We start from the raw sequence: 47,031 nt of genomic DNA on the forward strand, positions 1-47,031 counted from the left end.
TCGGATATATACGAATGGAATTTATTTGTCAAGCGCAAAATGCAGGGTTGCTGTCCGCCCTTCGTCCCATGATGACGAAATATCGGAAGCGGATGTTGAAGAAGCCAAAAAGTCGCTTTACGGCAAGATCGCGGTCTAAGAGACCGGCATGAACCACCTCACCGACACTAATGCCCTCCTCTGGCACTTCACCAACAAAAAGTCGCTTTTGATTTTAAGGCCCCCTTCATTTGACGCGCCGATCGGAAATCTCGCCGGCAGGGGGTTTCAAAAAGACCTTGCCAAGCTCCCGAGATTTCAGAGATGAGAAGGGTTTTTTTTAATTCCAGGTTTCGAACCGAAACGGTTTGATCGAGGAGATGATTTGAAAGTCCTTGCTGTTTTGAGTAATCAGCGTCGCGCCGATTCGCCGGCAGCAGAGCGCGATCAGGATATCGTTGATCAGCGCGAACCGCTTGGCTTTGAGATGGGGATGCTTGCGAATGATCTTCTGTCCGATCATCCCGGTTTCTTCCCAGTCCGGATAGAGGGGGTTGACGATTCGGTTCACGCGTTCGAACGGTTTGTAGAAGGCCCGGGCCCTTTTTACGGCCAGATCATGGAGGCAACCCAGGAGAAGTTCCTGAACAACGACGCTGCAGAAATAGGTGAAAGGGATCCGGCGGATGTAGTCGGCCTCGCGGCGGACGGCGAATTCGCGGTCCCGCATGCATCGGATATAGATATTCGAATCGAAGACATACCTAACGGCCATTGAGATCCACGAGGCCGCCGTACCCCGCGTTCTCTTTCCAGGCCTTCGCCGCTTCTTCCTGAAAGACGGCCATCTCCAGGGCCTTCTGGATCGCTTCCGTCTCCGATTTGGTTCCGAAAAGCTTCTGGGCCTTCTTGATCGTCGTTTCGTCCAGCCAGTAATTTTTGCGCTTCAACTGTCCCATGGATTCCCTCACAAATGTACGTATATAAATATCATAGATATACGTACATGTCAAGAGCCGACGCCCCAATCGACTTCAGCATGGCCGCCCTCCCCTCTCTCCACGCCAAAAAGATCTAAAAATCTCATCCGCACCGCGTCTTAAAAAGGCTTGCCAAGCTCCAAAGAATTCTGCAATAATGAAGCCGCTTAATTGGAGAAAATAAATGGCCCGACTCGGAGTCAATATCGACCATGTCGCCACGTTGCGCCAGGCCCGTGGGGGGAACGAGCCCGACCCGATCGCGGCAGCCGTGCTGGTGGAACTGGCCGGCGCCGACGGCATCGTGGTCCATCTTCGCGAAGACCGCCGACATATTAAAGACCGCGACCTGCACCTCCTTCGCGAAGTGATCCAGACCAAGCTGGACCTTGAAATGGCCCCGGTGGAAGAGATCGTCAAGATCGCGCTGGACGTGAAACCCCACATGATCACCTTCGTCCCGGAGCGCCGCGAGGAGCTCACGACCGAAGGGGGCCTCGACGTGTCCGGAATCCGGGAATCGCTCCGCGCCACGATCGCGCTTTTGCACGACGCGGGGATCGCGGTGAGCCTGTTCATCGAGCCGGACTTGGACCAGGTCAAGACCTCGCACCGGATCGGCGCCGATTACGTCGAAATCCATACCGGTCGCTTCGTGAACGCCAAGTTGCAGAAGGATGAGGACGCCCAGCTCGAGGCGATCGAGCAGGCCGCCAAGCTGGCCTACAAACTGGGAATGGGCGTCAACGCCGGCCACGGTCTCAACTACCGGAACATCAAACGGCTTCTACCGATCCATGAAATCGTCGAGTACAACATCGGCCACAGCATCATCTCGCGGGCCGTGATGGTCGGAGTTCAACAGGCCGTGCGGGAAATGAAGGACGTGCTGAGCAAAGGCTGATTCCCATTATCATCGGCATCGGGATAGATCTCGTGAAGAGCGCCCGCATCAAGGACGCCGTCCAGAAATGGGACAAGCGGTTCTTGAATCGAATCTTCACCCCCCTTGAACAGGAATACGCCTTCGCGCACAAGGTCCCCTATCTTCATCTGGCCGGGCGCTTCGCCGTCAAGGAGGCCGTCATGAAGGCGCTCGGCACCGGCTGGAGCCGCGGCGTCCGGTGGACCGAGATCGGCGTCGTCAACGAACCCGGCGATCCATCCGAAGGGTCGGCCAAAAGCGCGGGAACGGGCCGGCCGCGGGTGGAGGTGACCGGGAACGTCCGGCGGATGATGGGCGAGCGCGGCGTCAAGGCGATCCAGGTCAGCATCAGCCACGACACCGATTACTCCATCGCCCAGGTGGTCCTGATTGGAGAGGAAGGGTAAGGTGGCGTCGGTGGTTTCTTCGTAGGGGCGGCCCGGCGGGTCGCCCGGATAAAGGGCGAGGCAACGCCTCGCCCCTACACCGCAGAACAGGGCCCCGAAATGCACAGGATCCCCTAAATGCTTGTCGTCACCGCCGAAGAAATGAAGCGGCTGGACCGCCGGACGATCGAGGAGTTTCAGATCCCCGCCGCCGTCCTGATGGAAAACGCCGGGCTGCGCGTCGTCGAGGAGATCGAAAAGACCTGGGGGCCCGCGGGCGGGAAGACCGTCACGGTCGCGGTCGGCAAAGGGAACAACGGCGGCGACGGCCTGGTGGTCGCAAGGCACCTTCTGGAGCGCCAGGCCCGCGTCCACGTTTTTCTGCTGACCCCGCCGGATCAAATGGCCGGCGAAACACGGGCCAACCTCGAACGCTATCAAAAAAGCTCCGGCCGGGTCCGCGTCGTGACCGAAGTGACGCCCGGCGACCTGGATCAGGCGCTGTCGCAGAGCGATCTGATCGTGGACGCCCTCTTCGGGACGGGGCTCTCGTCGCCCGTGGAAGGTGCGGCCGCACGGATGATCGCGGCGATCATCGCGTCGGGAAAACCGGTCGTCGCGGTGGACCTCCCGTCCGGAATCCATACCGACACCGGCCAGGTGATGGGAATCGCCGTGAAGGCGACGGTCACGGTGACCTTCGCGCTTCCCAAACGCGGGCTGCTGCTCTATCCCGGATCAGACTATACCGGCCGTTTGAAGGTCGCGGACATCGGCATCCCGCCGGCGCTCGTCCGCCGGCTCTCCGGCGGGGTTCGGTGGATCACCGCGGCCGAGGTTTCGGAGGGGTTCGGCCCCCGGCCCTTGAACGCGCATAAAGGGACCTTCGGCCATGTGCTCGTGATCGCGGGTTCGGCCGGGAAAGGCGGCGCGGCCGTGATGGCCAGCCTCTCCGCGCTCCGGACCGGGGCCGGCCTGGTCACGCTCGCGCTCCCGTCCGGTCTCGAAGGGACCCTGCCCGACCGGCCGCTCGAGATCATGACGCTCCCGCTGCCCCAAACCGACGACCGGTCGCTGGGACGGGCCGCGCTGGAGCCGCTTTTGAAATTCGCCCAGGACAAATCGGTCGCGGCCGTCGGACCGGGGCTCTCCACCCATCCCGAGACGGCGTTTGTGGTCCACGGCCTGATCGAACAGCTCGCGATTCCGATGGTGATCGACGCCGACGGGCTGAACGTCCTGGCCGGCCGTCTGGATCTGCTCGCGCGGGCCCGCGCGCCGATCGTGCTGACGCCCCATCCCGGCGAGATGGCCCGCCTGATGGGATGGAGCAGCCAGGCGGTGCAGACCGACCGGCTCGGCACGGCGGCCGGCTTCGCGAAACGCCACGGTGTGACGGTTGTCTTGAAAGGCGCGCGGACGATCGTGGCCGATCCGGGGGGCGCCGCGACCTTCAATTCGACCGGCAATCCCGGGATGGCGACGGCCGGCACCGGGGACGTTTTGACCGGTATGATCGCCGGCCTGATCGCGCAGGGCCACAAACCCGAACAGGCGGCCCGGCTCGGAGTCTATCTGCACGGCCTGGCCGGGGATCTGGCCGCGGCCGAGATCGGCGAAGTCGGCCTTCTCGCGGGAGACCTGATCCGGCGGATTCCGGCCGCGATCACCCAAGTGACGGGCCTGAAATAAAAAATGAAGACACGCCGAACCCGTCGCGCCGGAACCGCGAAGAGGCCGAACCCGGTCCGGATCAGCCGGTCGCCGGAGGAGACCCGGGCCTTCGGAGAAGCGCTGGGACGGCGCCTGACCGGCGGCGAGTTGATCGCGCTGGAGGGAAACCTCGGCGCCGGAAAGACGCATTTCATTCAGGGACTGGCCCGCGGCTTGGAGATCACGGATGCGACGGTCACCAGCCCGACCTTCGTGTACGTCCACGAATTCCGGGGACGGCGGCCGCTGGTCCATGTGGACCTGTTCCGGACGGAACGGGAATCGGACCTGTTCGACCTGGGTCTTTTTGAATATTTGGACGGTCCATGGGTCGTGGCGATCGAGTGGGCGGACAAGGCCGGACCCTCCCTGCCCGCCGAGCGATTGACGGTCCGGATGGTTCATCAAGACGACACGACCCGGCGGATCGAGTTCGAAGCGAGCGGCCGACGGCATCTGGCGCTGCTCTCGGCATTTAATCAGCGCGCAAAGCGCGCGAGATCGAAATGAATCCCGAAAAAGAATCCGAAAAGATTATTCTGGACAATGTACGCGCGTACATCCGAATGTATCAAGATTGGGGATTCGAAGGGGTGAATGCAAAATGGCCGGCCACGGTTTCCGTAGGGGTGCAGCCCCGCCTGCCGGACGGACAGGATGCGTCGCCCCTACCGACCACCGTCCGACCCGCCGCCGCTTCAAAATCCGACGCGCTGGCCGCCCTCCGCGACGAGATCGGCGACTGCGCGCGTTGCAAGCTGCACGCCAGCCGGACGCATCTCGTCTTCGGAACAGGCGATCCGGAGGCCGCACTGATGTTCGTGGGGGAGGCCCCGGGGGAGGATGAAGACCGGCAGGGACTGCCCTTCGTGGGCAAGGCCGGGCAGCTCCTCACCCGCATCATCGAGGCCATGGGTTACCGGCGCGAGCAGGTCTATATCGCGAACATCATCAAATGCCGCCCGCCCCGAAACCGCAACCCGGAGCCGGACGAGATCGGGACCTGCTCCCCGTTTCTTTGGCGGCAGATCGGGATCATCCGGCCGAAGGTGATCTGCGCGCTGGGAACCTTCGCGGCCCAGACGCTTCTGGCCACCGAACAAAAAATTTCGCGGCTTCGCGGTCGCTTTCACGCGCTGCCGACGGTCTTTTCCGACGGCGCGCCGGCCGGGATCCGGGTCATGCCGACCTTCCACCCGGCCTACCTGCTGCGCAACCCGGAGGATAAAAAACGCGTCTGGGAGGACATGCAGATGATCATGCAAGAACTTAACCTGGCCGGACGGGTGGCCGGAGGCGGGGCGCTGAAAATTCCCGTACCGGGGAATTTTAGTAAATCGAGAATGGAAAATGGAAAATAGGGGAACTCACCGGCCAGGTCTGTGGCAAAGCGAGGATCGGGCTTTGCCCGTCCGAGCGCGGGGTGCGGGGGCATGTGAGGACATTGTTTTTTCTTGGCCACAGCGGCCCCCGATAAAAATGCCGACGGATGGGGCTGCCGCAGGACAGGACCCGTCCGAGAAAAGATTCAATTCGGAGTCCCAATGAAGCAGCTGTGGGCGCCCTGGCGCATGCCGTATCTGAAGGAAGGCCGGCCCAAGGGCTGCATCTTCTGCGCGAAAATCCGCCAGGACGACGACCGTTCCAACCTGATCCTGCACCGTGGAAAACATTCCTTCGTCATGATGAACCTTTATCCCTACAGCAACGGCCATCTCCTCGTCTCGCCCTACCGTCACGTCGGCTCGATCGAGGACCTCGATCCGACGGCGCTCACGGACCTGATGCGGGCCGCGCAACGGTCGCTCAAGGCGCTGCGCGAAACCTTCCGGCCGGACGCCTTCAACCTCGGGATCAACCAGGGCCGCGAAGCCGGGGCCGGGATCGAGTCGCACGTCCATCTCCACATCGTCCCCCGATGGAACGGCGACACCAACTTCATGCCGGTCCTGGCCGACACCCGCGTCATCCCGGAACAGCTGGCGTCCAGTTACGACAAGCTGCGCCCCCTCTTTCCACCGGTCCGGAGAAAGGGCGGGGTGAAACGATGATCCGCATCCTGATTTTGATCCTGGTCCTGGCGGGGGCCTTCACCTTCATGATCGAGAACACCGAGCAGACGGTGCAGATCCGCTACCTGCTGGGCTATTCGACGCCGCCGCTTCCGGTCTACCAGCTCGTCGCCGGCGCCTTCATCGGCGGGATGCTCCTGACCGGCCTCCTGATTTTTCCGGAATGGATCCGGATGCGGCTGGAGCTGCGCCGCCAGCGCAAGGCCCTGCAGCGGATCGAGGAGCAGATGGACCGCCTCCGGCCGCCGAGCCCCGTCATGAGCTCCCGGGACCGGGAGGCCGTGGGCGAAGGAGAGGAGTCGTAAACAAAGCGGCGCGAGATTCATGACCGACCTCAGCCCCCTCATGAAGCAGTACCGCGAAACCAAGGAGCGTTACAAGGACGCGATCCTGTTTTTCCGCGTGGGCGATTTCTACGAGATGTTCTTCGAGGACGCCGTCGTCGCCTCGAAGATCCTCGAGATCGCGCTGACGTCCCGGGACAAATCGAAGGAGGATTCCGTCCCCCTCTGCGGCGTTCCGTACCACGCCGCCTCGGCCTATATCGCCAAGCTGATCCGGGCCGGAATGAGCGTGGCGGTCTGCGATCAGGTGGAGGATCCCCGTCAGGCCAAGGGGCTGGTCCGGCGCGAGGTGGTGAGGGTCGTCACGCCGGGCACGCTGACCGAGCCGGAGCTCCTGGCCTCCGATGAAAACAACTACCTCGCCGCCGTCGTTCATTCCGAGGCGGGCTGCGGCCTGGCCTTCGTCGACCTGTCGACCGGGGAATTCCGCCTGACCCAGTTCGACGGCGCGGACGCGGAAGAAGAGCTTCGGTCCGAGCTGGCCCGGCTGGAGCCGAAGGAAATTCTGGTCGCCGAATCCGACCTCCCCCGTATGGAAACGTCGTTGACCCGACACCCGATCGGCCCATCCGCCGCGCCGCGGCTCTGCCGGTTTACGGATGCTGCGTTTGATCCCGGAACGGCCCGCCGGACTCTCCTGGATCACTTCCGTCTCCAGTCCCTCGCCGGGTTCGAGTGCGAGGATATCCCGACGGCCGCGACGGCCGCCGGCGCGCTGCTGCGCTACCTTCAGGAGACCCAGCTCACGGCGCTGGGACATTTGAACCAACTCAAACGATACCGGAAAAGCGATCACCTCGTTCTGGACGCGACCGCGCAGAGGAATCTGGAGCTCACCCGTCGCTTGAGCGACCTTCCTGACCGGCAGGCAGGCGGACGGACGGAAGGCTCGCTGCTCTGGGCGCTGGACCGGACCCTCACCCCGATGGGCGCGCGTCTTCTCCGGAACTGGCTGCTCCGGCCGCTCATGGACCTCGGGACGATCCGGGCGAGGCAGTCCGCGATCGAGACGTTTTTGGGCGACACGACGCGGCGCGGCCGCATCCGGTCGATTCTAAAGCGGATCGCCGACCTGGAACGGATCATCGGGCGGGTCTCGCTCGGCACCGCCCACGGCCGCGACCTGGTTCAATTGAAGAACTCGATCGAGCCTCTTCCCTCCATGTACAAATGCCTGACGGAAGCGGACCCGTCCGCTTCGGATGCGGCCGACCCAAGCCTTCTGGAATCGATCCGCGCCGGGTGGGACGACCTGAGCGACCTCCATGCCCGCATCCGGCAGACGCTCGTGGACGATCCGCCGCCCGGTCTTCATGACGGCGGCTTGATCCGGGACGGCGTCGATCCGGCGCTGGACGAGTTGAACGCGGCCGCCCGAGACGGAAAGCGCTGGATCTCGGCGCTGGAGGCCAAGGAGCGGGAACGCAGCGGAATCGAGTCGCTCAAAATCCGTTACAACCAGGTGTTCGGCTTCTATATCGAGGTGACGAAGACGCATCTTTCGCGCGTGCCGCCGGATTTTTACCGGAAGCAGACACTGGTCAACGCCGAACGCTTCATCACGCCCGAGCTCAAGGACCTGGAGACGAAAGTGCTCGGCGCGGAGGAGCAGGGCCGGGTGCTCGAACACGAAATCTTCGAACGGCTCCGGGCGGAGACGGCCGCGGCCGCGTCGCGCGTCCAGGCCGCGGCCCGGTCGGTCGCGCTGCTGGACGTTCTGTCCGCGTTGGCCGAGGTCGCGGCCGCGGAGCATTACGTCAAGCCGACGGTGGACGACGGCGACGAGATCCGCATCGTCGACGGCCGGCATCCGATGCTGGAGCGGATGCTGCCGGGCGGATCCCGCTTCGTTCCGAACGACGCGACGCTGGATGGGCGGGACAACCGTCTGCTGATCATCACCGGCCCCAACATGGCCGGGAAATCCACCTATATGCGCCAGGTGGCCTTGATCGTGATCCTGGCCCAGGCGGGCGGCTTCGTGCCGGCCTCGGAAGCCCGGATCGGCCGGGTGGACCGGATCTTCACCCGGATCGGGGCGTCGGACGATCTGATGGGGGGGCAGAGCACCTTCATGGTCGAGATGACCGAGACCGCCGCCATCCTGCACCAGTCCACCGCCCGCAGCCTGATCCTGCTCGACGAGATCGGGCGGGGCACCAGCACGTTCGACGGACTCAGCATCGCCTGGGCCGTGGCCGAATACCTTCACGACCCCGACCGGTCGGGCGCGCGGACGCTCTTCGCCACGCATTACCATCAGCTCACCGAACTGGCTTTGACTTTCCCGGGTATAAAGAACTACAATATCGCCGTTCGCGAATGGAACGACGAGATCATCTTCCTTCGCAAAATCGTGGCGGGCGGAACCGACCGCAGTTACGGCATCCAGGTGGCCCGCCTGGCCGGTCTTCCCCCGGAGGTGATTCGCCGCGCCCATGAAATTCTGGCCAACCTGGAAAGCGGGGAATTCAACGAACTCGGCCAACCCCGCCTGGCCTCGACTCCCCGCCTGCCCGCCGAGGCCGGAGCGCAAGGCGCGGACGCGGACCAGTTCGGACTGTTTACACCGGAAGTTCACCCCGTCATTCGGGAACTCCGGAAAACGGACCCGGACCGTCTCACACCGCTGGAGGCGCTCAACCTCCTTCATGAGCTGAAAAAGAAAGCCGAGGGTCCCATTCAAGAGAACCGCTAAACCGGAGGACCAAAAAACGATGTCCGAAAACAACCGGGTCAACCTCGTCATCATCGGAGCCGGCCGGGGAGGCCGCGCGCTCATCGAGCTCTTGTTCCAGGATCCCACCGTCGAGATCGTCGGCATCGCCGACCTCGATCCGAAGGCCCCCGGCATCGTGCTGGCCAAACGCCTGAAGATCCGCTGCACGTCCGACTACCGGAGGCTCTTGAAGCGCCGCAAGGTCGATCTCATCATGGACGTGACCGGGGATCCCGCGGTCGGAGCGGACATCGCGAAGATCGCCCCCACCGCCGAGATCATCGGCGGACACAGCGCCCGCTTCATGTGGGAGATGGTCGAGGCCCGGATCAAGAGCCGCGAAGAAATCGAACGGCTGCTGATCGAGTATCAGTCCCTCTACGAGCTCGGGCTGAAGTTGACGGCCAGCGAGAATCCCGAGAAGCTCTACCACACGATCGTCGACTACGCGACCGGCCTGACGAACACGCCGGCCGGCAGCCTCACCATTTTCGAGGAGAAACAGGGCACGATGTCCCTCGCGGCCGTCAAAGGCGTCACGAAGCGGTTTTCCAACAAGAACCGGTGGAAGGTCCGTCAAGGCGGCCTGACCAGCCATATCCTGAACCAGGATGTGCCGCTGGCCGTCCAGGATGTCAAGCGACACCCGAAGTTCGACAACCCCATCATGGTCCGGGAAGGCATTCGCTCCCTGATCGCCTCCCCGCTCAAAACCGAGGGGCGGATCGTGGGCATCCTGTATGTCGACGACTTCAAACCGCGGCAGTTCACCACCCGCGAGGTCTCGCTTTTGTCCCTCCTATCCACCTTCGCCGCGATGGCGATCGAAAAGACGAAACTCCTGGAGAGCACCCGGCAGTTGGCCATCACGGATGAATTGACCGGGCTTTACAACCACCGTCATTTCCGTCAACAACTGAGCCTCGAAGTCAATCGCGCCGACCGCTACCACCGTTCGCTCTCGCTCATGATGATCGACATCGATTACTTTAAAAACTACAACGACACCAACGGTCATCTCAAGGGCAACGAGGTGTTGAAGGATTTGGGGAAAATTTTGAAAGAGATCAGCCGGGAGGTGGATATCGTCGCCCGCTACGGGGGCGAGGAATTTACGATCATCATGCCGGAAACGACGCGGCGGCGGGCGTTGATTCTCTCCGAGCGGCTCCGAAGGCGGATCGCGTTCCATAAATTCGAGAACGCCCGCAGCCAGCCGAACAAGAGACTGACCGTCAGCATCGGCCTGGCGTCCTACCCGGAGTGCGCGGCGAACGCCTTCGACCTCATCGCGGAGGCCGACAAGGCGCTGTACGAGGCCAAACGCGCCGGCCGGAATACCGTTTGTGTTTCCACCCGAAAATTGAGGATGACCGCCCAGGGCCGCGTGCCGGTTTTGAAGACGGGATAAGACGGGGGGAGCTCAGGAGCCGGCCAGGAAGGCCTTAAGCGGCCGGGCCTTCGCCCCGGGGCCCAGCACGGTCAGGGAAAGTTTCCGTCGATCGAACAGCAGATCGCCCAGCCGCCGGACCTGCCGTCTTGAAACCTGGTTGATCTCGTGCAGCGTCTCTTCCAACGAGAAGTGCCTTCCGAAGTAGATTTCATCCTTGGCCAGGCGGCTCATCCGGCTGTTGGTGCTTTCCAAATTGAGCAGGATGCCGCCTTTCATCTGATTGACGGCGCGCTGGAGCTCGTCGCGGCTCACGCCCCGCTCCCGCAGCTTTTCAAGTTCCCGAAGCGTGAGTTGAACGACCTGCCGGACGGCCTTCGGACTGGACGCCGCGTAGACCGTCATCATCCCGGTATCCTGAAAGCCGATGTGATGCGAATAAATCGAATAGACCAGGCCCCGTTTTTCCCGGACTTCCTGGAAGAGGCGCGAGCTCATTCCCCCTCCCAGCAGCACGTTCAGCGCATAGATCCCGTAGCGGTCCCGATGGTTGAGCGGCAAGCCCGGGAAGCCCAGACAGAGATGCGCCTGCTCCAGTTTCTTGGGACGGACATAGAGGCCGCCGGAGGCCGCGGGCGGACGGCGGAACACCCCCGCCCCCGGACGGTCCGATCGACGGGCCCGCGCGCCGAACGGCCGGAACAAGCGATCGAGTTGTCGGATCAGGGCGGATCGGTTGAACCGTCCGGCGGCCGAAATGACGATCCGCTCCGGACGGTACTTCCGGTTCAGAAAATCCAGAATCTGTCGGCGGGTGATGGACCGGAGGATGTCGGCTCGGCCGAGAATCGGCCGGCCGAGCGGGCTCCCGCTCCAGACGTTTGCGGTATGCAGATCGTGGATCAGGTCCTCGGGATCGTCCTCGACCATCTTGATCTCCTCGAGGACGACCCGCTTCTCCCGCTCGATCTCGACGGGCCGGAAGACGGAATGACGGAAGAGGTCCGCGAGGAGGTTGACCGCCTTCGGAAGGTGCTCGTCGATCACATTGGCGTAAAACGCGGTGGTCTCGCGGGAGGTGAAGGCGTTGAGCTCGCCGCCCAGGCCGTCCATCTCCTGGGCGATCTGCCGGGCCGAGCGGCGATGCGTGCCTTTGAAGAACATGTGCTCGGCAAAGTGGGAAAGGCCGGCCTCGTCGACCGTCTCGTCGCGGGACCCCACCTCGACCCAGATCCCCAACGAGACCGATTTCACGAAGGGGATCTCTTCCGTGACGACCCGGATCCCGTTGTCCAGGACCTCTTTGTGAAACAGCCGGACGGGCATTGAAACGGGTCGTTATCCCTTCTGGCCTTCCGCGCCGGCCTTCAGAACCTCTTTTCGGCTCAGTCGGATCTTCCCCTGCTTGTCGACTTCCAAAACCTTGACCAGGATCTCGTCCCCCTCCTTGACCTCGTCCTGAACCCGGTTGACCCGATGTTCGGCGAGCTGGGAGATGTGGACCAGGCCGTCCGTCCCCGGCAGGATCTCGACGAAGGCGCCGAAGTCCATGATCTTGACCACCTTGCCCTTGTAGATCTTTCCGACCTCGACCTCTTCCGTGATCCGGCCGATCATCTCCATCGCCAGCTTCGCCGCGTCGGCGTCCGAGGAGGCGATGAGAATGGTCCCGTCGTCCTCGATGTCGATCTTCACGCCCGTTTTCTCGACGATGCCGCGGACGACCTTGCCGCCCGGGCCGATGACCTCGCCGATCCGCTCCTTCTTCACGTGCATCGTGAAGATCCGCGGCGCCAGCGACGACAGCTCGGGCCGGGGCGCCGCGAGGGCCTGCAGCATCCGGTCCAAGATGTGGATCCGGCCGGCGTGGGCCTGCGCCAACGCGTCCCGGAGAAGCGCCTCGGTGATGCCCGGGATCTTCATGTCCATCTGCAGGGCCGTCACGCCCTGACGGGTTCCGGTCACTTTGAAATCCATGTCGCCCAGATGATCCTCCAGGCCCAGGATGTCCGAGAGGATCACGGTCCGCGATCCTTCCTTGATCAGACCCATGGCAATGCCGGCCACGGGGGACTTGATCTGCACACCCGCGTCCATCAGAGCCAGCGTCCCGCCGCAGACCGTCGCCATCGAGGAGGAACCGTTGGATTCCAGGATGTCCGAGACGATCCGGAGGGTGTAGGGAAAGGCATCCCGGCCGGGAATCACCGGCCGCAAGGCGCGCTCGGCCAGCGCGCCGTGCCCGATTTCCCGCCGTCCCGGACCCCGCATCGGCCGGGCCTCGCCCACGGAAAACGGGGGAAAATTGTAATGCAGCATGAAGGTCTTGGTCGATTCGCCTTCCAGGGCGTCGATCCGCTGTTCGTCCTCGGCCGTGCCCAGCGTCACGACGGCCAGGCTCTGCGTCTCCCCCCGCGTGAATAGGGCGGAGCCGTGCGTGCGGGGCAGAATCCCCACCTCGCACGAGATCGGCCGGATGTCGGAGCAGCCGCGGCCGTCCGCGCGAATGCCCTTGTTCAGAATCATCTGTCGGACGGCGTTCCGCTCCAGCGCGTGAAAGATCTCGGCGATCTCCGGCGAGCGGTCCGCTTCCGGCGTGTTGATCTGATCCTTGACCTCTTTGAGCACCGCGTCCAAGCGCTCCTGCCGGGCCGTCTTGTTGGGAATCAGAACGGCCGCCTCGATGGAGGCCTGGCTTTTGGACTTCACGGACTCCGCCAGCGCCGGATCCGTCGTCTTTTGTACGGGCTCGCGTTTCGGCTTTCCGGTAAGCGCCTTCAGCTTCAGGATGCTCTCGATGATTTTCTTGATCTCGGCGTGGGCCAGCGCAATGGCGTCGATCATCGTCTGCTCGGACAGTTCGTTGGCGCCGCCTTCCACCATCATCACGGCCTCCGTCGTTCCGGCCACGACGAGATTCAGATCGCCGGCTTCCACTTCGGCAAAGGAGGGATTGATGACGAAGCGTCCCTCGACGCGGCCGATCCGGACGGAAGCGACCGGGTCCTGGAGCGGGATGTCCGAAAGGGTCAGGGCCGCGGAGGCGGCCACGATGGCCAGCACGTCGGTGACGTTTCCCTCGTCCGCCGACAGGACCGATGCGATCACCTGGGTATCGAAATAAAAACCTTTTGGGAAGAGCGGGCGCAAGGGCCGATCGATGAGACGGCTGGCCAGGATTTCCCGCTCGGACGGACGGCCCTCCCGCTTGAAAAAACCGCCCGGAATTTTTCCGGCCGCATAGGCCTTTTCCTGATAGTCCACGGTGAGCGGAAGAAAATCCACGCCCGTCCGGGCGACCTTGGAGGCGACGGCGGTGGCCAGCACGACGCTGTCGCCGTACCGGGCCGTGACCGCCCCGTCGGCCAGCTTGGCCATGCGACCGGTTTCCAGAATCAACTGCTTGCCCCTGATTTCTAATTCGACTTGATGGATCATGGAATGCCCCCCTTTGTAATCTCAGATTTGAGATTTGAAATTTTAAAGCAGCCGGGCCTTGACTCGGGGGCAGGAAGTAGGGAGGCATGGGCCAGGCGCGCGCCGCAGGCCCATCCCTTCCTATCTCCTTACCCCAAGGTCGGATATGGATTCGTCCGAGACGGACGAACTATTTACGAATGCCGAGCTTCTCGATGATCTGTTTGTACCGGTTCACATCCTCCCTGTGGAGATAATCCAGCAGTTTCCGGCGCTGGCTGACCATCCGGAGAAGACCGCGCCGGGAGTGATGGTCGTTCTTATGGCTCTTGAAATGATCGGCAAGCGAATTGATCTGGCTGCTGAGCAACGCGATCTGGACCTCCGGCGACCCGGTATCCTTCGGATGGCTGGCAAACTTCTTGATCACCTCGACTTTCTGTTCCTTTTCCAGCATGACCCTTTCTCCTTTTTTTACACGTTACCGCTTTGATTGCGAACCTTACGGATCCTCGACCGACACCAACCATTTGCCAAGCTTGAACAGATCTGTTTTAAGATCGCCTTCTTTAAGATCCCCTTCCGGCCCGGCTGTCCCGGGCCAGCCCACCAGCGCCTCGGCCAGGGCGATCAAAACACCGGACGTATTATACACTAAAACAGGCTGCCCTGTCTTGATTTCTTTTGGCAGCCGCCCCACGCCCCGCAGACCGATCGGCGTCCCGTGCATCAGCAAGCGTGCGCCGTCACGGGTCACGCTCATGCTGGGAAAATCCCTCAAGACCTCCCCGGCCGTCAAGACCCGCTCCCGGATGCGGCCTTCTCCGGCGGCCGCTTCCGCCTCCGAGACCGTCAGCGCGTCCTCGATGCGAAACGGGCCCGAACGCGTCCGCTCGAGACGGAAGAGGTGGGCGCCCGACCCCAGCCTCTCCCCGATATCGGCGCACAGGGTCCGGATGTAGGTCCCCTTGGAACAGACGACCGAGAACGCGACGTCGCGGCCTTCCATGCCGCGCATCTCCAGGCGGTGGATCACGACCGTCCGCGGAAGGCGCTCCACCTCGCGGCCGGCCCGCGCCGCCTTGTACAGCGGCTGCCCGGCGATTTTCACGGCGGAATACATCGGCGGGATCTGCCGGATCTCCCCGCGAAAGGAGGCCAGGGCCTCCCGAACGCGATCCTCGGTCACCCCGTCGGTCGGGCGGCGGGAGAGCACCTTTCCGGTCGCGTCCTGCGTATCCGTCGTCTCCCCGAGCCGCATCACGGCGTCGTATTCCTTGTCGGTCTCGGTCAGGAACCGGGCCAGCTTGGTCGCCTTCCCCAGACAGATCGGGAGGACCCCGGTGGCCGCCGGGTCCAGCGTGCCGGTATGACCGATTTTTTTGATCTTCAGGACGGATCGCAGGCGGGCCACGACGTCGTGCGACGTCCAGCCGGCCGGTTTATGGATGTTTAAGAATCCGTCCATCGGGTTCAGGGTTCCTTGAGGGCCCGCTTGAGGCGGTCGGTCAGATAATCCTGAAGAAGGTTCCGCGCCTCCGGAAGCTCGAACCCGGCCGCGGCCGGATGCCCCCCGCCGCCGAAGCGTCCGGCCAAGCGGGCCAGATCGATTTCGCAGGTCGACGTCCGGCGAAGGCTGATCCGTTGATCCTCCAGATTGTACAGAAGAAGAATCGCCGCCGGCTCTCCCGGCTTTCCGTCGGGCGGCAGGCTTCGACGAAGGTTTTCGGCCACCTCGCTGGTGTAGCCTTTGCACACCGCGGCGACGATCTTCACACCGTCTTCCGCCGACTTCTCCAGACGGGTCCGGTTCGCCAGGGCGATGCTGTCGGCCAATTCCCGGCTGGCCCGGCGGTAGGCTTCCTCCATGCGGGGCGAATAGCGGAGATCGGCGTCGGCATGGAGCAGTTCCCGGTAGGCCGACGTCCCTCCCAGAGCGGCCACCGTGAGCGCCAATTCCCGGGAACCCCGGCGCCGGTGCAGCCAGCGGTCGTTATCGTCCGCGAGGAGAACCCCCTCTTCGAACCGCTTCAAAGCGGCCGGCGCCTTCCCCAGGAGATCCTCGGCGGATCGCATATAGTTGTACAGAAGCCGGGCCGCCGAAAATTCGCGGCTCGCGACCCAGCCGGTCAGGCCCAGGGACTTGATCTCTTGTTCATCCTTTTCGACGGCGATCGAGTGGTGGTCGATCCAGAAAACCCTCCATCCGCGTCGGATGAGCTCCCGGAAGCGTTCCTCGGTCCTTCGGTCCTTCCAGGTGATGTCCGCGATCCAGAGGTCCCGCGGGTCCTTGGAATTCCGCGTCGCCTCTTCGATCACCCGGTCGACGTCGGAGGGATGCGTGAAGAGCGGCGTGGTCCGCGCCTCGCCGTAGAACCGTCCCACGCAGACGGCGGACGCGATTCCGTCCAGACAAAACGGCCCGTGCGTGACGATGACGGCCGAGCGGGCCAAGCGATGATCGTCTCGCGGCGGACCCGGCTTGGAAGGGAGGGTTCGCGGACCGGCCCGGCGGACCGGCCGAGCGGGCGCTTTCTTATGGGTCGCGGAGTGCCTCTTCACGGACGGGGCTCTTTCATTTCATCCATCAGCTTGAAAATCTTCGCGGCCTCTTCCGCCGTGTGGTCTTCATGAAAACTCAGCTCCGGCACGAACCGCAGCTTCATCCTCCGGCCCAACTCGCTCCGGATAAACGACCGGGCCTTCTCCAAACCCTGAAAGCTCCGGGCGGCCTCCGCTCCCAGGACGCTGATGAAGACCTTGGCGTTCCGCAAATCGTCCGACACCGCCACCGATGTGACCGTGACGAATCCGATGCGGGGGTCCTTGACCTTCGTCATCAGGATATCGGCGATCTCCATCCGGATCTGATCCCCGACCCGCTCCGAGCGCTTATAGTCGGCCATGGCGACGATCATCCCGTCTTCTTTTCAGATCAACTCCAAGCGGTAATCGATGAGTTCCACCCGAGGCGTCCCGCGGACCGCGCCGATCACCTTGTCCAACACGGAGTTGACGTGGTCCTTTTGATTGCCCACGCACGCCACCCCGATCACCGTCTTCTGCCAGAGATCCTGGTCGTCGACCTCCGCAACCGAGACATTGAACCGCTGCTTGAGGCGGTCCTTGAGGCTTTTGAGAACCTGTCGTTTGTCTTTGAGCGAGTCGTTGTCCGGAAGAAACAATTCGATGGTGCAGACCCCGATAATCATGACGTGTACATGACAAAGTTAGCAGGTTGCTCAAAAAGCTCCGGATGCAAGACCGCAGGGTTCAAGAAGCCCGGAGCGTACGAAGTCGGCACGTGATGACTACGAGGACCCGAGAACGCAGCAGACGGACTTTTTCAGCGACCTGTCAGAGTTTGGCGGCGATTTTGTCGACCACAAAAGCTTCGATCACGTCTCCCACCTTGATGTCGTTATAATTCTCGATGCCGATGCCGCATTCGTACCCGGCCTGAACCTCCCGCACATCGTCCTTAAACCGTTTCAAGGAGGAGAGCTTCCCCGTATAAACCACCACGCTGTCGCGGAGAAGTCGGACCCCCGACCCCGCGCGCGCGATGGTTCCTTCGGTGACGTAGGCGCCGGCGATCGTCCCCACTTTGGAGATGCTGAAGACCTGCCGCACCTCGCACCGACCCGTCACCCGCTCCTTGAGGGTGGGCTCCAACAGGCCTTCCATCGCCGCCCGGATATCGCCGATCGCGTTGTAAATGATGTCGTAGGTCCGTACGTCCACCTTCTCGCGCTCCGCCAGGGCGGCCGCCTTGGACTCCGGCCGTATATTGAACCCGATGACGATGGCGTTCGACGCGCTGGCCAGGAGGACGTCGGTCTCGGTGATTCCCCCCACGCCGCTGTGGATCACATTCAGCTTCACCGCGGGCGTGCTCAATTTGTTCAGGGACTCGATCAAGGCCTCGGCCGACCCCTGCACGTCCGTCTTGAGGATCAGGTTCAGTTCCTTCACCGTGCCTTCTTTGATCTGGTTGTAGAGATCTTCAAGCGTGACGCGGTGCTGCTGCGCCAGCCGGGCCGTCCGCTCTTTCTGCAGACGGTCGGCGGCGATCTCGCGCGCGACCCGTTCTTCCCGGACCGCGGTGAACGAATCGCCGGCCTGCGGAACGCCCGGCAGGCCGATCACCTCGACCGGGTACGACGGGCCCGCCGACTCGACCTTCTTCCCTTCATCGTCGATCAACGCGCGAACGCGTCCGTAAAAGCTCCCGGTGACAAAGGCGTCCCCCAGATTCAGGGTGCCCGACTGCACCAGCACCGTGGCCACCGGTCCGCGGCCTTTGTCCATCTTGGCCTCGATGACGATCCCTTTGGCCAATCGGGCCGGATCGGCCTTCAGCTCCAGGACATCCGCCTGGAGCAGGATCATCTCAAGCAGGTGATCCAGATTCAGCCGTTTTTTCGCCGATACTTCCACAAAGATGGACTGGCCGCCCCAGGCCTCCGACAAAAGGTTGTGCTCGGCCAGCGCGTTTTTCACGCGGTCCGGGTTCGCCTCGGGCTTGTCGATCTTATTGATGGCCACGATAATGGGCACGTTCGCCGCGCGGGCGTGGTGAATCGCCTCGATGGTCTGGGGCATGACGCCGTCGTCTGCCGCCACGACCAGGACCACGATGTCCGTCACCTTGGCCCCGCGCGCCCGCATGGCGGTGAAGGCCTCGTGGCCCGGCGTATCCAGAAAAACGATGGTCCGGTCCCCGACCTTGACGGTGTAGGCGCCGATGTGCTGCGTGATCCCCCCGGCTTCACCGGCCGCGACCTTGGTGGAACGAATCGCGTCCAGAAGCGAGGTCTTCCCGTGGTCGACATGACCCATGATCGTCACCACCGGAGGACGGGTGCGAAGATCGCCCCCTCCCGGGGTTTCTTCCCCCGACAGCATATCCTCTTCCGTCGGCCCGTGGACGATCTCGGCCTTCAGGCCGTAATTTTCGGCGATCAGAACGCCGGCGGCCAGATCCATCGGCTGGTTGATCGTCGCCATGGTTCCCATCTCGACGAGTTTCCGGATCACCTCCGTCGACTTCTGGCCGATCAATTCGGCGTAATCCTTCACCGTAAGCCCCTCGGAGAGTTTGATGATCTTTTTGCGCGGCTTGGTGATCTCAACGACGCCGGCCGGCGCTGCCGTTCTTTTATGCCGGTCTTCGCGATGCGTCGCCGGACGGATGTCCCGCCAGCTGCTCAATTCGTACTGATACTCTTCCAAGGGATTCTCCTTGCTCTTTTTTGTTTTCCGGACTTTTTTGCCGCGCTGCTTCAGCCGATCGGACAGCTCCTGCTTGGCCAACTCGAATAGATCGGTTTTGAGGAGTTTGTTCTTGACGGGGGCCGCCGCCGTGGAAAGCGCCGCGCCCGCCGGTTTTTCAGGAACCGCGGCAGGGGCTCCCGTGGAGGCGGGGACAGGAACGGCTTCCGACACGGACGCGGCATGGACCGCAGGCTCGGCCGGCCGGAGAACCTCGGCGGTCGATGATCCGGACAGGGTCTGCGTCTCCGAAGCAGGCGACGACGCCGTCGGAGCGGAAACGACCACGGCGGGCTCCGGCTCCGCTTTTTTCTTGATGAGAATCCGCGTCTTTTTTTCCGGCTCGGGCGGCGGGATCGGCTCCGCCTTTTTGAGTTTGACCGTTCTGGCGGCGGGTTTCGCCGCTTTTTGAAGCGGAACGGCCTTTTTGTCCGCCTTATCGACCGTCTTGGCCTTCTGGAGCTTCGTTTTGACCGGGGCCTCGGCCGCCTTTTTGGCGGTCTTGGCCGCCGGCGCGGCCTTTTTGTATTTTTCAATAATCTGCTTCACGGCGGACTCTTCGACCGTCGAGGAGGGGCTCGAGGCCCGGCTTCCGAGAGTTTTCAGTTCGGACAAAAGTTCCTTGGCCGGGATTTTTATTCTTTTTGCGAGATCCGATACATTCATAATTTTCTTATTTTAGGGGCTTGCGTCGCCGCATGGCCTGGGCGGGTCCCTGCGGCGAAATTAAAAAAGCGGCCCGATCGGGTTATTCGGACGGCTTCTCGGCCTCCTCCGAGGATCGGTCCGACTCGTCCGTTGACGGAAGCGACTCGGTTTTCTTCCCCTGACCATCGAGACGTCCTTGCGCCGCCGACAGAATCCGTTCGGCCGTCTTCTCGCCGATCTTCGGCACCTCCATCAATTGTTCCTTGGTCGCCGCGGCAATCTTTTCGATCGAATCAAACCCGCCCGCCGTCAAGGCCTCCAGCAATTTTTTCCCGATGCCGGGGAGATCGATCAGACGTTCCTCTTCCTTACTCCCCGCCTCGGAGCCCTCCGCGGGCGGACCGGCGGCCGTATCGGCCGCGGCCCATTCGGCGTCCCGAGCTTTTTGCTTGGCCTCGGCCTCGGCCTGGGCCCGGTGCTCTTGGGCGATCGCCTGCTCAATCTCCTCGGCGCGCTCCTGCGCCCGTTCCTTTTCATACTCGCTCTCGCCCATAATGTCAATCTTCCACCCGGTCAGCTTGGCCGCCAGACGGACATTCTGGCCGTTCTTCCCGATCGCCAGGGACAGCTGGTGATCCGAGACCACGACGAGCGCGGTCTTCTTTTCGTCGTCGATCCCGACCTTTTCCACGGCCGCCGGGTTCAGCGCCTCGCCGATGAAAACGCGCGGGTCCGCGTTCCACGCGATGATGTCGATCTTCTCGCCTCGGAGCTCGCGCACCACGGCCTGAACGCGGGAGCCTTTGACCCCCACGCAGGCGCCCACCGGATCGACGGCCTGATCCTTGGAGTGGACCGCGATCTTGGTCCGGTCCCCGGGCTCGCGCACGATGCCCTTGATCTCGACGATCTTCTCGGCCACCTCGGGCACTTCAAGCTTGAACAGTTCGGACACGAAATTCGGATGGGTCCGGGACAGGATGATCTGCGGCCCTTTGGCCGATTTCTTGACCTCCAACAGCAGCGCCCGGATCCTGTCGCCGCGACGGTAGTTCTCGCGGGGGGCCTGCTCCGAAACGGGGAGGAGCGCCTCGGTCTTGCCCACCTCGACGATGTAATTCCGGCGCTCGTGCCCCAGGACGATGCCGTTGACCATTTCTCCCTGGCGGCCGGCGTATTCCTTGTAAACCGCCTCCCACTCCGCTTCGCGGACCCGCTGGAAAATGATCTGCTTGGCCGTCTGGGCGGCGATCCGCCCGAAGTCACCCGTCTCCAGCATCAGGCCGATCTCATCGCCCAATTCGGCGCCGGCGTCCACGCTCTTGGCCTCTTCCAACGAGACCTCCGCTTTGGGATTGGCGACGCTTTCGACGACTTTCCGGAGCGAGACCACCTCGATTTCTCCCGTCTGGCGGTCAAGCCGGACCTGGACATTTTCGTTGGCGCCGTATTTTTTCTTGGCGGCGGTCTGGACCGCCATCTCGACGGCGCTGGCGATCTTCTGACTATCGATTCCCTTTTCCCGGCCGATCTGTTCGATCACGGCCAATAATTCACGATTCATGAAAACCTTCTTTCTTGTGATAGGGCTTGCGTCGCCCCCTCTCGCTCGCCTTGCTCGCTGTAACGGACAAGCCGAGCCTGGCGTTCTATGCTGCTAATTTATACTTTCTACCATTCCACTTCAAGCCGGGCCTGCGCGATATCCGCCAGGGCGATCTGCACCGCTTCCCGGTCTTCGGGCTGAAGCTCGACGCGATCCCCCTCAAGACCCCGCAATCGGCCGACGACGACCCACGCTCCGTCCAGGGGACGGACCAGCTTCAATCGGGCCAATTTTCCCGCGAATCGCCGGTAGTCCTCGGCCTTCCGCAAGGGGCGGTCCAATCCCGGAGAGGATACCTCCAGGAGATATGCGTTCGGAATGGGATCGACGGCATCCAGCGCGTGGCCGACATAACGGCTCGCCTGCTCGCAATCGTCGACATTCACCCCGCCGTCCTTGTCGATGAAGATTCGGAGATGGCCCCGCCTCCCTTGACCGGACAGTTCCAGATCGACCAGTTCCAGACCCATGGAACTCAGAATGGGACCGACAAGCTCCCGGATCCGTTCGATGATCGTTTGAGTATCCCGGACCATTCCAAGACCATTCCAAACCGCGTCAAATGAAAAAAGTGGGCGGAACCGCACCCACTTTGAACATCCAGTTTTATATCACAGCGTTAAATAAAATGCAAGAATAATTTAATCAACCCGTGCCATGGAGACGGACAGAGGGGGGTCGGGCTTGGGGAGGAGCAGGGGTGCATCAAACCCAGGCGCATGAACCGGAACCGGGCGTCGGCCGCGGCCCAACACAGGGTCAATTCTCCGCAGGGCCTTGTCGGAAAACTGAGCGGCCGAGCCCGCGGTCCGGTTCAATACAAAAGCTCAGCAAAAACCACAAAAGCCTCCCCCCGAGCCTCGGCTCGGAAGAAGGCTTATCATTATAATCGGTAACCCGATTTCCAGGGAGGGCGCATGGGCTTAATCCTCTATAGAGAAGCCTGAGGCACTGCCTTAATACGACTCACAGGTGGCCCTGGTTCTCCCGTGAGGGGGTGCCTGGCCTCTAAGAAGTCTCTTTTTCAGGTTCCGGTGAAAATTTCAAAAATGGCGGCTCAGTATAAACATATTTTTAGACAAAAAGTCAACTACACAAAAGGATGTTTTCTCTCCGGTTAATCTCAATATATAGTGGATCGGCGGGCATGACCGCAACAGGAATCCTGCAACGCCTCCACACGGCCGCAAAGAAGATGTGGAAGCGAATCCGTTTTTTCTAAGGACGGGTGGATTGAAGAAACTGCCGATAGAGCCGGCGGGTCGTCCGGCCGGGCCGCCCGTCGCCGATGGTTTTCCCGTCCACCTTGACCACCCCCAAAATCTCGGTGGTGGTGCCGGTGAGAAAGACCTCCTCCGCGCCGAGGAGATCTTCCACCGTGATCCCTTTTTCGATAACAGGGTCGCGGGCCCCGCGGGCCAGGCCGATCGCCACGTCCCGCGTAATGCCGGGTAAAATGAACGGTCCGTTCGGCGGGGTGACGATCCGGCCACCGATCACGGCGAAGACGTTGGAGCCGGCGCCTTCCAGGACCAGCCCGTCCCGCACAAAAAGCGCCTCGAACGCGCCGGCCGACCGGGCCTTCTGCCGGGCCATGATGTTGGGAAGGAGATTGATCGATTTGATGTCGCAACGGCCCCACCGCAAGTCCGGCACCGTGACGACGGCGGCCCCCTTTTCATGAAGCTGGGCCGACAGCGGAGCCAGTTTCCGGACCGTGATGATCACGCTGGGCCGGTTTTTTTTTGGAAAGGAATGGTCCCGGGGCGCGGCCCCCCGCGTGATCTGGATATAAAGCTTTGCATCCGGATAACCGCTCCGGACATGGGCCTTTTCCAGAATCGCCTTCCAACGGGATTTTGAATAGACGATCGACAGTCCGAGCGCCTCGGCGCTCTGATCGAGTCGCCGGAGGTGATCCTCGATATGAAAGATCCGGCCCCCGTAGGTCCGGATCAGCTCGTAGATGCCGTCGCCGAACTGGAAGCCGCGGTCCTCCACCGAGACGCGGGCTTTCGCCAGGGGCATGAATCGTCCGTTCACAAACGCAATATTGGGCACCGATCCTCCAATCTCAAATTTGAGATTTCAAATCCCGCATCATTTCTTTCTCATCAAGACGTCCCAAAAAACATACAGGCCGTCGCCGCGTTCTTCCATTTTTAAGATATCAAACTGTTTTCCGAACAGCGTCTTGAAGTCCCGTTTCCGGAAGAACCGGTCGTAATGGCCACGATGGACCAGCCAGTTGCGGCGGCGCTTCTCGTCCGGATGGTGCTTGAAGCGGGTCGAAAAGCAGGACAGGATGAGATGGCCGCCCGGCTTCAAGCGCGTCAGAACGCTTTCAAAGTAACGGCGCGTATCGGCGATCTTCACATGATGCAGGCAGCCGTAATCGATAATCGCATCGAATGCGTTCGGCGAAAACGGCAGCCGGAACGCGTCGCCGACCATGAAGCGGAAGGCGCCGCGGACCTTGCGTCCCCGCGCGAAGGACCGCGCCCGACGGATCGCCAGGGGCTGGTAATCGAGGCCCACGACATCGAACCCTTCGCGCGCGCAGGCCAGCGTGTGCCGGCCCTCGCCGCAGCCCAGGTCCAGAATCCGCCCGCGACCGGAATCGAGCGATTTCCGTATTCGGGGAATGGCGCGCAGCACGAACGGCGTCGGACCGACCGTCGGCCAGCCGTGCCGGCCGGTCTCATACGCGTTTTCAAAATACTTCTTCTGTCTTAAATACAATCCCACGGCTTGATGCTCTCTGGAGATCCCGCGGCACGGCCCGCCGGGCGGCGGGCCGGCCTCAGTAGCCCACGAGGAAGTTGAAGGCCTCGGGGGTGCCCACACCCGTCGTCTGGTCGTAGCCGGGCCCGGCCGGGAAATCGCCGTTGCTCCCGGCGGTGATGTCATGGTAGGCGCCGGTGCCGCACAGTTGGTAGATGCGAACCCCCGGGTTGCCCATGCCGGCTCCGCCGTATTTCTGGTTCAGTTCGGCAAAGAAACCGCCCCACTGGGGCGCCGCGTCGCTGGTGCCGCCGACGATGTACCAACGGCCGTTATTGAGGACGTAGTTCCCGTACGCATTTGGATCCGCCTCGAGGCTCACATCGGGCACGTCGCGCGCGCCGTCCTCCTGAACGTTGCAGCCGGTCTGCCACGTCGGCTTGGCGAAGAGGGCGCTCTTGCCGCCGCCGCTTCCGCTCCACGCGGTCTCCGAGCCATAGCCGCCGCAGGGCGGGCTGCCGGAGGTCATCCCGGAATCGCAGGTCGCGGAGGTGCCGCCGACCCCCATGACGTGGGGCGAGTTCGCGGGGTGGTCGACCGTGACGGTTACGGAATCGCCGCAGTCCCTGGAACCGTTGTCGCCCGAGGCCGCGAACCAGCTCTGGCCGACGGCGTTGCCGTTGGCGAAGATGGAGTCGTCTATTTTCTGGATGGTCGCCGAGAGCCCGGCCTCGCAGCCGCCCCAGCTTGTGCTCACGATATGGCCGGGGTTGTCCGCGACGATCCGGTTGTACATCACCAGGAAGGAGGCGAAGCTCGTCGAGGCCGCCATGTAGTTCTTGACGACCGCGTAGGGCGCCGCGCCGTGACTGTACTCCACGTCGAGACTGACCTCAATGGAGTTCTGGGAGTCGAATTGGCAGCCATGGCTTGCGGACCGGCCCGTGCAGACCTGGCCGCTGCCCGAGGGAAGCTGGGGCAGGCCCCATTGCTTGCTGAAGGAGTATTGATCGATCCACTTCCACGCATAGACACCGGCGATGACGACGGTCTGGCCGCGGCCGTCATAGGCCGGTGCGTCGTCGTAGAAGGTCGCGAGATCGTTCGGAGAGAAGTGGCAGCAGTTCGAGCCCTGCGCGGCGTCCGGGTCCACGGTGGGAATCGCGCGAAGCATGGGCCTCATCTCCGTAAGGTTGTCCAGGCCCGCCACGCCCGTGGTGAACGCCGCAATGTCCGCGGGGAAGAAAGGTTCCTCCAGGGCCGCGTACTTGAGCCGGCCCCGGACGAGCACGTTGTGCAGGCTCACACCGAACGCGCGCTCCGCGGCCGCGTTGCTCCCCATGGCGCCCACAATGAGGCGATTCGGGAAGCGATCCGTCACCTGGAACCCGCTGGCCGTCAGCCAATCCACAACCCGTTGTTCCTCCTCCGGCGTGGGCGCGTACAGGGCGTTGAACTCTCCCTGGCTCAGGAAGCGCTGGAAGTTTGGCGACGCGGGGTTGGAAACATCCGCAATGAACGCGTCCAGAGCCGCTTTGTTGCGCAGGTCGAGGCCCACCACAATACGCAGGGGGAAGCCCGCCGGGGCTCGGCCGAGGTCGGTCGCTTGGGCCACCAGGGGCGACCGGGAACCCGGCTTGATCCCCTGGGCCGTGGCCGACTCCGCCAGCCCTCCCAAGAACCCAACCACCATGACCGTCCAAAGGAAATATACGGATGTTCGCATTCTGAGACCTCCTTGATCTTTGACATATCCCATTGACAGCTTCGCCGTAGATTTCTACTATCACGCCACCTCGCGATTGTCAAGAAAGAAGAAGACGTGCCGCCGCCCGCGGCGACCTTTACATTTAAAATGCGATTTGATAAGGTGCGGGGTCATGGGAAAAGCCCGTCGGAAAAAAGAGGCCGCCGAAAATAATTCCAAGGAAATCCGATCCGCCGCCCTCCCTCGAACCCCGCGGCTTCCAGCCTACGGCTGGCTCATCCCTCTTCTTCTGGCGCTCCTCGTCAATATCGGTGTGCTGTTCAACGGCTATGCGTGGGAGGACGACACTTCCGTTGCGTCATTTTCGGACCAGAAACCCCGGTTCGATTCGCCCGCCGTCACTTCCGACCCGTATTTTCGTCCGCTCATCGATTGGAGCCGCCGTCTCGATTACTGGATGTGGGGTCCCGCCCCCTTCGGTTTTCATTTCACCGTCTACCTGGCCCACGCCATGACCGTCTTGTTGGTCTACCGGTTGGTTAACCTCCTAACGCAATTCTACCGAAAAGATTCGGGCATCGCATTGATCACGGCTTCCCTGTTTGCCGTCCATCCGATCCATGTGGAAGCGGTGGCCTGGATCAACGGCCGCAGTGATGTGTTCATGGCCCTCTTCATGATGCTCGCCTTTTATGCCTATCTCCGGTACCGGCAGGGCGCCCCGACCGGAATCACGCTCCCTTTATTTGTCTTGGGCTGCGTCATGGGGCTGTTGACCAAGGAAACGGCCATCCCGTTTATCATGTTGTTCTTTCCGGCTTTGTATTTTCTTTTGCCGTCCTCGGCCGTGGTTCATCCACGGAGGATGAGAGATCCGTTCATCTGGGCATGGATCGCGGTCCTGGCCGGTTTTATCGTTTTCCGGCTTGTCCATATAGAACTTCCCGCTCCCAGCGCCGAAGGCGGCGGATCCTTCTTAACCAAACTCATCACTCTGTTGTTGGCCTGGGGTTATTATCTAAAAATGATGTTGCTACCCCATCCTTTAAATTTATTGACTCCCGCGCCGACGATTGGAGACGCTCAAGGCGCGATTGATCTGGTCATCGGAACGGTCGGAGTTGTCGGCCTGCTTTGGATCATCGCCCGACGACGTCGGACCCTCTGGGCGATCGGAGCCGTCTGGTGGGCCGCCGGGCTCGCGGCACCGCTGATCGTTCCCTTGGTGAAAGTCTCGGCGACTCCGGTGGCGGAACGGTATGCCTATCTGGCTTCGGGCGGATTTCTGTTGATGATCGCCGCGGGGATCGTTGAGGGCTGGAGTCGGGTTGAGGAACACCGGACCGGGCAACGACGCTTGAAATGGATCATCGGCTTCGTCGGCTTGCTGGCGGGGCTGTTTTCACTTCTGACCATCCATCGGAACACGGTTTGGCAAGACGCGGCGACTCTGTGGGAAGACACGGTCCGTCAATCGCCCATCGCCGCATTGCCGCATAACAATCTTGGAGTCATTTACTCCGACCGGAAGCGATGGAACGACGCAGCCCGAGAATTTCAAACGGCGGTTCAACTGAAACCCGACTATTTCATTGCTCACTATAATCTTGGAGATGTCTACGAGCAAAACCACCGATGGCCGGACGCCCTCCGCGCATATCAAACCGCGTTGACGTTGCGACCGGATTTTGTCCCGGTCCGCTTCAACCTGGGGAATGTCCGTGCGGCCCTCGGGCAATTTCCGGCCGCGACCCAGGAGTATCAAATATTCCTGGCGCATCAACCCAATCATGCCTTGGCGCACATGAACCTGGGCAACGTTTACGCCGCCCAGCGACACTTTGACCGGGCCGTTCAAGAATACCAGACGGCGATCCGGCTTCAGCCGAATTTTGCCCAAGCCTACTATAATCTCGGAATGGCCTATTCGGAGCAAGGACGGCCGGAGGACGCCATTGACGCTCAGTCCAAGGCCTTAAAAATACAACCGGACTTTGTCGATGCCTACTTGACACTTGGAAATGTCTACGTGACCGAAAAGCGGCTGGACGACGCGATGGACGCCTACTCAAAAGCGTTAAAGCTCAAACCCGGCGATGCCGAGGCTCACAACGATCTTGGAATCGTCTACCTGCAACAAACCCGCTATGAAGAGGCCTCGCAACAATTTAAAGCGGCTATCAACCTGCAACCGAATCACATCGGCGCGCGCAACAATCTCGGCGTTATTTATGCCCGCACCGACCGCCTGGACCAGGCGGTCATAGAATTTGAAGCCGCCCTGAAATACAACCCGACCAATTTCGAGGTGATGACCAGCCTGGGAATGGCGTTACTGCGGGAAGGCCATCCCATCGAGGCCAAAAAAGAATTCGAAAAGGCCTTACAGATCCGGCCGGACTTTCTTCCGGCCCGCCAAGCGTTAAATTCCATGCGCAGATAACGAATTCGCGTTCGAAGGGCGATTGACTTTCTTTAGAGGGTATCGCATACTCGGGGCATGAAAAAATATCTGTCCGTCATGCTCCTCGTCGCGACCGCGGCCGTCGTCCACGGGCAGGAATCCACGGCGTCCACGATGCCGTTGGCCCTCCCGGACGGTAAGACCCTTCGGGTCGAGGTCGCCCGAACACCGGAGGAACAGACCCGCGGACTGATGTTCCGCACGGCCCTTCCGGAGGATCGCGGCATGCTCTTCATCTTCGAGCGGCCCGCGGAGCATCTCTTCTGGATGAAAAACACCCTGATCCCGCTGGACATGGTCTGGATGGACGACCGGAAACGGATCATTCACATCGAGTACCAGGTTCCGCCCTGCCAACTGGAACCCTGCCCGGTCTACGGGCCTTCGGCCGACAGCCTCTACGTTCTGGAAGTGGTTTCCGGCACGGCCTTGCGCGAGGAGCTGCGCGTGGGCCAGACCCTGACGTTTAAAGGAGGCTGATCCCTTCCGTTAACCCGGGCGGAGCCGTTTGGCCTGGACGACGCCGTCGACCGCTTCGATGCCTTTTAATACCTTCGCGAGATGGCCGGCGTTCAGGATTTCCACGACGAAGTTCAGGATGGCCCGCCGGTCCGCCGTGGTCGTGATGTCGGCGTGGCTGATGTTGGCCTTGGCCGAGGTAATCGCGGCCGAGACCGAGGCCAGCATGCCCGGCCGGTCGACCGTCACAACGCCGATCTTCACGGCGTAGGACGCGGCGTCTTTGGTATCCCAGGCCACCTCGACGATGCGGTCCTTGTCGTAGTCCAGCTCGTCGATGTTGGGACAGTCCACCGTGTGCACCGAGAGTCCCCGCCCCCGCGTGACGAACCCGATGATCGGATCGCCCGGCACCGGGTTGCAGCATTTCGAGAGATGGATCAGCAGGTCGCCGATCCCCTTGATCTTGACCCCGCTCGGACGGCTCCCGATCTTGCGGATGAGTTTGTCGGCTAGACCTTCCTTCACCGCCGCCGAGGGTTGCAGGCGCCGGATCACCTGCTCGGTCGTGATCCGACCGTAACCTATCGCGGCCAGCAAATCCTCCGGGGTCGCGATCCCGAAGTCCTTGGTCAGCGCCGTCAGATGCTCCGGTTTGAAGGCCTCGGTCGAACTCAAGTTGTGCCGCTGCAGCGCCCGCTCGAGCAGTTTTTTCCCCACCTCCGTGCTCCGGAGGCGTTCTTCGGTCTTGATCCAGTGTTTGATCTTGGTCTTGGCGCGCGCCGTCCGGGCCCATTTGAGCCAATCCTTGCTGGGCGTCTGGTTCGGGGAGGTCGTGACCTCGATGGAATCGCCGCTGTGAAGGACGTAGCGAAGCGGAACCAGTTTTCCGTTGACCTTGGCGCCCGTGCAGCGGTTCCCGACCTCGGTGTGGACGCTGTAGGCGAAGTCGATCGGGCAGGACCCCTTGGCCAGTTCCTTGACATCCCCCTTCGGTGTAAACACATAGATGACGTCGGGGAAAAGATCCATCTTGACCGAGTCCATGAACTGCCGGTTGTCGGCCAGGTCCTGCTGCCACTCGACCAACTGACGCAGCCACCCGAAAACGCGGTCCGTCTTCTGATCGATCTGGCCCTTTTCCTTGTACTTCCAGTGCGCCGCGATTCCCTCTTCGGCCACCCGGTGCATCTCTTCGGTCCGGATTTGGAACTCCACATGAAAACCCTTCGGGCCGACCACCGTCGTATGCAGGGATTGATAGCCGTTGGATTTCGGCACGCCGATATAATCCTTGAACCGTCCCGGGACCGGCCGCCAGAGGGAATGGATCATCCCGAGGATCGCGTAGCAGTTCATCTTGGTGTCCGTGATGATCCGGACCGCCGCCAGGTCGTAGACTTCCTCGAGCGGGATCCCCTGCCGCTCCATCTTCTGGTAGATTCCGAAAAAATGCTTGGAGCGCCCCAACACCTGGCCCCTGAAACCGTACTCCGTTAGACTTTTCTGGACGATCTTGATGACCTCCTGAATATAGGCGTCCCGCACGTCCTGCCGCTGCGCCACCTTCTTGGCGAGGTTGTTGTACACCTCGGGCTTAAGGTAGCGGAGACAAAGATCCTCCAGCTCCGTCCGCATCCAGCCGATGCCGAGCCGATTGGCCAACGGAGCGTAGATGTCGAGCGTTTCCTGGGCGATCCGTTTCTGTTTTTCCTCGGGCAGGTAATGCAGCGTGCGCATGTTGTGCAGACGGTCGGCGAGTTTGATCAGGATGACGCGGATGTCCTCCGACATCGACAGAAGCATTTTGCGGAAGTTCTCGGCCTGCTTCTCTTCGTGCGTCTTGAACTGGATCTTGCCGATCTTGGTCACGCCGTCGACCAGATAGGCCACGTCTTTTCCGAACCGTTGCTCCAGCTCGGCCTTGGGGATGTCGGTGTCTTCGATGGTGTCGTGGAGCAGCGCCGCCACGATCGAGGGAACGTCGAGTTTGAGATCGACGATGATCCGGGCCGTCTGGAGCGGGTGCTGGAGATAAGGCTCGCCCGACTCCCGCTTTTGCCCGGCATGGGCCTTGGCCGAAAAGTCATAGGCTTCCTGGATCGGCTGCACGTCGGCCTGCGGATTATACTGCCGCAGCGACTGGACGATCGACTGCACGGAGACGGGTTCTGCATTTCGGAGTTTTAGGGCCATGTCAGGCCCGCCTGTCCGGCAGGCAGGCTTCTCCCGAAATCCGGAGGTCCTTTACGCGCAGCTGGAGCTGCTCGCGACCCTGCCAGGCGTTTCGTTCCGGGGTAAAGACCAGGTCCAAGCCGGAGCCGTTGCGCAACAAGTCCATGCGATCGCCCATGCGAAACCCGATGGCGTCGTACAAAACGCCCGCGGGGACGCCGGCCAGCCCGCTCCGTTTTTGAACGGAGAACTTCAGGTGGTTGCCGCCGACGATGCGTGCGTTGACCGGAAACAGCCCCCGGAGGAGCAGCGTCGGCTCCGGATTGGCCGGCCCGAACGGGGCCAGGCTCTCGAGCTCACGGACCAGCTTCGGCGTCAGGTCCTCGCACTCGACCGCCGCGTCGATGAATTGCTTCGGTTGAAAATCCTCCGGCTTCAGCGTTTCAAATACGACGGCGGACAGGCGCTCGCGCAACGCCGGAATCCGCTCTTCCCGGAGGGTCAATCCGGCCGCGGCCTGGTGGCCTCCGAAACGGATCAGAAACTCCCGGCACCGTCGCAATCCCTCGCACAGATGAAACCCGGCGATGCTCCGGGCCGAGCCCTTGGCCAGGCCGTCCGGGTCGATCGCCAGGAGAACGGCGGGACGTCCGTACCGCTCCACCAGCCGGGCCGCCACGATTCCGACTACGCCCACATGCCATGCACGCGAGGCCAGAACGATGCATCCGGATTGATGGAAATCGGACTCCGATTCCACGCGGGCGCAGGCCTCCTCCAGAATCTTTTCCTCGATCGCCTGCCGCCGCCGGTTTTGAAGATTCAGAGACTGGGCGATCCGACGGGCTTCGTCCAAGGACGGCGTGGTCAGGAGGCGCACGGCCTCCCCCGCGTCCGTCAGTCGGCCGGAAGCGTTGATGCGCGGGGCCAAGGTGAATCCGACCGTGCCGGCCTTCACCGGCGCATCCGGAACCCCGGCCGCTTCTTTCAAAGCCCGGACGCCGGGCCTCCGCCCTTCCGTCAGTTGTTTTAAGCCCTCTTTGACCAGGAACCGGTTCTCACCGGTCAACGGACAAACATCCGCAACGGTTCCCAGGGCGACCAGATCCAGTCCCTCGGTCGGAACGGTACCCGTCAGGGCCTGGATCACCTTGAAGGTCAGCCCGGCGGTGCAGAGGCCCTTTTCCGGATAGCCCGCATCGTTCCGTTTCGGATTCAGAAGCGCCGTGGCGGGCGGAAGCTCGTCCGGCACGTCGTGATGATCCGTCACGATCACGTCCATGCCCAGGGAACGGGCCAGGCGGATCTCTTCAACCGAGGTGGTGCCGCAATCGGCCGTGATCAGAAGCGTCGTTCCCCGCGCATGAAGGGCGCGGACGGCCGCCTCGTTCAAACCGTACCCTTCGCTCAAGCGGTGCGGAATGTAGAAGTCGGCGTCCAGACCCTGACGTTTAAAGAAATCCAGGTAGAGCGTGGTCGCCGTTATACCGTCTACGTCATAGTCCCCGTAGATCACGACGCGTTCCGTCCGTCGGACGGCCGCGCGGATCCGAGAAACGGCCCGGTCCATTTCGTTCAGCCGCAGCGGATCCCACAGGTCCGAAACCGACGGGTCGACAAACGACCGCGCCATCCCGGGAGTGTCGATGCCCCGGCCGATCAAGATGGACGCCGTGACCGGTTCAAACCCGAGTTCCCGCACCAGCTTCGGATGCGCTTCACGGTCGTGCGGCCGCTGAATCCACCGTCTGGAATACACCGTCGCCATATCGAAACTATCATATGGCCAACGACCCCTCTTTGTCAAACCGCGACGCGCCTCGGGACGGGTCAGAAAAATACCGGATTTGGAATGAAATCGGATGGAGTAAGCGAGGATCGGGCTTTGCCGGTCCGAGGGCGGGGCCGGGGGGGGGCGTCGGAGGGCCGGGTTTATATGTCGCCGGACGGTCCCCACAGACAAGGTCGGCGGCGCGAGCCCCCATGATCGCAGCAGCGAGCTTAACTTGGAAGTTGCCGAAGCTCTTCTTTCGCCGTCTTGTTTTCCGGGTCCCAGAGCAGCGCTTCTTCAAACTGACGCTGGGCCCGCTGGGTCATGCCTCCTTTTTTATAAAGCAAGCCGAGACCGAGGTAATGATCCACGCCGGACGGATCAAGTTCAATCGCCTTTTTATAATGCGTTTCCGCGTCGCGCTGCCGACCCGGAATCTGGGTCAAGGTTTTGGCCAGCAGCGAATGATAGCTGGCCTGGTTCGGCGCGGCCTTGGCCGCGGTTTCAAAATAATAGGCCGCGGTCTTCAAATCGCCTTTTCGAAACGCCTGCTGCCCCGCATGGACTTGGGCCTCCGGGGAGGGACCCGCGGGCTTCTCCTCCCGGCCCAAAACTTTTTTCAAGGCCAATTGCGTGTCGTATTCCTGCCGTGTCCGCTCCATCAACAGGGTGTCGTACGCCTCCGTGATGCTCCGGAACAGCGTTTCAAGGTGGGGGGTGAGTTCCTCCAGACCGGCCTGGAAATGACGATCGGGATGGTATTCTTTGGCCAGATGAAAATAGGCCCGCTTGATCTGATCCCGCGTCGCCGTTCTTTCCAGCCCCAGCACTTGATAATAATCCTGGTGTTGCAGGGATTCGTAGGCCTCCCGGATTTTCATTTTCGTTCCTTGGATTTCCTGGGCGTCCTCGCGGGTCTCCTCGGACCGAAAAATCTCTTCCCGGCTTTCGATGACCGCCTCTCGTTGCTCCGACTTGACTTCCGTCTTGGGTGGCTCTTGCGGATGTGCCGACAGGGGTTCGGAAACCGCCGGAGCCGCTTGAACGAAGGGGCCCGGTTGCGGGGCGGCGACGACCGTCTCGGCCAGTCCGATGGAAAGGAAGAAGAAAAGCAGCTTCAGAGTTTCAAACGCCGGGAGTTCGGACGCGGCGAAGATTTCGGAAATCGTATTTTTCCCGTCCATCTGCATCAACACCTTCCGCTCATTCTCTTTCAGGTCGATGTTCTGAAACAAAACCAGCGGATCCGTTGTGATATGCAGGACCGCGTTCAGGGGCGGGAGCTCGTTCCGTAGACGGACGAAATCGTTGATCCGGCGGATGCCGTCCAGAATAAGATTGCCCGTGCTCATTTTAAGCGTGATGATCTCCTGGGTCGGCAACGGTCCCTCTTCAAACCGGTATTCGCCGTCCAGCCAGGTGAATAGGCTCAGGACGATTTCTTTGACTTGAAACGTGACCGACGAAAAGAGATCCTTGGCGGCGAGCGCGCCCTGCTCGACCAGAACCGTGCCGAACCGCTTCCGGGTATTGCGCGTAACTTCGGACGCCACCTCGTACTGGTTCAAGGTGATCCGGCCGGATTTGAGGAGCACTTCGCCCAACCAGTCATCCTGGTATTTGGACGTCGCGAAGATGATGTCGCCGTCTTTGATGAAGAGCGATTTATGTTGGTCGTTGCGTCCGATGACCAGCACACCGGTTTTCTTTTGCCGTTGTAAATGGGTCAGAATCTTCGGCAGTCGTTGATCCCGAAGTCTCCCCGATACGGGCAGGTCGCCGTCCATCGTCCTCCCTCAAGCGCGTTTGAGCAGTTTGCCCTGACTCCCTCTCCAGACCACCAAGATCGAACTCGCCACGAAAATGGAGGAATAGTTGCCCACGATCACGCCCACCAAAAGGGCGAAAGAAAAATCGTGGATGACCTCTCCCCCGAAGAAAAACAGCGCGACCAGCACCAGAACGACGGTCAACGAAACGACGATCGTCCGGCTGAGCACCTGATTGATTCCGCCGTTGATCACCTGCTCCAGCGACTCCCGCCGACGAAACTTCAGGTTTTCACGGATCCGGTCGAAAACCACCACTTTATCCGTCAGGGAGTAACCGGCCAGCGTCAACAGGGCCGTCACGATGAGCAGGGTGATTTCCTTGTTGGCCAGATAGAGCACGCCCAGAACGGCCAGGACGTCGTGAAACGTCGCGATCGCGGCCGCAATCCCGAAACGGAATTCAAAACGGACCGCGATGTAAAGAATGATGCCGATCATCGAGAAAACGACCGCGATGACGGCTTTCTTCTGAAGTTCCTGGCCGATCGTGGGGCCGATCGCCGTGCTGCTGTCCACCACGAAGGGGTTCGACGAGAACTCTTTCTCGAAAACCTGGACGATCCGATTGGCCGCATCCTCCTGAATCGTGTTCTCCTGTTTCACGCGGATCAGAATCCGATTCCCGTTCGTGAACTGCTGAAGCTCGGCGTCCGGAAACCCGTTCGACGACAGAACCCGACGGGCGTCGTCGATCTTGATCGGCTGCTCGAATTTGAGCTGGACCGCGGTCCCCCCCGCAAAGTCGATGCCGAGATTCGCCTTTCCCCGGCCGATCTGAACCAGGGTCAGCAGCCCGAGAAGCACAAGGACGCCGGAAAAAATAAACGCATAATTCCGCTTGCCGACAAAATCAATATTCGTTTTCCCGAGGATTTCGAACATGAGATCTCCCGATGATTCGTAAACGAACCTTAAATGCTCAACCGCTGCAACTTCCAACGGCCGTTGACAAAGTCAAAGACCACCTTGGTTCCCACCAGCGCCGTGAATAGATTGATCGCAATGCCCAGGCTGAGGCTGACCGCAAACCCTTTGATCGGACCGGTGCCGAACAGGAAGAGCACCAGCGCCGTGATCAGGGTCGTGACGTGGGAATCGACAATGGTGAGAAACGCCTTGTCATAGCCGCCGTCCACGGCCAGACGGACCGGCTTGCCCTGCCGGAGTTCCTCGCGGATCCGCTCAAAGATCAGAACGTTCGAGTCCACCCCCATGCCGATCGTCAGAATAATGCCAGCAATGCCCGGCAGAGTCAAGGTGGCATTGAGCGCCGCCAGGGCGCCGATCAAAACGATCAAGTTCAGGATCAGGGCCATATCGGCGACGATGCCGGCCATCCGGTAATAAATCATCATGAATAAGACGACCATCGCGCCCGCCAGGACGGTGGCCTGAATTCCCATCCGGATCGAATCCTGTCCAAGCGACGGGCCCACCGTGAGATCCTCCAGCGTACGGACGGGGGCCAGCAAGGCCCCGGCCCTCAAGACGATGGCCAGGTCGTTGGCCTCCTGGGTGGTGAAGCTGCCGGTGATCTGCGCGTTCCCGCCGGTGATTCGATCCTGGATGGTCGGCGCCGAATAGACGTTGTCGTCCAGGATGATGGCCAGACGCTTCTTCACGTTTTCGGCCGTGATGCGTTCGAACAACTGGGCGCCGATGCCGTTCATGCTGACCGAGACGTACGGCTCGTTGAATTGACCGATGCTCACGCGGGCGTCGGTCAGGACGTCCCCGGTCATCAACGTCCGCTTCTTGATCAGATAGGGTCGCTTTCGGACCTCGCCGGATTGCTTGTCGACCATTCGCTCGAACATGATCTCATCCCCTTCCGGAACCTTGCTTTTGTATTCGGCCGTGAAGGTTTCTTCATTTTGCGGCGTAATGGAAAGGGGAAGGGTCCGGCTGAGCGGGTTGTCTTCATCCAACAACTTGAACTCCAAAAGCGCCGTCTTTCCGATCAGCTCCTTCGCCCGCTTGGAATCCTTCACTCCCGGAAGCTGGATGACGATCTGCTTGGGTCCTTGTCGCTGGATCAGGGGTTCGGCCACGCCGAACTGGTCGATCCGGTTGCGGATCGTCTCGAGCGCCTGAGTGGTCGCGGTGTCCTTGATTCGGGTCACCTCCCCCTCCCGGAGGGAATACACCAGATCATTTCCCGGCGCTTCCTTCGGAACAAAATTCGGGAAGTTGGCCTCGATCTTTTTCCCGACCTCCGCCTTTTTGTCCGGCCCGGGAAGGGTCACGGTCAATTCCGCGGGCCCCGTCCTCTTGACCGACGCGACCGGAAGCTTGCTTTCGGCTAGAAGATCGTTGATGGATGAAGCGGTCCTTTCCACCAGATTTTCGACCGCCTTGTCCTCTTCCACCTCCAGCACCATGTGGATCCCTCCCTGTAGGTCGAGACCCAGCGTGACTCCGCGGTTCGGCAAATATTTTTTCCACCAGTCCGGCAGTTCTTGAAAGACCGGCGTGGACGGCAGAAAGTAAATGATCGAAATCAGCACGGTCAGGCTCAACAGCAGCAGTCGTCCTCGAATTCCTCGTTTCACGTCGGGCACCCTCTCCTTTCATTGGATTCAGACTTGATCGGCTTAAAATGAATCCGTCTCTCCTTCTCCCTTTTTTCCCGCGCCGGAGGCGGGATGTCAGGATCCTTCATCCGGCTCTTCCTGAAGTTCCGCGATGTAGTCGCGCCGGATTTTGACCCGGACGTTGTCCGCCACCTGGATCGTGACCACATGTTTATTCAGAGCCGCAACGGTGCCCAAGAGCCCGCCGGTGGTCAACACCCGATCGCCCTTCTTCAGGGCCTCCAGCATGCCCTTGTGCTTCTTCTGCTTTCGTTGCTGGGGAAGGATCAAAAGAAAATAGAACACGACGAAAATCAGGACAAACGGCAGGAAAGAGACCACCATCCCTCCCGGTCCGGCGGACGGAGCCGCCGCGGGGGCCCCTCCCGTTTCTTGAGCCCACACGATCGTTGAGAAGATTCCCATTCGTTTATTCCTCCTTCGTTAAACCGACGCTTCCATCCGTCCGCCCTGCGTCGCGGCGCATGCGATAAAACTCCTCCCGGTATCGCAACAGCCGCTTTTCGCGAATCGCCTGTCGCAGCTGCTCCATAAGACGAATAAAGTAATTTAGATTATGGATCGTGTTCAGCCGAAGGGCCAGCGTTTCCTGGGCCATGAAAAGATGCCGCAGATAGGCCCGCGAGAACCGGCGACAGGTGGTGCAGTCGCAGGCCGGATCGATGGGCGATTCATCGCGGGCATACTGGGCGTTTTTAATGACCACCCTTCCGAAGGACGTGAACAACCATCCCGTTCGCGCATGGCGAGTGGGAATCACGCAGTCGAACATGTCGATTCCCCGAACCACGCACTCCAACAAATCCTCCGGCATCCCCACGCCCATCAGATACCGCGGGCGATCCTCCGGAAGGAGCGGAACCACCTGATCCACCACCTCCCGCATCATCGAGGGCGTCTCGCCGACGCTGAGCCCGCCCAGGGCGTACCCCTCGAATCCCAGGTCGAGCAATCGCAGCGCCGCTTCCCGCCTCAGTTCGGGATAGAACCCGCCTTGCACGATCCCGAACAGCGTTTGATCCCGACGTTGATGCGACTGCTTGCACCGTCGCGCCCATTCCATTGTCCGGTCAAGAGCGGCGCGCGTCGCCTCCGGGCTGCTGGGATACGGGAGACACTCATCCAGCGTCATGATGATGTCCGCCCCCAGGGCTTCCTGGATCTCCATGTCGAACTCCGGCGAGAAGAAGTGCGGCGAACCGTCGAGGTGGGACTGAAACGCCGCCCCCTGATCCGTCACCTTGCACAGCCGGGCTAGACTGAAGACCTGATAGCCGCCGCTGTCCGTCAGGATCGGCCGGTCCCACGAAATGAAGCGGTGCAGTCCCCCCAATTCGGCGATGAGCTTATGACCCGGGCGAAGGTAGAGATGATAGGCATTGCCGAGGATGATCTCGACGCCGAGTTCCTTCAGTTCGTCCGGGGAAAGCGTCTTGACCGTCCCGGCGGTGCCGACCGGCATGAAGACCGGCGTCTGGATCGAGCCGTGCCGTGTCTCCAATCGTCCGCAGCGGGCCCGCGTTTCGCCCTCTTTGTCCAGAACCGTGAACGTCATTTTTTCCAACCGCGCTCCATCCGCCCTACATTCTTTCCAGGGCCGCGACCCCTAGAATGTCCAGGGCGTTGGCCATCACCGTCCGCACCGCGCCGACCAACAGCAAGCGGGCCTGGGTAAGGTCGTCATCCGCCGAAATGAACCGGTGCTTGTAATAATAATTATGCAGAAGGCCGGCCAGGTCGAGAAGATAGAACGTCAATCGATGCGGCTCCAGGGCGCCCGCGCTTTCCTCGATCAGTCTCGGAAAGAAATCGAGCCGCTTGATGAGTTTCAGTTCCTCCGGCTCCGCCAAGCGATCGAGGCGGACCTGATTTGGATCAATCGGACGAATTCCCTGCTCCTCGGCCTGCCGTCCGACGCTGCACAAGCGGGCATGGGCATACTGGACGTAATAGACCGGGTTCTCGTTGGATTGGCGCTTCGCCAGCTCCAGGTCGAATTCCATCGGACTGTCAAGACGGCGCATGAGAAAAAAGAACAGCGCGGCGTCCTTGCCCACCTCGCCGACCACGTCGCGAAGGGTCACGAATTCGCCGGCCCGTTTCGACATCGGAACCGGCTGGCCGTTCCGAACCAGCTTGACCAGCTGCCCGATCAGGATCCGAAGCCGCGTCCTGGGATACCCCAGGGCCTGGACCGCCGCCTCCATTCTCGCCGTGTAGCCGTGGTGATCCGCACCCCAGATGTCGATCAACAGGTCGAATCCGCGCGCGAGCTTGTCCCGATGATAGGCGATATCGGACGCCAGATAGGTGTACTCGCCGTCTTCCTTCCGGACCACGCGATCCTTATCGTCCCCGAAATGCGTCGACCGAAACCACAGAGCGCCGTCCTGATCATAGAGATAATCTTTTTCCCGCAACTCATCCAAGGCGTTCTGGACGGCGCCGCTTTGGAAAAGGGACGCCTCGCTGAACCAGTCGTCAAACGCGATCCCGAAGGCCGTCAGGTCCTCCCGGATCACGCCCGTCATTTCCTCCAGCGAATGCCGCGTGAAAAACCCGAGACACTCGTCGGCCGGACGGCCGAGAAATTCTTTCCCGTAGCGGTCGACCAGACGTTGCGCGATACCCGTGATATAGCCGCCCCGATAACCGTCTTCGGGATCGGCCGCGGCATGGCCCAAAAGCTGCTGGTAGCGCGCATAGACCGACCATCCCAGCAGTTTCACCTGTCGCCCGGAATCGTTGTTGTAATATTCCCGATGGACCTGATACCCCGCCGCCTCCAGAAGATTCGCCAGCGCATTTCCCACGGCGGCCCATCGCCCGTGACCGACATGCAACGGGCCGGTCGGATTGGCGCTGACAAACTCGATCTGAACCTTTTGGCCCTTCCCGATATCGAGGCGGCCGAACCGTTTTCCTTGCGCGTTGATTTCCGGCAGGACCCGGCGCCACTGATCCTGTTTTAGGGTGATATTGATGTAACCCGGACCCGCCAACTGGACCTGGTCGAGGATCCCGCCCGGATCTTTCTGAAGGTAGTGCAGGAACGTCTGGGCGATCTCGCGAGGAGGACGGCCCTCCATCGGGGCCAGCATCATCGCGACGGTGGTCGCAAAGTCGGCCTGGACGGTCTCCTTCGGGATTTCGACCACCACCTTGTCCGGATCGGGCCGGGAAAGGATTTTCCCTTCCCCGGAGGCCTGCTCCCACGCCTTCAGAAGCATCTCTTTAATCAGACAATCTTTTGTCATGGAAGGGCCGTCCCTCTGGACTTAATATCCCGGATCGGGTTGACCTAAAAAGCTTTTGCCCAGCAGCTGCACCTTCACAACCTGTCCCTTCGCCATTTCATCGGACTCCGACGGAAAGATCAAGAGGCCGTCGGCTTTGACCATCGAGGTCAGGACGCCGGAGCTCTGGCTTCCCGTTGTCCAGACTTCATAGCGGTCCCCCGTTTTTTTCACCACCGCTCTCACGAAATGGGTCTTCCCCGGCTTCTTCGTGAGCCGTTCCATCAGGCTCGCCTCGATGACCGGGCGGAACAGCAAGGTGTGCCCCTCCATCTTCCGGAGCGCCGGCCGCACAAATTGTTCAAAGGTCACCATCGTCGATACGGGATTTCCCGGAAGGCCGAAAATGGGTTTCCCTTGAAGGCTGCCGAAGGCCAGCGGCTCGCCCGGTTTCATCGCAACCTTCCAGAAAGCCATCAGGATCCCCAGTTGTTCCAGCACATCCTTGACGAAATCGTACATCCCGACCGAGACGCCTCCCGAAATCAGAATTAGATCGGACGACCGCGCCTGCGTCAGGCGGTCTTGAAGATCCTCGCGGTTATCCCTCGCGATGCCGAGGATCACCGGAACGCCTCCCGCTTCGAGCACCTGAGCCGCCAATGCATACCCGTTGCTGTTCATGATTTTGTTCGGGGTCAACGGCTCATGGAAATCGGCCAGTTCATTGCCCGTCGCAAGAATCGCAACCCGCGGACGCTGGTAAACAAGGACATGGGACCGGCCCACAGAAGCCAGCATCCCCACCTCCGCCGGACCCATCACGCTGTTTTGGGCCAGAACGACAAGACCGGCCTGGATATCCTCGCCGCGCAGGCGGACATTTTCGCCCCGCTCGGCGGGACAAACGATCTGGACGGAATCCCCTTCCGTGCGGGTGTCCTCAACGCGAACGACCGCATCCGCCCCCTTCGGAACAGGCGCCCCTGTCATGATCCGACCGGCCTGTCCTTTTTCGACGGTCTTGGTCGGAAGGGCGCCCGCCGCAATCTCCTCAACCACATCCAGGCGAACCGGTTTTTTTTCTGAGGCTGTCGAGACATCCTCGTGCCGGACCGCATAGCCGTCCATCGCGGAACTGTTCCACGGCGGATGATCCCGTCCCGAGACCACCGGTTCGGCCAGCACGCGCCCCAACGAATGAAGGAGATCCTGTTTCTCGGTTCCCATTCGCTGGATTTGATCAAGCACCAACGACCGCGCCTTTTCAACCGGAATCATTCCGACACCCATTCATTAAAGGCCCGTATTATAACCCAAGGGCGGCAACCTGTAAAGGCAAGCCGACTCATGATCGAATTCAGCCGAAACGCAAAAGGGGGTGACACGCGTCACCCCCCTTGCATGAAAGACTACAGCGGTTTTTATTTGCGCTTTTGCTTATCCGCGCTGACCTTGCGAATGATCCAGCCCTCGATTCCGAAGACCACGATCACGGCGAAGAACGGATAAACATACGCCTGCATCGGAGTCGGCGGCTGAAGGATGGTGTAGTACCAGGTCGAGATCGACGTCTTCAAACCATGGTCGCCGTTGTTGCCGTCCCAGACGAAGAACACGGTCGGAATATATTTCCCCATTTCAAATTGCACGTCGTTTTCCTTGTCGCTCGTGGTCATCGCGCGTGTCATAATGACGTACCAGCGGCCGTCTTTATACTCGGCATAAACCGTTTTCACGTTGTGCGTGGGACGGGCATCCAGCTTCAGGTCGCCGCCGATCGACCCGTGACCGGTATATTCGGTCGTCGTTCCGTCGGCCTCCCATTTCCAGACATCGACCGCGTTCTTGGTATCCCCGAATATGAACCGCGGCTTCTCCGGCGGGGCCAACGTCTGCCACTTGGCGGGAAACTGGATGGCAACCGCATCGTTGAACATCGGGTATTGCCTCAATGCGATCGGCTCCCCGGCCGGCGGCGTTTCCTGGAAACTGGCCGCTTGCGCCAACGTTTCCGGAGTGGCCACGCTCTTGATCCGATCGTCCCATTCAAACTCCCAGCCGATTTCTTTGCCGTTGAAGATGGACTTCACCCAAACATCGTCCACCAGACGGACGAAGTTGCGGGGTTTGTGGGTGATCTGCCCGGCCAGACCGATATACTGCGGATCGATTTTCTGCCAGGTCGGATCATTCGGGTTGCTCGGTATATCACCTTTGACAAAGAGCGATTTGACCACAAACGACAGGGCCGGATGGGCCGTCAGCGGATCGATCTTTTGCTTCGGGCAGAGGGAAATCACAAAATTGGCCACGTCCCAACGCTGTTCCGGAGTCAGGGCATCGGCGAACGAGGGCATCGGGGTGCCGTTCAGGCCGGTCGAGACTTCCCGGAAGATGTTCCTTGGATTATAGGGATCTTCACGGTTCCCGCGGAAGTTCCAGCATTTGTGCAGATCGGCCGGAAAGATGGGGAAGCCCCACTCATCCTTCTGGGTTTTGTTCCCGTCGCCGCGCTCGTCATTGCCGTGGCACTCCACGCACTTCCCCTTGTTCATGAAAACATCCTTCCCTCTTTTGATGCTTTCGTCGGAGGTGGGGATCTGTTTGCCGAAGTCGATCACATGGAAGTCTTCATTCTCGGTATCCTGAAAGTTCCGGTCTTTCACAAGATTGGTCATGACGAACGCGATCACCTGGTGGCGCTGCTGGTCGGTCAGAATCCCATCCCAGGACGGCATGGCGGAGCCCGGCAATCCGTGGGTCACGGTCAAGAAGAGATCGTTCTCGGTCGGAAGCTCGCCGCTCGCCGTGGTCCGAATCTTGAATGTTCCCGCGTTGAAATTTCTGGGCCTCGGCCAGAGGCGATCGGCCGACGGCCCGTCTCCCGCGCCTTCGGGGCCGTGGCACCAAACACACTTCTTAAAATAGATCTGCTTGCCGGCATCGATATCGGGCTGCGATGGCTTGGCCGGACGACCCGCGCCCGCGGCAGCGGCGGGGGCCTTTTCATCCTTGGTCTGGGCCAAGGTCAGGACCACGCTTCCGGATGCGATGAGCGCAACCGTGACGATCCCCACCGCGACCGCTTTCTTATTTCCGAAGACAGATAAAATCTTGTTCATCGCTCGTGCCCCTTTCACGTAAACGGATGATGGACCCTAATTCTAATCCCATGTCCTGGGGAAGAATTCCGTATGCCAATATTCAAACATGTTCACTTTCCAGATCTCATCCGTGGTCAGATGTTCCTCCCACGGAGGCATGGCGGAGGCCCAGGGGAAACCTTCCCGAGGAAGCCCGGGTCCTCCCTTCGAGATTCGCCAGAAGACGAAGGTCTCCTGAAGCTGGGCGATGGTTCCCGGGTCGGAAAAGTTGGCCGGAATCGGGTTGAAGGCAAACGCAAACATACCGCGGCCGTTCAGGTTGTCGCCGTGGCAGAAATGACAGTTCTGAAAGAAAATGGCCCCGCCTTCCCTCACATACAAAAGGTACCCTTTCGCATCCGGTGAAAAGGGATTCATATGAAAATACTTTTCCTCTTTACCCACATCCAGATAATTTCCATTTTCATCGACGCGGAAGGGATTGCGGGCGGTTTGCAGTGTGAAGTTTTGGCCGCGTACCGTGACGGCCGCGGGCGGCGCCGGATGCACGGTTCTCAGTTCGACCGGTTCGTCGAAAGACGGAACGATCAAATCGTAGGTCCCGTAGCCCACCAACAAAGGAATCGCCACGAAGGAAACCGTTCTGACCCCCTTGTAAATCGGGGTCGCGGCCATGACGGTATTGAGGATCGGCCTCTTAAATTCCGTCCATCCCTTCTCCGTGGATGAAATGAACAGGAAGACAACCAGGGTGACCAGCCCCATGTAGGTGTAGAGAAGCGCGGAAGGAATCGGCGGGGTCAACACATACTTGAAAATCGTGTAGGCCCCAAGCCAGAGCAGAATGGCCTGCGGGAAAGCCGGGATCCTTTTGCCTATGTTAGTCAGCAAATAATTGATGCCGACATAGGCAATCGCCACGGCCGTGATAATTAGGAGCAGTTCAATAGGTTGTATACCTGGAATCCACATCACTCACCTCCAGAAAATTTCGGGGATGACAATAATTGAAAAGCTTCCTTATCGGCCGACACTCATTTGGCCGAAGCCGACTTCCCTCCACCGCCGCCGCAGACTGTGGCGAATGATTCTTGCGGGGGCCCTTTTAAACCGTCCTTTTGAGCTTGTTCACAGTTCTGTGCCAATAAATAGTCGGCCATCTTTTCCAAGGCCCCGTAAGTAAACTTCTGGGCAAAGTCCTGAATCATCGGTGAAACGGTCGGAGTGGCCTTTTGGACAAACTGGGGAACAATAAACGCATTCGGATTGACGATGGATTCCATCACGTATTCCTTCGGCGTTTTTGCATGGGCCTTCCCCGCTTTGACCTGGGCCTGGTATGCCGGAGAGGCAATACGTCTGGCCGCATTGTGCCCTTCGATCAACAGAGGCCCGATCACACCGAACTTCGCGGTGGCGATCCCCGGAATCTGATGGCAGGCAAAACAACCCATCTTCGTCACGATCTGCTCCGGTGTATCGGAGGCCAACGCAACGGGCGGACCGGCCGCTGCGGGAGCCTGCGCGGTGGTCGGAGCGCCTGCTTTGGGCCGATCGGATTCCGGGATGAATTTTTCGTAAGCCGCACGGATTTCTTTTGCAGAAGGCGGGGTATTCCCTTCCCTGAAAAACAGCCAGGTATCAACCGCAATCAGCTGATCGATGGTCAAACTGATCGGGGGCTTGTGAATGGCCGGCATCGGGCTCTCTCTGTCGTTGGTGCCCTTTGTGCCAAAGCCCGCGACCACATAACAGGACGGACAAACGTGAGACTCGGCGATATACTCTTCGGCCGTCGTGGCCCGACCGCTCCCTTTAAAGGACTCGGTCTGAACGGTATCGGGCTTCAAATATCGGGGATCCTTGATCCGCTCTGCGGCCCGCTCGGCAATCCCGATCAGGTTCGGCGCGCGATCCCCGATATCGCCTTTCTTAAAGGTATGACAAAGTGGGCATTGCCCCGGCCCGATGCCTCGCTCGGCAAACCCGCCGACCTTTCCAAAAATCACCGCTTCGCCCATATCGGCCAGTTTATCCGTCGGCATGGCGTCCACTGCTCCGGCCTCCATCTTCGGCGGGGGCGGCGGAACTTCACCACGGGTTTGCGGGAGCCAGTTCGAATAGGTGTCAAAAATTCCGGTCATGACCGCGTAAAAACCAATGGCTACGAGGATAGTTCGTAACTTTGGAAAATTGTAGGCCAGTATGAAAAGAAGGACCGGAGCTAACAGGATTACAACGGATAAATACCCTTTTGTCACGTTTAATCTCCTGTGGGTAAGTTTTGGGGGCCGGCAGCCGGCCCCCAGAGATTATTAATGAGGTGGGCGTTTACTCCGAGCCACCGGCTATTACGGGTCTTGCAATCTCTTTCTTCGCCTCGGCAACCGCATGCTTTGAGGTCAGTTCGCCCAACCAGAACACGAACAACACAAATAACCAGAAGGCCAGAACGTTCAACGACATCATATTCGCAGCAAACCCGATCGTGTGGGTAAAGGCCCACGGGGAATTATCCCGAAAGACTTCCATCACGTGCCAGAACAAGCGCACCGAGGACCGGATGTATCCCATCAAGGCCATCAACCATGTAAAGGAGACCGCCAACGCAAACAAGGCGTACTGCGAACGAACCGAGATTTTACCCCACTCGATCGGACCGGTCAACTTGGACCCCCTCATCATCGCAATGTTGATTGCGCTCCCCACAAACAAGGTGGTTAACGTTCCGATCACCTGGGGTACCGAGAGCCCGACGCGCACGTTGGCCGGGATGTAATATCCGTAGATCGCCAGCCACCAGTTGTTCACAAGGGCCACCGTAAACATCGCCATCAATGCGGCGTTGCCCCAGGCCTCCCATTTCACCGTAACGATTTTATTGCTGCGTTGATACAAAAGAAACGAAATGATCGTGGTCATGATCATGGTGTTCACGGCCCCGTTCTTGGCCGACATAACGCCGAAGTTTCCGATTACGGGGTGCTGCTGCCCGCCGATCGCTTTCAACTCGGCCGGTCGCATGACCAAGGTATGCGGCGTCAACCAGACCAGGAAGGCGGCGGTTGTAAGGAAAAGAACATACTTGATGTATTTTTGGTACCGCTCCGCCCCCCTCATCCGCTCCATGCCGTTGAACAGGTAGTAGTTGGTGGAAAAGAAGAGCGCGCCGATCAGAACCGCCTGGATGATGAACAACCAGGCCAGCAGACCGCCCATCAGCGTAATGCCCATCTGTTGACGGAAACCGTAGACCTCGCGCATCAGCCAGTAACCGGCGAAGGGCAACGGGATTAACGATGCAACCGCCATGAACATCGCGATGTAGCCCATCCAGTCGTAGTAGGCTTTTTCTTCCTGGTTCTTAGCCGCGAGAAATTTATAGGCCGCGTAGGCCGCAACGATTCCGCCGCCGAACACCATGTTCCCGATGATCCGGTGAACGTTCAGAGGATTCCATAAGGCATTGTGCATGACCGCCCAGAGATTCCCCAAATATCTCCCCTTC

General features: G+C 60.7%; 39 protein-coding genes. 11 read left to right on the forward strand and 28 right to left on the reverse strand.

Annotation, left to right across the window (positions count from 1 at the left end):
- Nucleotides 1-319: 319 nt before the first annotated feature.
- Together VLY20_12075 and VLY20_12080 are read right to left on the reverse strand one after the other, a co-directional pair.
- The gene (locus tag VLY20_12075; protein ID HUK57383.1) at nucleotides 320-754 is read right to left on the reverse strand and encodes a type II toxin-antitoxin system VapC family toxin; all 435 of its coding nucleotides are present in this window, start codon (nucleotides 752-754) and stop codon (nucleotides 320-322) included.
- Nucleotides 744-938, reverse strand: coding sequence for a hypothetical protein (locus tag VLY20_12080; protein ID HUK57384.1), 195 nt, complete (start codon nucleotides 936-938; stop codon nucleotides 744-746). The genes VLY20_12075 and VLY20_12080 overlap by 11 nt, the downstream gene beginning before the upstream one ends.
- 205 nt (nucleotides 939-1,143) lie before the next feature.
- Between VLY20_12080 and VLY20_12085 the strand changes: the two genes are divergently transcribed.
- The 9 genes from VLY20_12085 (at nucleotide 1,144) to VLY20_12125 (ending at nucleotide 10,529) form a co-directional block, all read left to right on the forward strand.
- Complete coding sequence (locus VLY20_12085) at nucleotides 1,144-1,863, forward strand: pyridoxine 5'-phosphate synthase (protein ID HUK57385.1); 720 nt, start codon at nucleotides 1,144-1,146, stop codon at nucleotides 1,861-1,863.
- A 17-nt stretch (nucleotides 1,864-1,880) separates the two neighbouring features.
- Nucleotides 1,881-2,291 carry a holo-ACP synthase gene (acpS, locus tag VLY20_12090; protein HUK57386.1) on the forward strand — a complete coding sequence of 137 codons (411 nt, stop codon included), beginning with the start codon at nucleotides 1,881-1,883 and terminating at the stop codon, nucleotides 2,289-2,291.
- A gap of 117 nt (nucleotides 2,292-2,408) precedes the next feature.
- Nucleotides 2,409-3,962, forward strand: coding sequence for an NAD(P)H-hydrate dehydratase (locus VLY20_12095; GenBank protein HUK57387.1), 1,554 nt, complete (start codon nucleotides 2,409-2,411; stop codon nucleotides 3,960-3,962).
- A gap of 3 nt (nucleotides 3,963-3,965) precedes the next feature.
- Nucleotides 3,966-4,493, forward strand: coding sequence for a tRNA (adenosine(37)-N6)-threonylcarbamoyltransferase complex ATPase subunit type 1 TsaE (tsaE, locus tag VLY20_12100; protein HUK57388.1), 528 nt, complete (start codon nucleotides 3,966-3,968; stop codon nucleotides 4,491-4,493).
- The gene (locus VLY20_12105; protein ID HUK57389.1) at nucleotides 4,490-5,344 is read left to right on the forward strand and encodes a uracil-DNA glycosylase; all 855 of its coding nucleotides are present in this window, start codon (nucleotides 4,490-4,492) and stop codon (nucleotides 5,342-5,344) included. The genes tsaE and VLY20_12105 overlap by 4 nt, the downstream gene beginning before the upstream one ends.
- A 183-nt stretch (nucleotides 5,345-5,527) precedes the next feature.
- Complete coding sequence (locus VLY20_12110; GenBank protein ID HUK57390.1) at nucleotides 5,528-6,034, forward strand: HIT domain-containing protein; 507 nt, start codon at nucleotides 5,528-5,530, stop codon at nucleotides 6,032-6,034.
- Entirely contained in the window at nucleotides 6,031-6,360 is a 330-nt protein-coding gene (locus VLY20_12115) for a LapA family protein (GenBank protein HUK57391.1), read from the forward strand. Before VLY20_12110 ends, VLY20_12115 begins: the two co-directional genes overlap by 4 nt.
- Before the next feature lie 19 nt (nucleotides 6,361-6,379).
- Nucleotides 6,380-9,097, forward strand: a complete 2,718-nt coding sequence (mutS, locus tag VLY20_12120) for a DNA mismatch repair protein MutS (protein ID HUK57392.1) — start codon at nucleotides 6,380-6,382, stop codon at nucleotides 9,095-9,097.
- Between the two features lie 19 nt (nucleotides 9,098-9,116).
- Nucleotides 9,117-10,529: a diguanylate cyclase gene (locus VLY20_12125; protein HUK57393.1), complete on the forward strand. Its 1,413-nt coding sequence runs from the start codon at nucleotides 9,117-9,119 to the stop codon at nucleotides 10,527-10,529.
- A 12-nt stretch (nucleotides 10,530-10,541) separates the two neighbouring features.
- Here the strand turns inward: VLY20_12125 and VLY20_12130 are convergent, their stop codons facing one another.
- The 13 genes from VLY20_12130 to VLY20_12190 all read right to left on the reverse strand — a co-directional run bounded on the left by VLY20_12130 (nucleotide 10,542) and on the right by VLY20_12190 (nucleotide 25,903).
- Nucleotides 10,542-11,834 (reverse strand): pitrilysin family protein, encoded by a 1,293-nt coding sequence (locus VLY20_12130; GenBank protein ID HUK57394.1) that lies wholly within the window; start codon nucleotides 11,832-11,834, stop codon nucleotides 10,542-10,544.
- Between the two features lie 12 nt (nucleotides 11,835-11,846).
- Nucleotides 11,847-13,946, reverse strand: coding sequence for a polyribonucleotide nucleotidyltransferase (pnp, locus tag VLY20_12135; GenBank protein HUK57395.1), 2,100 nt, complete (start codon nucleotides 13,944-13,946; stop codon nucleotides 11,847-11,849).
- A gap of 169 nt (nucleotides 13,947-14,115) precedes the next feature.
- Nucleotides 14,116-14,382 (reverse strand): 30S ribosomal protein S15, encoded by a 267-nt coding sequence (gene rpsO / locus VLY20_12140; GenBank protein HUK57396.1) that lies wholly within the window; start codon nucleotides 14,380-14,382, stop codon nucleotides 14,116-14,118.
- Nucleotides 14,383-14,427: 45 nt separating this feature from the next.
- Entirely contained in the window at nucleotides 14,428-15,393 is a 966-nt protein-coding gene (truB, locus tag VLY20_12145; GenBank protein HUK57397.1) for a tRNA pseudouridine(55) synthase TruB, read from the reverse strand.
- A gap of 5 nt (nucleotides 15,394-15,398) precedes the next feature.
- Complete coding sequence (locus VLY20_12150) at nucleotides 15,399-16,487, reverse strand: hypothetical protein (protein HUK57398.1); 1,089 nt, start codon at nucleotides 16,485-16,487, stop codon at nucleotides 15,399-15,401.
- Nucleotides 16,484-16,843, reverse strand: coding sequence for a 30S ribosome-binding factor RbfA (gene rbfA / locus VLY20_12155; protein HUK57399.1), 360 nt, complete (start codon nucleotides 16,841-16,843; stop codon nucleotides 16,484-16,486). The genes VLY20_12150 and rbfA overlap by 4 nt, the downstream gene beginning before the upstream one ends.
- A 12-nt stretch (nucleotides 16,844-16,855) precedes the next feature.
- Nucleotides 16,856-17,137 carry a DUF503 domain-containing protein gene (locus VLY20_12160; protein ID HUK57400.1) on the reverse strand — a complete coding sequence of 94 codons (282 nt, stop codon included), beginning with the start codon at nucleotides 17,135-17,137 and terminating at the stop codon, nucleotides 16,856-16,858.
- 145 nt (nucleotides 17,138-17,282) lie between these two features.
- Nucleotides 17,283-19,865, reverse strand: coding sequence for a translation initiation factor IF-2 (gene infB, locus VLY20_12165; protein HUK57401.1), 2,583 nt, complete (start codon nucleotides 19,863-19,865; stop codon nucleotides 17,283-17,285).
- An 82-nt stretch (nucleotides 19,866-19,947) separates the two neighbouring features.
- Entirely contained in the window at nucleotides 19,948-21,411 is a 1,464-nt protein-coding gene (nusA, locus tag VLY20_12170; GenBank protein HUK57402.1) for a transcription termination factor NusA, read from the reverse strand.
- A gap of 107 nt (nucleotides 21,412-21,518) precedes the next feature.
- Entirely contained in the window at nucleotides 21,519-21,989 is a 471-nt protein-coding gene (gene rimP / locus VLY20_12175; GenBank protein ID HUK57403.1) for a ribosome maturation factor RimP, read from the reverse strand.
- A 682-nt stretch (nucleotides 21,990-22,671) separates the two neighbouring features.
- Nucleotides 22,672-23,514, reverse strand: a complete 843-nt coding sequence (gene dat / locus VLY20_12180) for a D-amino-acid transaminase (protein ID HUK57404.1) — start codon at nucleotides 23,512-23,514, stop codon at nucleotides 22,672-22,674.
- 39 nt (nucleotides 23,515-23,553) lie between these two features.
- On the reverse strand, nucleotides 23,554-24,201 hold the full coding sequence (locus tag VLY20_12185; protein HUK57405.1) for a methyltransferase domain-containing protein: 648 nt from the start codon (nucleotides 24,199-24,201) through the stop codon (nucleotides 23,554-23,556).
- Between the two features lie 55 nt (nucleotides 24,202-24,256).
- Nucleotides 24,257-25,903 carry a S53 family peptidase gene (locus VLY20_12190; GenBank protein ID HUK57406.1) on the reverse strand — a complete coding sequence of 549 codons (1,647 nt, stop codon included), beginning with the start codon at nucleotides 25,901-25,903 and terminating at the stop codon, nucleotides 24,257-24,259.
- A gap of 154 nt (nucleotides 25,904-26,057) precedes the next feature.
- Between VLY20_12190 and VLY20_12195 the strand changes: the two genes are divergently transcribed.
- Both VLY20_12195 and VLY20_12200 read left to right on the forward strand, forming a co-directional pair.
- Nucleotides 26,058-28,328, forward strand: coding sequence for a tetratricopeptide repeat protein (locus VLY20_12195; protein ID HUK57407.1), 2,271 nt, complete (start codon nucleotides 26,058-26,060; stop codon nucleotides 28,326-28,328).
- A gap of 57 nt (nucleotides 28,329-28,385) precedes the next feature.
- Nucleotides 28,386-28,829 (forward strand): DUF192 domain-containing protein, encoded by a 444-nt coding sequence (locus VLY20_12200; protein HUK57408.1) that lies wholly within the window; start codon nucleotides 28,386-28,388, stop codon nucleotides 28,827-28,829.
- Between the two features lie 9 nt (nucleotides 28,830-28,838).
- Here the strand turns inward: VLY20_12200 and VLY20_12205 are convergent, their stop codons facing one another.
- The 13 genes from VLY20_12205 to VLY20_12265 all read right to left on the reverse strand — a co-directional run.
- The gene (locus tag VLY20_12205; GenBank protein ID HUK57409.1) at nucleotides 28,839-31,004 is read right to left on the reverse strand and encodes a bifunctional (p)ppGpp synthetase/guanosine-3',5'-bis(diphosphate) 3'-pyrophosphohydrolase; all 2,166 of its coding nucleotides are present in this window, start codon (nucleotides 31,002-31,004) and stop codon (nucleotides 28,839-28,841) included.
- 1 nt (nucleotide 31,005) lies between these two features.
- Complete coding sequence (gene recJ / locus VLY20_12210; GenBank protein HUK57410.1) at nucleotides 31,006-32,751, reverse strand: single-stranded-DNA-specific exonuclease RecJ; 1,746 nt, start codon at nucleotides 32,749-32,751, stop codon at nucleotides 31,006-31,008.
- A 233-nt stretch (nucleotides 32,752-32,984) separates the two neighbouring features.
- Complete coding sequence (locus VLY20_12215; GenBank protein HUK57411.1) at nucleotides 32,985-34,541, reverse strand: DUF4388 domain-containing protein; 1,557 nt, start codon at nucleotides 34,539-34,541, stop codon at nucleotides 32,985-32,987.
- A 9-nt stretch (nucleotides 34,542-34,550) separates the two neighbouring features.
- Nucleotides 34,551-35,468, reverse strand: coding sequence for a protein translocase subunit SecF (gene secF / locus VLY20_12220; GenBank protein HUK57412.1), 918 nt, complete (start codon nucleotides 35,466-35,468; stop codon nucleotides 34,551-34,553).
- A gap of 29 nt (nucleotides 35,469-35,497) precedes the next feature.
- The gene (gene secD / locus VLY20_12225; protein HUK57413.1) at nucleotides 35,498-37,138 is read right to left on the reverse strand and encodes a protein translocase subunit SecD; all 1,641 of its coding nucleotides are present in this window, start codon (nucleotides 37,136-37,138) and stop codon (nucleotides 35,498-35,500) included.
- Between the two features lie 96 nt (nucleotides 37,139-37,234).
- A complete protein-coding gene (gene yajC / locus VLY20_12230) occupies nucleotides 37,235-37,585 on the reverse strand; it encodes a preprotein translocase subunit YajC (GenBank protein HUK57414.1) in 351 nt (116 codons plus the stop codon).
- A gap of 4 nt (nucleotides 37,586-37,589) precedes the next feature.
- Nucleotides 37,590-38,735, reverse strand: a complete 1,146-nt coding sequence (gene tgt / locus VLY20_12235) for a tRNA guanosine(34) transglycosylase Tgt (protein HUK57415.1) — start codon at nucleotides 38,733-38,735, stop codon at nucleotides 37,590-37,592.
- A 25-nt stretch (nucleotides 38,736-38,760) separates the two neighbouring features.
- Nucleotides 38,761-40,437, reverse strand: a complete 1,677-nt coding sequence (argS, locus tag VLY20_12240; protein HUK57416.1) for an arginine--tRNA ligase — start codon at nucleotides 40,435-40,437, stop codon at nucleotides 38,761-38,763.
- A 21-nt stretch (nucleotides 40,438-40,458) separates the two neighbouring features.
- Nucleotides 40,459-41,697 carry a gephyrin-like molybdotransferase Glp gene (glp, locus tag VLY20_12245; protein ID HUK57417.1) on the reverse strand — a complete coding sequence of 413 codons (1,239 nt, stop codon included), beginning with the start codon at nucleotides 41,695-41,697 and terminating at the stop codon, nucleotides 40,459-40,461.
- 143 nt (nucleotides 41,698-41,840) lie between these two features.
- A complete protein-coding gene (locus VLY20_12250) occupies nucleotides 41,841-43,541 on the reverse strand; it encodes a c-type cytochrome (protein ID HUK57418.1) in 1,701 nt (566 codons plus the stop codon).
- Between the two features lie 42 nt (nucleotides 43,542-43,583).
- Nucleotides 43,584-44,495, reverse strand: a complete 912-nt coding sequence (locus tag VLY20_12255) for a cytochrome c (GenBank protein HUK57419.1) — start codon at nucleotides 44,493-44,495, stop codon at nucleotides 43,584-43,586.
- A gap of 62 nt (nucleotides 44,496-44,557) precedes the next feature.
- Complete coding sequence (locus VLY20_12260) at nucleotides 44,558-45,667, reverse strand: nitric oxide reductase (protein ID HUK57420.1); 1,110 nt, start codon at nucleotides 45,665-45,667, stop codon at nucleotides 44,558-44,560.
- A gap of 187 nt (nucleotides 45,668-45,854) precedes the next feature.
- A partial coding sequence (locus tag VLY20_12265; protein HUK57421.1) for a hypothetical protein occupies nucleotides 45,855-47,031 on the reverse strand: 1,177 nt, incomplete at its 5' end.

Source organism: Nitrospiria bacterium, assembly GCA_035517655.1.
Taxonomy (GTDB): domain Bacteria; phylum Nitrospirota; class Nitrospiria; order JACQBZ01; family JACQBZ01; genus JACQBZ01.

Bases quoted from the DNA above. Each gene is read 5' to 3' on its own strand.
- VLY20_12125 (HUK57393.1), top strand. From the start codon at position 9,117: ATGTCCGAAAACAACCGGGTCAACCTCGTCATCATCGGAGCCGGCCGG.
- VLY20_12205 (HUK57409.1), bottom strand. From the start codon at position 31,004: ATGGCCCTAAAACTCCGAAATGCAGAACCCGTCTCCGTGCAGTCGATC.
- recJ (HUK57410.1), bottom strand. From the start codon at position 32,751: ATGGCGACGGTGTATTCCAGACGGTGGATTCAGCGGCCGCACGACCGT.
- VLY20_12130 (HUK57394.1), bottom strand. From the start codon at position 11,834: ATGCCCGTCCGGCTGTTTCACAAAGAGGTCCTGGACAACGGGATCCGG.
- rimP (HUK57403.1), bottom strand. From the start codon at position 21,989: ATGGTCCGGGATACTCAAACGATCATCGAACGGATCCGGGAGCTTGTC.
- VLY20_12085 (HUK57385.1), top strand. From the start codon at position 1,144: ATGGCCCGACTCGGAGTCAATATCGACCATGTCGCCACGTTGCGCCAG.
- VLY20_12250 (HUK57418.1), bottom strand. From the start codon at position 43,541: ATGAACAAGATTTTATCTGTCTTCGGAAATAAGAAAGCGGTCGCGGTG.
- VLY20_12115 (HUK57391.1), top strand. From the start codon at position 6,031: ATGATCCGCATCCTGATTTTGATCCTGGTCCTGGCGGGGGCCTTCACC.
- VLY20_12080 (HUK57384.1), bottom strand. From the start codon at position 938: ATGGGACAGTTGAAGCGCAAAAATTACTGGCTGGACGAAACGACGATC.
- VLY20_12160 (HUK57400.1), bottom strand. From the start codon at position 17,137: ATGATTATCGGGGTCTGCACCATCGAATTGTTTCTTCCGGACAACGAC.
- yajC (HUK57414.1), bottom strand. From the start codon at position 37,585: ATGGGAATCTTCTCAACGATCGTGTGGGCTCAAGAAACGGGAGGGGCC.
- glp (HUK57417.1), bottom strand. From the start codon at position 41,697: ATGATTCCGGTTGAAAAGGCGCGGTCGTTGGTGCTTGATCAAATCCAG.
- rbfA (HUK57399.1), bottom strand. From the start codon at position 16,843: ATGATCGTCGCCATGGCCGACTATAAGCGCTCGGAGCGGGTCGGGGAT.
- VLY20_12215 (HUK57411.1), bottom strand. From the start codon at position 34,541: ATGGACGGCGACCTGCCCGTATCGGGGAGACTTCGGGATCAACGACTG.
- pnp (HUK57395.1), bottom strand. From the start codon at position 13,946: ATGATCCATCAAGTCGAATTAGAAATCAGGGGCAAGCAGTTGATTCTG.
- infB (HUK57401.1), bottom strand. From the start codon at position 19,865: ATGAATGTATCGGATCTCGCAAAAAGAATAAAAATCCCGGCCAAGGAA.
- VLY20_12200 (HUK57408.1), top strand. From the start codon at position 28,386: ATGAAAAAATATCTGTCCGTCATGCTCCTCGTCGCGACCGCGGCCGTC.
- secF (HUK57412.1), bottom strand. From the start codon at position 35,468: ATGTTCGAAATCCTCGGGAAAACGAATATTGATTTTGTCGGCAAGCGG.
- VLY20_12255 (HUK57419.1), bottom strand. From the start codon at position 44,495: ATGTGGATTCCAGGTATACAACCTATTGAACTGCTCCTAATTATCACG.
- truB (HUK57397.1), bottom strand. From the start codon at position 15,393: ATGGACGGATTCTTAAACATCCATAAACCGGCCGGCTGGACGTCGCAC.
- VLY20_12260 (HUK57420.1), bottom strand. From the start codon at position 45,667: ATGACCGGAATTTTTGACACCTATTCGAACTGGCTCCCGCAAACCCGT.
- VLY20_12075 (HUK57383.1), bottom strand. From the start codon at position 754: ATGGCCGTTAGGTATGTCTTCGATTCGAATATCTATATCCGATGCATG.
- tsaE (HUK57388.1), top strand. From the start codon at position 3,966: ATGAAGACACGCCGAACCCGTCGCGCCGGAACCGCGAAGAGGCCGAAC.
- VLY20_12195 (HUK57407.1), top strand. From the start codon at position 26,058: ATGGGAAAAGCCCGTCGGAAAAAAGAGGCCGCCGAAAATAATTCCAAG.
- VLY20_12105 (HUK57389.1), top strand. From the start codon at position 4,490: ATGAATCCCGAAAAAGAATCCGAAAAGATTATTCTGGACAATGTACGC.
- tgt (HUK57415.1), bottom strand. From the start codon at position 38,735: ATGACGTTCACGGTTCTGGACAAAGAGGGCGAAACGCGGGCCCGCTGC.
- rpsO (HUK57396.1), bottom strand. From the start codon at position 14,382: ATGCTGGAAAAGGAACAGAAAGTCGAGGTGATCAAGAAGTTTGCCAGC.
- VLY20_12190 (HUK57406.1), bottom strand. From the start codon at position 25,903: ATGCGAACATCCGTATATTTCCTTTGGACGGTCATGGTGGTTGGGTTC.
- VLY20_12095 (HUK57387.1), top strand. From the start codon at position 2,409: ATGCTTGTCGTCACCGCCGAAGAAATGAAGCGGCTGGACCGCCGGACG.
- nusA (HUK57402.1), bottom strand. From the start codon at position 21,411: ATGAATCGTGAATTATTGGCCGTGATCGAACAGATCGGCCGGGAAAAG.
- mutS (HUK57392.1), top strand. From the start codon at position 6,380: ATGACCGACCTCAGCCCCCTCATGAAGCAGTACCGCGAAACCAAGGAG.
- VLY20_12110 (HUK57390.1), top strand. From the start codon at position 5,528: ATGAAGCAGCTGTGGGCGCCCTGGCGCATGCCGTATCTGAAGGAAGGC.
- argS (HUK57416.1), bottom strand. From the start codon at position 40,437: ATGACAAAAGATTGTCTGATTAAAGAGATGCTTCTGAAGGCGTGGGAG.